Raw genomic sequence first — 56,080 nt, 5'->3', positions numbered from 1 at the left:
CTCGCCGCCGAAGATCGCGCCGGTGCGGGCCATCTCCTGCTTGATGAAGGAGTGGCCCACGCGGGTGCGGACGGCCTTGCCGCCGTGCTCGGCGACGACCTCCGGCACGGACCACGAGGTGATCAGGTTGTGGATGATCGTGCCGCCGGGGTGCTTGGCCAGCTCGCGGGCGGCGACCAGGGCGGTGATCGCGGAGGGGGAGACGGGCTCGCCGCGCTCGTCGACGACGAAGCAGCGGTCGGCGTCGCCGTCGAAGGCCAGGCCGATGTCGGCGCCCGTCTCGCGGACCTTCTCCTGGAGGTCGACGAGGTTCTTGGGGTCGAGCGGGTTGGCCTCGTGGTTGGGGAAGGTGCCGTCCAGCTCGAAGTACATCGGGACGAGGTCGACGGGCAGCCCGGCGAGGACGGTCGGGACGGTGTGGCCGCCCATGCCGTTGCCCGCGTCGACGGCGACCTTCAGGGGGCGGACGCCCTTGAGGTCCACCAGCGAGCGCAGGTGCGCCGCGTAGTCGTCGAGGACGTCGCGCGAGGTGATGGTGCCGGTGGTGGCGGCGGGCTCGGGGGCGCCGGTCTCCGTCCAGCCCTCGACGAGGGTGCGGATCTCGGTGAGGCCGGTGTCCTGCCCGACGGGGGCGGCGCCCGCGCGGCACAGCTTGATGCCGTTGTACTGCGCGGGGTTGTGGCTGGCGGTGAACATCGCGCCGGGCAGGTCGAGTTGTCCGCTGGCGAAGTAGAGCTGATCGGTCGAGCAGAGGCCGATCTCGGTGACGTCCACGCCGCGCGCGGCGGCGCCGCGGGCGAAGGCACGGGACAGGCCCGGGGAGGAGGGGCGCATGTCGTGGCCGACGACGATCGCGCTCGCGCCGGTCACCTGGGCGAAGGCTGCGCCGAAGAGCTCGGCCATGGACTCGTCCCACTGGTCGGGGACCACGCCGCGCACGTCGTACGCCTTCACGATCTGCGACAGATCAGCCACAGCCAACCCCTCCTGGAGTCCGGTACGGGACACCAAACCTACCTGTCGTCACCGTCGGCCCGGACCACGCGCGAAGGGCGGGGGCCCGTACGAGCCGTCAGGAGTCGGGGGACCGCAGGACCCTGAGGTGGCCTCGGCGGGCGACCTCCATCGGGTCGGCACCCCGGCCCGTCGGCGCGACCGCGCCCGGGAGGGCGCCCGGACCGGCCGGGCGCTCCTGGGGGCGCGCGGCCTCGCGCACGGCGTTGGCGAGTGCTTCGAGGTCATCACTGCTGGGGCGGGCGGGGCCGCTGGCGACGGCGAGACGGACGACGTCCCAGCCGCGCGGCGCGGTCAGCCGCTCGGAGTGCTCGGCGCACAGGTCGTAGCAGTGGGGCTCGGCGTAGGTGGCGAGCGGGCCGAGGACGGCGGTCGAATCGGCGTAGACGTACGTCAGCGTCGCGACGGCCGGGCGGCCGCACGCGGTGCGCGAACAGCGACGTACAGGGCTCACGAGGTTGGACGGTACCGCACTCTTGAGCGGGCCGCGACGACTCACCCCCGGCTCACTCCTCCGTGTCGTCCCGGCTCGCGCCGTGGACAGCGTTGTCGAACGGCCTGGTCGACCCCGTCGGGACCGGGGGAACAGGCATCCGGTGACAAAGAAAACTGTCACCAGCGGGTACACATAGTGTCATTCGGCATGGGAACGCCGATCCCGCGGGTGGCTGCAATTGATCGCAGACATGGCCGGAACGCTCATCGGGCGACATGCCGGGAGATGGGCGGCTACCCCGCGCATACGGCCGGCCGGCGGATACCCTCGGGTGTGATGGACAGCCCCGTACCTCCTCCGGCCGCCGCCGGGGACACCCCCGGTCCCGCCGGGCCCAGGCCACGTCGCCGCGACCGCCATGGACGCGGCATGCGCGGTCCGATCGCGCCCCCGCAGGTGCCGCTGTCGGCCAGCAGGGCCGACGCCTTCGTCGACCTCGTCCAAGACTCGGCGGAGCGGCTGGAGCGGCTCTGGCCGCAGCTGGCGGCCGTCGAGTTCCTGGTCGACGAGGTGCCGGCCGAGCCCGGCACCGGGCCCGGCGACGATCCGCTGGAGGCGCTCCTGGACGGCGAGACCGTGCCCCTCGGGCGGTACGTCGCCGCGCGGGGCGAGGACCCGGACCGGATCGTCGTCTACCGCCGTCCGGTGGAGATCCGTACCAAAACGCGTGACGAGCGGGCGCTGCTCGTTCACGAGGTCGTGGTGGAGCAGGTGGCGGAGCTGCTCGGGCTCGCGCCCGAGTCGGTCGACCCGCGCTACGGGCAGGACTAGCCCGCCCATCGGCCCATGCCTGCGGGCGGGGCCTGTGGGCGGGGCCTGTGGGCGGGCCGTCCCGTCAGCCGTTCAGCATCGACAGGTCCTGCTCGGCCTTGGGGACCGCCACGGTCGACCGGTCGTCCGGAATCGGCTGGATCGTGAACATCGGGACGCCGTCCTTGGGCAGCGCCAGCATGCGCGAGGCGTATACGGGGCCGCCGGAGACCTTCTCCACGGTCACCGCGAACACGCCCTTGCCGTCGGCGGGCCGGGGCGGTTCGACGGTGAGGGTGGTCCCGGCCTTGACCGTGTAGGACTTGCCGACCGGGGCGCCGCCCTCGCTGCCCGCCGAGGTGGTCACCGTCACCTGGGCGTCCCGGGAGGGGGCCACGAGGGACAGCGTGCTCGCCTTGGCGCGGTTGTCGGCGATGGTGCCTCGGGCCTCGATCGCGGCGGTGGCGGGGATGAAGGCGGTCTCCTGCTTGTCGTCCTTGCCGCGCGTCACGCGCAGCGCGGCGACGACCGTGCCGCTGCCGTGCGCGCCGGTCAGCAGCAGGGAGCCCGCCTCGCCCTTGGTGAGGTCCCCCAGGTCGACGGTCGTGGTCATGCCGCTCTTGACGTGCAGCGACTCATGTCCGGCCGGGCTGATGGAGCCGCTCGCGCCGGCGAGCCGCACGGTGACGTCGGCGTCGTCCGAGCCGGGCGCGAAAGCGATGAGACGTACGGAGGTGGCGTCGGCCGGGATGCCGGGCAGCACCGCGCCCGCCGACACGTCGGCGGCCGGGGCCAGCCAGTCGCCGCCGGCCTTGTCGTCGGACGCCTGCACCGCCGCCCCCACGCGGCCGGACCGGGCGGCCACGTGGAGGGTGAGGTTCTCGGTGGGCGCGTCCGTGAGCGACGACAGCAGCACGGGGACGGTGGAGCGGGGCGGGATGGCGACGCCCTCCCCGGAGGGGGCCTTGATCCGGCCGTCGGGGCCGTACAGCTCCAGGTCGACGACGGCCGCCGAGTTGTCGGGGTTGGACACATGGACGTAGTCCTGGCGCCCCTTGGCGGTGCTCGCGCCCGGGAACCAGAAGGAGGTGTCGGGCGGCACGCAGGAGACGCCGTGCAGCCCGCGGCCGCTGCCCGCGGCGACGGTGGTCGTCTGCTGCGCGGTCCAGCCGGGAGCCAGCGGCCCGGTGGCCGAGCCGAGGAGGGCGGGGGCGTCGGAGCGCTCCGTGGTGGCCGTGACGGGTTTGCCGGGCTCCTTCAGCGACAGGACGGCTTTACCCGGATCGGTTTCGGCCTTTTTCCCGTCCGCCTTCCCGTCCGTCTTCTTGTCGTCCTTCGCGGCGTCCTTCGAAGCGTCCTTCTTGGGATCGTCCTTCTTGGGATCGTCCTTCTTGGCGTCCGTACGCGCCGGGCCCGCCGCGGGCAGCAGATCCGCCGTGGACCCGGCCGCCGCTGCGCCCTTCCCGGGTGGCGTGAAAGCGGTGTACGTCGTGCTCGCCACGTCCGACGAGGTCGGCGCCGGGCAGAGCAGGGTCGAGCGCTGCACGGGCATCCGGCCGGCGGGCCGCGTGCCCGCGTTGTCGCCCGACGGCGGGTTGAGCGCGGCGACACCCGCGACGACGGCGAGCACGGCCGTCGTGGCGAACAGGGACAGGGTGGTGCGGTTCACTGCTGCTGGCTCCCGTCACGGTGGGGCCCCTCGCCCCCGCCGTACGTCGTGTCGTAGGGCCGGTGCCCGTAACCGTACGGGTCGTGCGCGCCGCCCGCGTAGGGGTCCGCCGGGTACTGCGCCTGCCCGGGGTGGGTGCCGTCGTGGCCGGGACCCTGACCGGCACCCTGCTCGGGCGGGTAGCCGGTTCCGTACCCGGTGTCGTAACCGGTCGCGTAGCCGCTCTCCTGGTACGGCTGCTGCTGTCCGTAGGCCCCCTGCCCCTGGGCCTGGTCCCACTCCGCGTACTGCTGCTGGTGCGGGACGGCGGCGTACGGATCGGCGTCGGCCACGGCCGGCTGCTGCTCGTACGAGTTGTAGGGATCGTATGAAACGGCCTCGGGTGCCGGAGCGGGCTCGGGGGTCGCGGGCCGGGTGGTGTCGCCGTCCGTCGCGGCCGTCGCGGCGCGCAACCTGCGGGCGCGGCGCCCCTCCCCCGGGCCGGCCTGGGCAGGTACGGGCGCTGCCGCCGCGGCGCCGTCCTCCGGCAGGTCGTCGTCGACCTCGCGGCGGCGGCCCGGCAGGGCGAGTACGACCAGGACGGCGGCGAGCAGCCCCTGGGCCCACAGCCAGGCGGTCCGCGCCCCAGGGGTCTCGTAGGTGACGGACAGCTTCCCGCCCCGGGCCGGCAGGGCGAAGCCCTGGGCCCAGCCGTCGACGGTGACGGCCTTGAGGGCCCGTCCGTCCAGCGTGGCCCGCCAGCCCGGCGCGGCCTTGTCGGCCAGGCGCAGGACCCGTTCGCCCGGCCCGGCCGGGACGGTGGCGCCGGCTGTCACCGGCCCGGCGGCGACGGGCACGGGGGCGGTGGCACGGGTGCCGTCGGGCTGTCGCGCTCCGGTGACGATGGTGACGCGGGCGACCTGGCTGTCGACGCGCCAGAGGGAGCTGTGGTCCTCCTTGCCGAGCCGGGTCAGCCCAGGGGTCGCGTCGAGGACGCGGGCCATGGCGCGGGGGGCGCTGTCGCGGACGAGGACGTAGCCGACGGCGTAGTCGCCGAGGCGGCCCGCCTGGTCGGCGCCGGAGCCCGCGACGAGCGCGGCCACCATGGCGTCCAGCTCGCGCTCCCGGCCGGCGGCCGCCAGGGGCTCGGCGTCGCCCAGCCGGGCGCCGTCGCCGCGGACCAGCGTGTACGTCACCCGGCCGGTGTCCCCGCCGAGGACCAGGGTGCGGGCCTGGTCCCGGGTGCCGGCCTCCTCGGCCACGAACGCGGGCACCTGCACCGGGTCGCGTCGTTCCAGCGGTCCGGCGGCGCCGTGCGTCGCCCAGACGACGGCGGCCGCGGCGGGGGCGGCCCCGGCGGCCAGCGCGACGAGGACGGCGACCGGCTGGCGCCAGCCGAAGCTGCGCGCCGCGACGCGCTCCCGCGCGCCCTCGGCGCCCACGGCGGCCGCGGCGATCAGGGCGAGGCCGTAGAGGAGGGTGCCCGGCCCGGCCCAGACCGAGCGTCCCCCAGCTACCGCTGGGAGGTGCCCCCACAGGGCGGCGCAGAGCATTCCGGTGAGCGCGACGGTCCAGGCGGTCAGGATCGCCGGGCGCCGGTCGGCGCGGAGCAGGGCGGCGAGCGCGGCCAGGACGACGCCGGCGAACAGCAGGGCGCCCGGGGTGCCGGGCCCGCCGGGGTCGGCGGTGAGCAGGCGCAGGGGGCCGGCGGTGCCGTGCCCGTAGGCCAGTCCGGCCTCGGCGAGGAAGCGGGCGGGGTGGGTGAGGAGCCCCGGCGACCAGGGGGCGAGCACGAGGACGGGGGTGGCGGCCACGGCGAGGAGCCGGGGGCCGTGGACGGCCGCGGCCCGGCCGGCGCCGCCCCGGACGCAGTTCAGCGCGAGCGCCGTGATGCCCAGGAGCACCGCCACCGGCCACACCACGGGGGTGAAGGCGGTGGTGACGGTGAGCAGGAGGGCGTACGCCCAGGAGGCGCGCCATGTGGGGGGCGTGCCCGGCGCACCGCGTCCTCGAAGGCCTGCGGCCTCCACCGCCGCGCGGGCCAGGAGCGGCAGCAACACGGCGAGGACGGCGGTGCCCAGCCGGCCGGTGGCGAGGGCGCCGGTGGTGGCGGGCAGGAAGGCGTAGGCGACGGCCGCCCAGGCGCGCAGCGGACGGGAGTCGATGAGGGGGCGGGCGGCGAAGTAGGCGGTGAGCCCGGCCAGCGGGACCGAGCAGACCAGCAGGAGGGTGAGGGCGATGCCGGGGGAGCCGAGCAGGAGCGTCGCCAGGGTCGCGAGGACGGCGAGGTAGGGGGGCGCGTTCTCGGTGCTGCCCACGCCGACCGGGTGCCAGCCGTCGGTGTAGGCGGACCAGAGGTCGGAGAGGTGCTCGGGGACGGGCAGGAGGGCGCCGCCGGAGAGCGCGCCGCCGCCGAACAGGTCGCGGCAGGCGAGGGCGGAGACGAGGAGCAGGAGCGTGAAGAGGACGGGCGCGGGCTTGCGGGCGAGGCGCCTGAGCCGGGCGAACTGCTCGATCTCCAGGTAGTCGGCGTCGTCCCCGCCGGGGCCGGACTCGACGATGCCGCCGTGGCGTCCGGCGGAGGGTGCCGTGTCGTCGGTGCGGGCGCCGACGTCGCTCGCGAGTTGTTCGAGGGTGGCGCGGACGGTCGCGCCGGGGGGCGGGAAGAGCGGCCGGAGTTCCGCCGGTGCGATCCGGGGCTCGCCGCGTCGTTTGCGCGCCGCGCGGACGCGCCCCGGGCGCAGGAGGACACCGGCGAATCCGGCGAATTCGTCGAGGGCCTGCCCTGGCGCCTTGCCGATGAGGTAGCCGAGGACGCGCAGCAGGGTGCCGATGACGAGCCGGAGCATGACGTACGGCAGGAGCGCGCCACGGGTGTTGGCGAGGAGGGTGTAGACGGCGCCGGCCTTGTCGACGCGGTGGGGGTTGGCGGGCTTGCGGCCGGCGCAGTCGACGGGGCGGCGCTCGCGGGAGGCGGCCTCGGCGTGGCGCAGGACGGCGTCGGGGGCGACGAGGACGCCGTGGCCGGCGGCGTGGGCCCGCCAGCACAGGTCGACGTCGTCGCGCATGAGCGGGAGGCGGGGGTCGAAGCCGCCGAGCTCCTGCCAGACGTCGCGGCGGACGAGCATGCCGGCGGTGGAGACGGACAGCACGGACCGGATCTGGTCGTGCTGCCCCTGGTCCTGTTCGCGGCGTTCGAGGCCGGTCCAGCGGCGTCCGCTGCGGGCGATGGAGACGCCGGTCTCAAGGAGCTGGCGGCGGTCGTACCAGCTGCGGAGCTTGGGGCCGATGACGGCCGCGTCCGGTTCGGCCTCGGCGACGCGCAGCAGTTCGTGGAGGGCGGCGGGCTCGGGCGCGCAGTCGTCGTGGAGCAGCCAGAGCCACTGCACGGGTTCGAGGTCGGCGCGGTCGACGCCGGGGGCGTCCTCGGTCCAGGTGCGGCCGGCGGGGTCCCAGCCGCTGGAGCGCCGGAGGTAGGGCAGCTCGTCGGCGGTCAGGACGGGGGCCGTACGGACGGCCTCGTCGACGGCGGTGCCGAAGCCCGCGCGCCGGGCCAGGTGGAGGACGTGGTCGGCGCCGAGGGCGTCGGCGAGGAGCCGGCGGGAGTCGTCGGCGCTGCCGGTGTCGGCGGCGACGACGTGCTGGACGGGGCGTTCCTGGCCGAGCAGCCCGGCGAGGGCGTCGGGCAGCCAGCGGGCGCCGTCGTGGGCGACGAGTACGGCGGTGACGACGTGGTGCGGGAACGCGGGCGGGAGGGCCGGGTCGAGCAGCGCGGGGATGGTGGGGTCGAACATGGCAGGTGCGGGCCCCGGTTCAGTGGAGACTGCGATGGACGTGTGAGCGCCCGCTCTCATGGGCGCGCGGACCCGGGGAGGGCGTCGGTACGTCTAGGACGGGCCCCCACCCTAGTGGCTGTGAACACAGCGGTCCGCCTCTCGCTTGCGGGGCGCGAGAGGCGGACCGTGCGGTATGGAGCGTGGTGCGGGAGTGGGTGGAGCGGACGGCTCCGCGGCCCTCTTGCCCGGCCGTGGACCGGCCGGCCTCGAACAGGACATCCCGTCAGGTCATGACGCCGGTCTCTTGGACCGCGGTCTTCAGACCGCGGCCTTCTTGAGGCGGCGGCGCTCGCGCTCGGACAAACCGCCCCAGATGCCAAAGCGTTCGTCGTTGGCCAGCGCGTATTCAAGGCACTCGGAACGGACTTCACAGGCGAGACAGACCTTCTTCGCCTCGCGCGTGGATCCGCCCTTTTCGGGAAAGAAGGACTCGGGGTCGGTCTGAGCGCACAATGCGCGCTCCTGCCAGCCGAGCTCCTCGTCCGCCTCCTCGACCAGCAGTTGCTGGAACAGCTCGGTCATGTGCGCCCCTCGTCTGTCAATGCGTCCCCGTGTGCTGCCGCGTGTCAGGTGGTCAGGTGCGGCAGAACGACACGAGTGAAATTACAAGTGCGCCGATCCGGGGCAGTCAAGCCGGGATCTGCTATCGAGCCCCTTATTCACTCTGCGGAACCAAGGGCGCGCGGAAAGTTGCCAAACCACCTCAAGAGTGGACACATCTACCAGTCGCCACAAAAGCCACTTCCGACCCGGTCCGGGATGGGGGCCCTCCCGCCTCGGAGGGCCTCGGGGAGAAGGACGCCACCTGCGGCGAACCCGTTGCACCCGATCCTGACGACCCCGGTCGCCCGTCCGGTGTCCATACACACCGGCAAGCAAACCCTTCACTCCAATCAGTAACCACACGGGTGAAAGATCCCCCCAAAACGGACACCCGGTTGACAGAGGCGCGGAAGAGCCGGTCTCCTTGGTGACATGCCAGCGACCTCCCTCCCCCTGGCCTCCGCCCCGGGGAACCTCAGCCTGACCCGTGCCTACGGGTCCCGCTGTGCTGCGCAGGCGCGCTGTCGCTGTTCCAGCTGTTGACGCGACCGAAGCCGGTTCCCGGCTCCTCCAGCTCCAGCTGATCTCCCTCACCCGGGATCACCCTCGCTGCCGTGTCGCAGCCCCCGCTTCTCCCTGTCTCTGATCGCTCCTGCCGTGCGTACGCGCGCTCCAGCGCCGTACCCGGCACCCGCGCCGAGGATCCACACCCCATGAACAGCGACGTCCAGATCGCCGGCGACCCGCTCGCCCTCCCCCACCTGATGCCGCCGCCCGCCGCCCACCCCGCCACCGTCGCCGAATTCGCCGGCCTGGCCCGCGCCATCGCCGCCGACACCGCCTCCTGGGACCCGCTGGTGCGCTACGACGCCGTCACCCGCTGGTACCACCGGCTGCGCACCGGCCCCGGCTACGAGGTCTGGCTGCTGAGCTGGGTGCCCGGCCAGGGCAGCGGGCCGCACGACCACGGCCCGTCGTCCGGAGTGTTCACCGTCCTCCGCGGCGAACTGGCGGAGCTCTCCGCGCACGGCACCCGCCGCGCGCTGGGAGCGGGCGCCCAGCGCGTCTTCGCGCCCGGGTACGCCCACGAGGTCGTCAACGACTCCCTCGAACCGGCCGTGAGCCTCCACGTCTACTACCCCGGGCTCACCGAGATGCCGATGCACCGGCCGCCGCTGTGCGCCTCCGCCGTACGGCCGTCCGCCGTCGTGACGAGCTAGAACGGGACGCCCGGGCCCGCCCTTCAATACGGGGGCGCGCTCCTGAAAGACTGCGCCCATGCAGCGCATTGTGGTTCTGGCCGGCGGGATCGGGGGCGCCCGCTTCCTTCGTGGCCTCATGTCAGCAGTCCCCGACGCGGACATCACCGTCATCGGCAACACCGGCGACGACATCCACTTGTTCGGGCTCAAGGTCTGCCCGGACCTCGACACCGTGATGTACACGCTCGGCGGCGGCATCCACGAGGAGCAGGGCTGGGGCCGGGCCGGCGAGACCTTCGCCGTGAAGGAGGAGCTCGCCGCCTACGGGGTGGGACCGGAGTGGTTCGGCCTCGGCGACCGCGACTTCGCCACGCACATCGTGCGGACCCAGATGCTCGCCGCCGGGTACCCGCTGAGCGCCGTCACCGAGGCGCTGTGCGCGCGATGGCAGCCGGGCGTACGCCTGCTGCCGATGAGCGACGACCGCGTCGAGACCCACGTCCTGATCGACGACCCCGAGGGCGGGCCGGGCGCCCGCAAAGCCGTGCACTTCCAGGAGTACTGGGTACGGATGCGGGCCTCGGTGGACGCCCACGCGATCGTCCCGGTCGGGGCGGAGCAGGCCAAGCCGGCGCCCGGCGTGCTGGAGGCGATCGCGGCGGCGGACGTCGTCCTCTTCCCGCCCTCCAACCCCGTGGTGAGCGTCGGCACGATCCTGGGCGTCCCCGGCGTCCGGGAAGCCGTCGCGGACGCCGCGGCCCCCGTGATCGGCCTCTCCCCCATCGTCGGCGGCGCGCCCGTGCGCGGCATGGCCGACAAGGTGCTCGCCGCCGTCGGCGTCGAGTCCACCGCCGCCGCCGTGGCCCGCCACTACGGCTCCGGGCTGCTCGACGGCTGGCTGGTCGACTCCGTCGACGCGGACGCCGTCGCCGAGGTCGAGGAGGCCGGGATCCGCTGCCGGGCCGTGCCGCTGATGATGACCGACGTCGACGCCACCGCCGCCATGGCCCGCGAGGCGCTGGCCCTGGCCGAGGAGGTACGGGCGTGAGCGCGGCCCCCGAGTACCGGGTCTGGGCCCTGCCCGGCATCCCCGAGGTGCGCCCCGGGGACGACCTGGCGAAGCTCATCTCCGGCGCCGCCCTGGGCGAGGGGATGCCCGGGCTCGCCGACGGCGACGTCCTCGTCGTCACCTCGAAGATCCTCAGCAAGGCCGAGGGCCGGATCCTCGCCGCCGAGGACCGCGAGGCCGCGATCGACGCCGAGACCGTACGGCTCGTGGCCCGGCGCGGCACGCTGCGCGTCGTGGAGAACCGGCTGGGGCTCGTGATGGCCGCCGCCGGCGTGGACGCCTCCAACACCCGCGCCGGGACGATTCTGCTGCTCCCCGAGGACCCGGACGCCTCGGCCCGGCGGATCCGCGAGGGCCTGCGCGAGGCGCTCGGCGTGGACGTCGGCGTCGTCGTCACCGACACGGCCGGACGGCCCTGGCGCAAGGGCGTCACGGACTTCGCGATCGGCGCGGCGGGAGTACGGGTCGCCGACGACCTGCGCGGCGGCGTCGACGCGTACGGCAATCCGCTGGTCGCGACGGTGGTGGCGACGGTCGACGAGCTCGCCGCCGCCGGTGACCTGGTCAAGGGCAAGGCCGGGGGCCTGCCGGTGGCCGTGGTGCGCGGGCTGCCGCATGTGGTCACCGAAGCCGACGAGGACGACGCGTACGAGGGTGCGAGCTGGCTGGTGCGGCCCGCCGTCGACGACATGTTCCGGCTGGGGACCTCGGAGGCCGTGAAGGAGGCGGTGTCGCTGCGGCGGACCGTCCGGGAGTTCACCGACGACCCCGTGGACCCGGGCGCGGTACGCCGGGCGGTCGCCGCCGCCGTCACCGCACCGGCCCCGCACCACACGACGCCGTGGCGGTTCGTGCTGCTGGAGTCCGAGGAGTCGCGGACGCGGCTGCTGGACGCCATGCGGGACGCGTGGATCGCGGACCTCCGCGCCGACGGCCTCTCCGAGGACCGGATCGCCCGGCGCGTGCGCCGGGGCGACGTGCTGCGCAAGGCGCCGTACCTGGCGGTGCCGTGCCTGGTGACCGACGGCGCCCACACCTACCGGGACGCGCGGCGGGCCGCCGCCGAACGCGAGATGTTCGTGGTCGCCGCCGGGGCGGCCGTGCAGAACTTCCTGGTCACGCTGGCGAGTGAGCGGCTGGGGTCGGCGTGGGTGTCGTCGACGATGTTCTGTCCTGACGTGGTGCGGGACGTTCTCGCCCTCCCCGAGGGCTGGGATCCGATGGGGGCGGTCGCCATCGGCCGACCGGCGGTTCCGGCGGCGGCGAGGGCCGCGCGGGATGCGGAGGCGTTTGTGACGGTCCGCTAGGTTTGCGAGCAATCGTCCCGGTGGGCTGGGGGCACCTCCCAGCGGGACGATTGCCCGCAACCGGGTTACATGCGGCTGAAGTCCCGCACCGCGAAGCGGGGTGCCCGGCGGGGTGGGGTCACCCCCGTCAGCAGGATGAAGCGGCACGCCCGGTGCCGTTGACCCGCGTACGGGGCCAACAGGTCGAGCATCGCCGCATCGTCCGCCCCGCGAGACCCCGCCAGCGCGTAGCCCACGATCCGCGGCAGATGAAGGTCCCCCGTCGTGACCGCGTCCGGCGACCCGTTGCTGCGCTGGAGCGTTTCCGCCGCCGTCCAGGGGCCGATGCCGGGGACGGCCTGGAGGCGGGCCGCCGCGCGGGCGTCGTCCATGGCCGCCGCCTCCTCCAGGCGGGCCGCCGCCCGCGCCGCGCGGACGATCGTCGCCGAGCGTTTGGCGTCCACGCCCGCCCGGTGCCACTCCCAGGAGGGGATGAGGGCCCAGGCCGCCGGAGAGGGCATCACGCTCATGCCGGCGGGCGCAGGGCCCGGTGCCGGTTCGCCGTGCCGGGTCAGCAGCAGCCGCCAGGCCCGGTACGCCTCGTCGCTGGTGACCTTCTGCTCCAGGACCGAGGGGATCAGCGACTCCAGGACCAGCCCCGTGCGGGCGAGCCGGAGGCCGGGGTGGCGGCGGTGGGACTCGTGGAGCAGCCGGTGGCGGGGGACGAACGCGGCCGGGTCGTCCTCGGCGCCCAGGAGGGCGGGGAGGCCGTCCAGGAGCCGGCCGGCTCCCGGGCCCCACGCCTCGGCCCGGACCTCGCCCGCGCGGGCGGTCAGCCGCAGCGTGCCGGGCCCCTCGGGGGTGCGGCTCGCCCGCCAGACCGCTCCGTCCGCGTCCACGCGGTAGGCCGGGTCGCCCGGGCCGCGCGCGAGGACGCCCAGGGTGCGTCCGAGGTCGTAGGGGCCGCCGGTGGGCGGGGCCCACGTGCGGGTGGCCATCCGGCCAGGGTACGTCGCCGGGCCGGCCTGTTGATCCGGCTACTGGGTCCCTACTGGTCCGACGAGAAGCGGATCGCCCCCTGGGGGATCCGCGCCTCGCACCAGATCCGGGCCCCGGCGCGCAGCTCGTTGTCCGGGCCGACCTCGGCGCGGTCGCCGATGACGGCGCCGTCCAGGACCGTACGCGCCCCGATGCGCGCCCCGGCGCCGACGAGGGAGTCGCGGACGACGGCGCCCGCCTCGATCACCGCGCCGTCCAGGACGGTGCTGCCGTCGATCATCGCGCCCGGCTCGACGCGCGCGCCCGCGCCGACGACCGTGCCGCCCGTGAGCTTGGCGTCCTGGGCCACCTCGGCGCCGTCGAGGACGAGGCGGTCGCCGCAGCGACCGGGGACCGCCGGGGACGGGGCGCGGCCCATGACCAGGTCGGCCGAGCCGCGGACGAAGGCCTGTGGGGTGCCCAGGTCGAGCCAGTACGTGGAGTCGACCATGCCCTGGAGGTGGGCGCCGGCGGCCAGCAGCCCGGGGAAGGTCTCGCGCTCCACGGAGACCGGGCGGCCCGTGGGGATCTCGTCGATGACCGAGCGGTTGAAGACGTACGCGCCCGCGTTGATCTGGTCGGTGACGATCTCCTCGGGCGTCTGGGGCTTCTCCAGGAAGGCCTGGACGCGGCCCGTTTCGTCCGTGGGGACCAGGCCGAAGGCCCGGGGGTCCGCGACCCGGGTGAGGTGGAGGGAGACGTCCGCGCCGGTCGTGCGGTGGGTGTCCACCAGGGCCTCGATGTCCAGGCCGGTGAGGATGTCGCCGTTGAAGATCAGGACCGGCTCGTCGGGGGCCGAGCGCAGCCGGTGGGCGACGTTGCGGATGGCGCCGCCCGTGCCCAGGGGCTCGACCTCGGTGACGTACTCCAGGTGCAGGCCCAGCGCGGAGCCGTCGCCGAAGTACGGCTCGAAGACCTCGGCCAGGTAGGAGGTGGCGAGCACGATGTGGTCGACGCCCGCCGCCCGGGCCCGGGCCAGCTGGTGGGTGAGGAACGGGACGCCCGCCGCCGGAACCATGGGCTTGGGCGTGTGCATCGTCAGCGGGCGCAGCCGGGTGCCCTTGCCACCGACCAGGAGGATCGCTTCAGTCACCTTGTCGTCTCTGCTTTCCTGCCGGGGCCGGGCCGTGATCGGCGGCCAGTGTACGCAGAACGTGCGGTTCCGGCCGCGCCCGGTCAGCGTCCCTGGAGGCGGGAGGCCGTGGAGCGGGCCGTGCCGAGCCGGTTGTAGAGCTGGTCGCCGGGGCATTCGGTGGCGTATCCGTCGCGGTGTCCGGAGATGGCCCTGAGCCTTACGGAGCTGCCCTTCTTGAAGAGATTGCCGCCGCCCGAGACCAGCGTCGCGGTGCCGGCGGGGTTGACGCCGTAGAGGCCGAGCTTCCACGCGGTGAGGGTCGCCACGGCGGTGAGCGCGGCGCTGGACGGATCGCTCCTTCCGAAGGTCCCGAGCACGGCGATGCCCATGCTGTTGGTATTGAAACCGAGAGTATGGGCACCTCTGACGGGTTTCGCCACACCGCCTCCCCGGCCCTCGTAGACCGTGCCGCACTTGTCGACGAGGAAGTTGTAGCCGATGTCCCGCCAGCCGCTGCTCACCACGTGGTAGCGGTAGATACCGCGGATGACGGAGGGGGACTGTCCGCAGCCGTAGCCGTTGCCGGAGGCGGTGTGGTGGACGAAGGCGGCGTGGACGGTCTTGTTGTAGACGAAGCCCTTCTCGCGGATCGACTCGTCGGCGCCCCAGCCGGCCCGGGTGACGATGCGCGGGCGCGGTCCGACGTAGCGGCCGGCGTCGATGTCGGGGTCGGCCTCGGGGTCCGTGACGTCGGCGCTCCCCTCGCCGTCGCCGTTGTCGGCGCCGTTGTCGGGGGCGCCCTGCTGGGGTCTTTCCGTGGGCTCGGCCTCGGGGTCTGCGGCGCCGTGGCCGTCGGAGATCGGGTGCCCCTCGGCCACGTTCGTGCCGTCGACGTGGGTGGCCTCGACGTCCTTCGCCGACTCGGGCCTGCCGACGGCGGGGATCTCGGTGGCGCCCAGCGGGGCCAGCGGGAAGTTGGCGGCCGAGCTGGCGGCCTCCTCGTCGGAGGGGCCGGGCGCGGGGGGCGGCGCGGAGCGGCCCCGGCCGCCCCGGGGGCGGGTGGACCCGGGGTCGTGGCCGGGGTCGACGAGCTCGACCCGCATCCCGGAGGGCAGGGCGGCGCCCTCGGCGATCCGGCCCCCGGCCGCGGGTTCGGGGTTGACCCGGACCTGGACGGCGTCGGAGGCGCCCACCCACAGCGGGGCGGTGGAGCCGCGCAGGGTGCCGGCGCGGGACTCGGGAGAGTCGAGGTCGGGGCGGTCGTCGTCGTGGGTCTGGACGTCCTGCCACTCGGACCAGCGCTGAGTCCCGAGGGGACGGGTGCGCACCTGGGCCCGGCCGCGCAGCTCCGTGGTGGCGTCGTCCCAGACGATGCCGACCAGGGAGAACGGCGGGACCTCCCGGGCGGGCAGCCCCTGGGGCCCGCGCACCCGGCCGTGCCCCGCGACCGCCCGGTGGCGGGGGCCGAGCGGGACGAGCCGCAGCGAGTGCGTGGCGCCCGGCACCCTGGGCGGGGCGGCGGCCCGGGGGAGGGCGGGGTGCGGCGGGATCGCCACGGAGGGCGTGGCGGAGGCGGGGGCGGCGAGGAAGGACAGGGTCAGGGCGGCGGCGCAGAGGGTGGCGGCCGGGGGGACGAGATTTCCACGCATGCCAGAAATCCTGGACATATACGTACTAATCTGTCCATTGATCCGCTGACGGCGAGTCGGCTCCACGGGCGCCCCGACGCCCCCTTGGGACACCTCCGTCCGACTGACCCTCACCCGGTGCGCCGCGTACCCTGGCGCCGATGAACGCCACCGATCGCACCCCCGCCGACCTGCTGCGTTCCGCGCTCGCCGCGGACCCGGCCCGCCCGCTCGTGACCTTCTACGACGACGCCACCGGCGAGCGCGTGGAACTGTCCGTGGCCACCTTCGCCAATTGGGTGGCGAAGACCGCCAATCTGCTCCAGGGCGAGCTCGCCGCCGAGCCCGGCGACCGTCTCGCGCTCCTGCTGCCCGCCCACTGGCAGACGGCCGTCTGGCTGCTCGCCTGCTCCTCGGTCGGCGTGGTCGCCGACGTGGGCGGCGACCCGGCCGCCGCGGACCTGGTCGTCAGCGGCCCGGACACGCTGGAGACGGCGCGCGCCTGCTCCGGCGAGCGGATCGCGCTCGCCCTGCGCCCCCTCGGCGGCCGTTTCCCCCAGGCCCCCGCGGGCTTCGCCGACTACGCCGTCGAGGTGCCGAGCCAGGGCGACCGCTTCGCCCCGTACGCCCCCGTGGACGCGGCCGCCCCGGCGCTCGCCGTGGACGGGCTGGAGCTGACCGGCGCGGAGCTCGTCGAGCGGGCGGCCGCCGACGCCACCCGGCTCGGCCTCGGCGCCGGCTCACGGCTGCTGTCCGGGCTGGCGTACGACACCTGGGAGGGCCTCTCGGCGGGCCTGTTCGCGCCGCTCGCGGCGGGCGGCTCCGTCGTGCTGTGCCGCAACGCCGACCGGCTGTCCGCCGACGCCCTGGACCAGCGGCGCGCGAGCGAGCGCGTCACCGTGACGGCCCTGTAGACGCTGCCGGAGCGCGGCGTCCGGGCGATGATCGGGGTACGTGCCCTCGGGCACCGGCACCCGGCCGGCACCCGGACGCCGGGCCCCACGGGGCGCGTACGCCACCGACTCCTCGGAGGAGGGACGCAGCGCAGCCGTGAACCGTCCAGGCATGTCCGGCCCGTCGGGCGGCCCCTTCGCCGGGGAGCCGTACGACCGGCCGCCGACGCCCCGGGGGCCGGGCCGCCGACGGCGCTGGCTGCGCCGGCTGGCGGCGGTGGCGGCGGTGCTGGTGCTCGTCGTCGCGGGGCTGGGCTGGGTGCTCTACGAGCAGCTCAACAACAACATCACCACCGACGACGAGACCGCCGAGGAGCTGCGTCGCTGGGAGAAGCAGCGGCCCAGCGCTTTGGTGAGGGGCGCCCAGAACATCCTCATCATCGGCTCCGACACCCGCAGCGGCTCCGGCAACGGCAAGTACGGCGAGGACAGCGGCAGCCAGCGCTCGGACACCACGATCCTGCTGCACCTGGCCGCCGACAGGAAGAGCGCGACCGCCGTCAGCCTCCCCCGCGACCTGATGGCGACGATCCCCAGCTGCCGCAAGCGCGACGGCACGTACACCAACGAGCGCTTCGCGCAGTTCAACTGGGCGTACGAGCTCGCGGGCACCGCCTGCACCATCCGCACGGTCGAGAACATCACCCAGGTCCGGATCGACCATCACATCGTCCTGGACTTCAACGGTTTCAAGAACCTCGTGGACGCCATGGACGGCGTGGAGCTCTGCCTGGACAAGCCCATGGACGACCGCGAGGCCAAGCTCCATCTGCCCGCCGGGCGCCAGACACTCGACGGGGAGCAGGCCCTCGGCTACGTACGGGCCCGCTACAGCCTGGGCGACGGCAGCGACACCGAACGGATGGGGCGGCAGCAGAAGTTCCTCGGCGCCCTGGTGCGGGACATGCGGGACGAGGGCCTGCTGCTCAACCCGGCCCGCCTCTACCCGGTGCTCGACGCCGCCACGAAGTCGGTGACCACGGACTCGGGGCTGGACTCGCTCAGGAAGCTCTACGACCTGGTACGCACCGTACGGGACATCCCCACCGAGCGGGTGCAGTTCCTGACGGTCCCTCGGCGGCCGTACGCGTTCAACAGCGCGCGCGACGAGCTCGTCCAGCCCGACGCGGACCAGTTGTTCCGTCAGTTGCGGCTGGACCGGCCGGTGTCGGTGAACGCGCGGGTGCGCCCGGCCGACGACAAGCCGGGTGACGACCGCCACGGCCGGGGCAGAAGCGGGCGGGATCCGGGGCCGGACGGGGGCGAAGGCACCGGGACGGGCGAGGGCGGCGAGGCGCCGCCCGCACCCCCCGCGTCGGCCGCGCCGCCCGCCGGACCGGTGGCACCGCCCCCGCAGGCGCCGGCCACGCCCGCCCCGCGGACCGTGCCCGTCCCCTCGTCGGCGGCCCCCATGGCGTCCCAAATGCCTCAGGCGCCCCCCGCGACCACGGCACCCTCGCCGGTTTCCACCGCCCCGCCGACCTATCAGGGCACCACGGCGGCGCGCGGGTTGTGCGGCTGATCGCCACTCAACGCCACAAACGCGATAAAACCGTCAAACGACCCGACCGGTTTTTCGTCTCCGTGTTCGTCTCGGCATCCCTCTCCGCGAAGGGATTGGGCAGATTGCCCAGTTGTAGGGGAGTGCAATTTGTCACGGGCGTCGCTGGACGCTGAACTGGGCGGATAGTGTGAGCGACCCGGTGCGCACCGCCGGGTTGACCGCGCATTGCACAGACGACGCTCCGAGCGCCTCGAGGGGGGTAGGCGCCGCGTGGCACCGACGGAGGATTCAGGCGACCGTGGACGCGCAAGGCCGTGGGCGGGCGGGCGGTATCGACCCCGCCGACCAGTGGGTGTTCGACCCCGAGACGGGCAGCTACGAGCTGCGTCTCGATCAAGCCGGGGGGCCCGCGCCGGCGCCCCGTGAAGCTTCCGCCGCGAAGGCGGGTCCCGCGGCACCCCGCACCTCGCCCAGACCGCCCGCCTCCGGCAGGCCGAAGCCCGGTGGCGGCCGCACCGTACCGGGCCAGCGCGGCACGGGAGGCGGTGGCCGCCGGGGCACCGCGGCCAAGGCGACGACCACCGGGCGCCGCCGCCCCAAGCCGAAGAAGAAGGCCGCCAGGAAGAAGAAGATCCTGATGTGGACCGGCGGCACGGTCGGCGTGGTGCTGGTGGTCTGCTCGGTCGGCGGGTATCTGCTCTACCAGCACCTCAACGACAACATCGACAAGATCGACGTCGGTATCAACAACGGGGTGATCACCAAGGGCCCGCTCAACATCCTGGTCATCGGCACGGACAAACGCTCCGGCAAGGGCAACACCGGCTACGGCGACGACGGCAGCGTCGGCCACGCCGACACCACCTTGCTCTTCCACGTCTCCGAGGACCGGACGAACGCCACCGCGCTGTCCATCCCGCGCGACATGATCACGGACATCCCGGACTGCCCCACCAAGCAGAAGAACGGCTCCACGAAGACCATCCCCGGCTCCAAGGGCGTGCGCTTCAACGAGAGCCTGGGCCAGGAGGACCGCGACCCGGGCTGCACCTGGCGGACGGTCGAGCAGCTGACGGGCCTGAAGGTCAGCCACTTCATGATGGCCGACTTCAACGCCGTCAAGGAGCTCTCCTCGGCGGTCGGCGGCGTCGACGTGTGCGTGGCCAAGGACATCAACGACAAGGACTCGCATCTGAAGATGGCCAAGGGGCGGCACACCGTCGAGGGCGAGCAGGCCCTGGCCTTCGTCCGGACCCGGCACTCCGTGGGCTTCGGCGGCGACCTCAGCCGGATCGAGCTCCAGCAGCAGTTCCTGAGCTCGATGCTCCGGAAGATGAAGTCCGGCGACACCCTGACCAACCCCAAGAAGCTCTACGAACTCAGCGACGCCGCGACCAACTCGCTCACCGTCGACACGGGCATAGGCTCCATCAGCAAGCTGACGAGCCTGGCCAAGGAGCTCAGGAAGGTCAATCTGAAGAACGTCACCTTCGCGACCGTCCCCGTCGACGACAACCCCGCGGACGGCAAGATCAAGAAGACGGTGATCCTGAACAAGGCCAAGGCGGAGCCGCTGTTCGCCATGGTCCGCCAGGACGTCTCCCTCACCGAGGCGAAGGAGAAGGAGAAGAAGGCACAGGAGCAGGCCGACGCCAAGCAGGCGGCGCTGCTCCAGGGCCCGAAGGCCGAGCCCGCGAAGGTCCGGGTCAAGGTGTTCAACGGCAGTGGCCGGATGGGCGCCGCCCAGGAGACCGTCGCCTGGATGCAGAACGGCAAGGGCATGTCGCACACCACCAACGGCGGCAATGCCGCCGGGGGCAAAAAGGATAAAACCCTGCTGCAGTTCGCCCCCAACCAGGCCGACCAGGCGCGCCGCCTCGCGGAGGACATGGGCCTCCCCGTCGACGCCCTGAAGCAGACGACGGCCGACGCGTCCCCCACCGCCGAGATGACGCTCACCCTCGGCGCGGACTTCAAGGGCGTGGGCATCCCGGTGTCCGCCCCGAAGACAGCACCCGAGGGGATTCAGAAAGTCGAAGCCGACGATGAGAACATCTGCGCCAAGTGAACCCTGACAATGGGCTTTCGCATCTCATAACGCAGTAATACTCATTAGGTACGACACGCCTGCCCATCGGGCCGGACACCAGCCAGGGGAGGCCCGATGCGGCAGAGCAGCGGCGTGCGGGGAGAGAAGTCCCGCGACGCCCGGGAGACCACGCCCGAGCAGGACTCCCCCGAGGGGTCCGAGGAGAAGAGCTCTCCGAAGAAGGGCGTCCCGGAGCAGAGCACGCCGAAAGCCGCGAAGGCCAAGGGCTCCGGGGGCTCCGCGAAGGACTCCGGCGCGGACACGGGCGACACGGCCGGCGGCGCCCCCCGGCGCCGCATCGGCCGAATAGCCCGCTGGACCGCGCTCGGTGTCGCGGTCACCGTCCTCGGGGTGTCCGGGGCCGGGTACTTCTACTACCAGCACCTCAACAACAACATCCGCAAGAACAAGCTCAATCTCGGCGACAAGCAGCTCGACCGCAGCGCCGCCAACGCGGCCGGCCAGCGCCCGCTGAACATCCTCCTCCTGGGCTCCGACAGCCGGGGCAGCAAGGAGAACCAGGAGCTCGGCGGCGCCCGCGACGACGCCGACCGTCCGGCGCTCGCCGACGTCCAGATGCTGGTCCACGTCTCGGCGGACCGCAGCAACATGTCGGTGATCAGCGTCCCCCGCGACACCCGGGTGACGATCCCCAAGTGCACCGACCCCGACAGCGGCAAGGTCTACAGATCGACCGACCGTCAGATCATCAACACCAGCCTGGCCAACGGCGGCCCGGGCTGCACGGTCGCCGCCTGGGAGGAGCTCACGGGCATCCCCGTCGACCACTTCATGATGATCGACTTCGCCGGTGTGGTGAACATGGCCGACGCGGTCGGCGGCGTCCCGGTGTGCGTGGACGCCAATGTGCGCGACGACAAGTCCGGCCTCCAGCTGACCAAGGGCAGCCACACCATCAAGGGCAAGCAGGCCCTCCAGTGGCTGCGCACCCGGCACGGCTTCGAGGACGGCAGCGACATCGGCCGCACCCACGCGCAGCACATGTACATGAACGCGATGGTCCGGCAGCTGAAGTCCGGCACCAAGCTCAGCGACCCGGGCCAGCTCACGGATCTGGCCGAGGCCGCCACCAAGGCCCTCACCGTCGACAAGGACCTCGGCTCGGTGAAGGAGCTCTACGACCTCGCCGACGACATCAAGCGGGTGCCGTCCGGCCGGATCACCATGACCACGATGCCCTGGGTCTCCGACCCCCAGGACCCGGACGCGCATGTGATACCCAAGCCGGGCGACGCCGACAAGCTCTTCTCGCTCGTGCGCAACGACATCGCCCTGGACGGCAAGGACAAGAAGAAGGACGACAAGGCCTCGGCGCCCACCGCCCCGCCCGCCCGCAAGAACGACATCGCGCTCACCGTCTTCAACGGCACCGGCACCGCGGTGGAGCCGCCGGCCACCGGACGGGGCTCGGACATCGCCGCGTTCCTGGTCAAGCAGGGCTTCGCCAAGGCGACCGCCGACTCCACGCCGCGGGCGCAGGCGGACACCACGATCACCTATCCGAGGGCCGGGCAGCGCGCCGACGCCCTCGCCGTGGCCAAGGCGCTCGGGCTGCCGGACTCGGCGGTGCGGCACTCCCCCGAGGTCCGGCAGATCACGCTGGTCGTGGGCGGGGACTGGCGTACGGGGACGGCGTATCCGGCGGACGCGGCCGCCAGGGCGGACGCGGCGGCGGCCGACCCGGCCACGACGCCCGACGCGTCGGGGACGCCGTCGACCGCACCCTCCGGCAAGCCGACGGGCGAGAACAAGGCGCCCGAGAGCTCGGACCCGCTCAACGGGGACGACCGGTCGGCCTGCATGAAGGTGAACACGGCCAACCGGTTCTAGGCGGGTGTTCGAGGGGGCTTCGCCCCCTCGAAGCCTCTCGGCCCCCCGCCCCCGTCAGACGCGACGGCTGGCGATGACCTTCTTGGCCAGGGAGCGCGGGCTGGTGAGGAAGCCGTAGCCCCACGACATGTGCATCGTCGCCAGCGCGAGAGGGATCCGCAGCCGCGCGCCGGCCGGGAGGCCCTTGCCCGCCGGGACGGAGCCCGCCGTGATCGCCGCGAGGTAGCCGGCCGGCACGACCAGGCCCCAGGGACTGACGGTCGCGCCCACCACGACGCCCGCCGCGATGGCGCACACGGCGGCCGGGGCCGCCAGGTAGCGCAGGTTGATCGAGCCCTGGTGGTAGCGGGCCACGACATGGCGCCAGCGGCCGTAGTTCTTGTACTGCTTGGCCAGCGCCCGGACGTTCGGGCGGGGCCGGTAGGAGACCTTGAGCTCCGGGGAGAACCAGATCAGCCCGCCCGCCTCACGGATCCGGAAGTTCAGCTCCCAGTCCTGGGCGCGGATGAACTCCTCGTTGTAGCCGCCCTGCCGCTCCAGCTCCTCGCGCCGGAAGACGCCCAGGTAGACGGTCTCGGCGGGGGCGGCCCGGCCACCGGTGTGGAAGGCCGCGTTGCCCACCCCGATCTTCGAGGTCATGGCGGCGGCGACAGCCATCTCCCAGTCGTTCTCGCCCTCGGCGTGCATGATGCCGCCGACGTTCTGCGCGCCGGTCTCGTCCAGGAGCCGCACGGCGGTGGCGATGTAGTCCGGCGAGAGCATGCCGTGCCCGTCGACGCGTACCACGATCGGGTGACGTGATGCCTTGATCGCGGCATTGAGCGCGGCGGGGGTGCGGCCCGTGGGATTCGGCACCGTATGGACCCGGGAGTCCTCCGCGACGAGCTCCGCGGCGATCTCGTCCGTACGGTCCGTGGACGGACCGAGGGCGATGACCACCTCCAGCTCACCGGCATACTCCTGCTCCAGGATGTGCCGCACGGAGGTGCGCAGATGCCGCTCTTCATTGAGCACCGGCATGATCACGGAAACGGCTGGCAGCTGCTGATCGCGCATGGTTCCTCGGGGGTACGGGGGTCGGGATCACCACCCGGCGGACGACGGAAACGTCGGCCACGTTACCGCCAATGGGGGACGTGGTTCCGCCCCGCCCGGGTGGCGGAGCGGGCGCGGACGGCGTGGGGCCGCAGGCAGATCATCGTATGGGCCTACGTTGTGTCCGCATGGCGAGGGAAGCGTCACACCCGTCCCCACCCGTCCCCGGCTCGCCGCCCGATCCCCGCGGAGGTCCCCCAGTGACCGCACCGGCCCGCTCCTCCGCCCCCCGCCCGGCCAACGCCCGCCACCGCACCCCGCGCCCCCCGCGCTGGGGGATGCGGCTGGCCACGATCGCCGCGGTGGCCGTGCTGGGCACGAGCGGCATCGGGCACGCGGTGGTCTCCGGGCTCTCCGGCGGGATCGGCCGGGTCGACGCCTTCAAGGGCCTGTCCAACCGGCCGGACGGCGGCCGGGGCATGAACGTCCTGCTCGTCGGCACCGACGGCCGCGACCGGATCACCGAGGACGAGCGCAGGCGCTACCGCCTGGGCGGCACCGCCTGTCACTGCACCGACACGATCCTGCTGGTGCACCTCTCCGCCGACCGCGAACGGGCCACCGTCGTCGGCCTGCCGCGCGACACCTACACCGAGATCCCCGAGCGCACGGACGAGTTCGGCCGGGTGCGCCCGGCCCATCCGCAGAAGCTCAACGCCGCCTACGCCGAGGGCGGCCCCGGGCTGACCGTGCGCTCCGTGGAACGGCTGACCGGGCTGCACGTCGATCACTACATGGAGGTCGACTTCACCAGCTTCATGCGGACCGTCGACGCGGTGGGCGGGGTACGGGTGTGCACCGTACGGCCGCTCAGGGACGCCTACTCCGGGCTCGACCTGCCCGCCGGCACCAGCAACCTCGACGGCGGCCAGGCCCTCCAGTACGTGCGCTCCCGCCATCTCGACGGGGCCGCCGACCTGGGCCGGATGCAGCGGCAGCAGCGGTTCCTCGCCTCGCTGATGCACAAGGCCGCCGACGGCGGGGTGCTGCTGAACCCGGTGAAGTTCCAGGAGGTCGCCTCCTCCGTGGTCGGCTCGGTCCGCGCCGACCGGGGCTTCGGCACCGACGAGCTCGTGGACCTCGGCAGGGCGATGCGGAATCTGAGCCCCGCCTCCACCGAGTTCATGTCCGTGCCGATCGCCGTGGCGGACTACCCCGTGCCGAACGTCGGCTCGACCGTGCGCTGGGACGACGCGGCGGCCGGCAAGCTCTTCCAGGCCCTGCGCGAGGACCGGCCCGTGGGCGCCGGCGCGGGCTCCCCGCACCGCACCCAGGACGCCAAGCCGCCCGCCGAGGGCAATCAGCCCCACGCCGCGGCCGTCGACGTCGCCCCCGAGCGGATCCGGGTCCAGGTCCTCAACGCCAGCGGCCGCCCGGGGCTGGCCCGGGGCGCCGACCAGGCGCTGCGGGCCACCGGATTCCTCACCACCGGTCTGCCCCTCGACGCCCCGCCGCCCGCGGTCGGGCACACGACGATCACCTACGACCCGCGCTGGGACCGCTCGGCCCGCTCGCTCGCCACCGCCCTGCCGGGCGCCGAGCTACGGCCGGTGGCCGGCCAGGGGCCGCTGATGAAGGTGCTCCTCGGCACGGACTTCACCGACGTCCGGCCGGTCCGGGCCAAGGAGCCCGACCGGCCGGACCGGATCCCGGTGGTCACCGGCGACCAGGCGGTCTGCCCGGAGCAGACCTGAACCCGGCCCTCGACCGGCCCTGATCGGTCCTCGGCCGGTCCTCGATCAGCCCTTGCTCAGTCCTCGATGCCTTCGGCGGCCCGGTTCTGCCGGAGCTCCATGATCGCGCGGCGCCGGGCGAGCCGGTGCGTCCGCCGGATCTGCGCCTCCTGGTAGCGCCGCCGGTCCCGCTCGGTCTCGGGGATCACCTGCGGCACGGGCCGGGGCTTGCCGTCGGCGTCGACGGCCGCGAAGACGAGATAGGCGCTGCCGACCTGGACGGCCGGCTTGGACTCGTTCCACCGCTCGGCCAGCACCCGCACGCCGACCTCCATGGAGGACCGGCCGGTCCAGTTCACCTGCGCCTTCACATGAACCAGGTCGCCGACGCGGACCGGCTCCAGGAAGGCCATCTCGTCCATGGAGGCGGTGACCGCGGGCCCGCCGGAGTGCCGCCCGGCGACCGCGCCGGCCACGTCGTCCACCAGCTTCATGATCACGCCGCCGTGGACGGTGCCCAGCAGATTGGTGTCATTGCCGGTCATGATGTGGGAGAGCGTCGTACGGGAAGCCGAATTCGGCTTGCCGGATATCTCCGGATCCGGGCCCCGGTCCTGATTGGTCATGTCCACCAGTATGCGGGGACCGCCGGACACCCCGCCGGAGACCCGGATTGGCATCAGCTCTGCAACAGGACCGCTCCGGTTTCCCACACGCCCTGTGGCCGGGCCCGCGCGGCAGGCACACTCGGTTGCATGAATGACTGGCCCGATCGGCGGAACGACGCGCCCGAGGAGCGGTACGGGCGCGGCAGCACCGGTACCGAGCCCGAGGGCGCCCGCGCGATGCCGCACGTACGGCGTCCCGCGCCGCCCCGGCAGGTCCCGCCCCAGCAGTACCGCCCGCCACAGGGCTATGACGCCCCCGCCCCCTCCGACGGCTACAGCGCCGGACAGGTCTACGGGCACGGGAGCGGCGGCGGCCGCGGCGGCACCGGCCGGGGGAACCCCGGCGGCGGCGCGGGCGGCCCGGGCGCACGGGCCGACGCCCCCGACTGGCGCAAGCGGATCAAGATCGGGGCGATCGCGCTGGTCGCCACGGCCCTGGTCGTCTCCGTGAGCACGTACTTCTGGGCCGACGGCAAGCTGCGCCGCGAGGTGGACCTCGACAAGGTCGCCGACCGCCCGGCGGCGGGCTCGGGCACGAACTACCTGATCGTCGGCTCCGACAGCCGCGAGGGCCTGTCCGACCAGGACAAGAAGGACCTCCACACCGGGTCGGCGGACGGCAAGCGCACCGACTCGATGATGATCCTCCACACGGGCGACAACGGCACCACGATGCTGAGCCTGCCGCGCGACTCCTACGTCACGATCCCCGCCTTCACCGGCGCGACGTCCGGCAAGCAGTACGCCCAGTCCGCCCACAAGCTCAACCGCGCCTACTCCGACGGCGGCGCCGAGCTGCTCGTCCGGACCGTCGAGTACAACACCGGGCTGCGCATCGACCACTACGCGGAGATCGGCTTCGGCGGCTTCCGCAATCTCGTGGACGCGCTGGGCGGCGTGGACATGTGCCTCGACAAGCCGGTCAAGGACCCGGACTCGGGCGCGGACTTCAAGGCGGGCTGCCAGACGCTGAACGGCGCGCAGTCGCTGGCCTTCGTCCGCCAGCGGCACCAGGAGGCCGACCAGGACCTGGGCCGGATGCGCAACCAGCAGAAGTTCCTGAACACCCTCGCCAAGCAGGCCGCCTCGCCCTCGACGGTCCTCAACCCCTTCCGGCTCTACCCCGTGATCGGTTCCGGGCTGGACACCCTCGTCGTCGACAAGGACATGGGGCTGTGGGACCTGTCGTCGATGTTCTGGGCGATGAAGGGCGTCACGGGCGGCGACGGACAGCAGCTGACCGTGCCCATCGGCAACCCCAACCTGCCCACGCGCAGTGACGGCGAGGCCGTGGCGTGGGACAAGGTCAAGGCCAAGCAGCTCTTCGACCAGCTGAAGAACGACGACAAGGTCACCGCCGTCGCCCCGAAGTGACGACGACGGCAAGTGCGGGCGGCGGCGGCCGTCAGGCCTCGTCGGGCGACGGCCCCGTCGCGTCGATCACGGCGAAGACGGCGCCCTGCGGGTCCTGGAGGACGGCCATCCGGCCGGCCACCATGTCGAACGGCGGCACGAGCACATTGCCGCCGGCCCTGACCAGCGCGTCGACCGTGCTGTCGGTGGAGTCGACGGAGAAGTACGTCAGCCAGTGGGAGGGCGATCCGGGCGGGGAGTTCTCCAGGCCCTGCATCCCGCCGACCACCCGGCCCTTCGCCTTGAGGGAGAGATAGGCGGGCATCTCCTCGAAGGGCTCGGCCGAAAGGCCCAGGGCGGCCGAGTAGAAGGCGCCGGCCGCGTCCTTGTCCGCGGTGTTGAGCTCGTTCCACACCACCGCGCCCGGCTCGTTGACGATCTGCGAGCCGGAGAACTCCTTGGCCTGCCAGATCCCGAAGACCGCGCCCGTGGTGTCGGCCACGACGGCCATCCGCCCGAGCGTCAGCACATCCATCGGGTCCATCAGCGGGATGCCACCGGAGTCCTTGATCTTCTGCATGGCGGCGTCGGCGTCGGCGACGGCCAGATACGTCGTCCACGCGGGCGGCGGCTTGGAGCCGCCCTCCTGCGCCATCGACGTCATGATCCCCACCACGGGCTTGCCGCGCAGCGTGCAGACCGCGTACCCACCGGTCTCGGGCGGCCCGGGCTCCCCCTGCCAGCCGAAGAGATCGCGGTAGAAGTCGAGTGCCTCCCGCTGGTCGGGGACCACGAGATCGGCCCAGCAGGGCGTCCCGGGCACATAGGGCTTCGTTACCTCGGGCATGACGCGCGCCTCCCTGGCAGTACGGGCACCCCCGCGACCACCTTCACCCGCGGGGCTGCGGCCCGCCACCGGAGCAACGGCGAACGGCCCCCCGGCGGACCGTCGCCGGGGGGCCGTTCGCGCGCTGCCGACGCGCGGCGCGTTACGGGAGGTTGCGGGCCATGACGATCCGCTGCACCTGGTTCGTGCCTTCATAAATCTGCGTGATCTTGGCGTCGCGCATCATGCGCTCGACCGGGTAGTCACGGGTGTAGCCGTAGCCGCCGAGGAGCTGGACGGCGTCCGTGGTGATCTCCATGGCGGCGTCGGAGGCGTAGCACTTGGCGGCGGCGCCGAAGAAGGTGAGGTCGGCGTCGAGGCGCTCGGACTTGGCGGCGGCCGCGTAGGTCAGCTGACGGGCGGCCTCCAGCTTCATCGCCATGTCGGCCAGCATGAACTGGACGCCCTGGAAGTCGGCGATCGGCTTGCCGAACTGCTTGCGCTCGCGGACGTAGCCCTTGGCGTAGTCGAGGGCGCCCTGGGCGATGCCCAGCGCCTGGGCGGCGATGGTGACGCGGGTGTGGTCGAGGGTCTTCATCGCCGTGGCGAAGCCGGTGCCCTCGGCGCCGATCATGCGGTCCGCGGGGATGCGGACGTTGTCCAGGTAGACCTCGCGGGTCGGGGAGCCCTTGATGCCGAGCTTCTTCTCCGGGGCGCCGAAGGAGACGCCCTCGTCGCCCTTCTCCACGACGAAGGCGCTGATGCCCTTCGAGCGCTTCTCGGGGTCGGTGACGGCCATGACCGTGTAGTACTCGGAGACGCCCGCGTTGGTGATCCAGCGCTTGACGCCGTTGAGCACCCAGTAGTCGCCGTCGCGCACGGCGCGGGTCTTCATGCCGGCCGCGTCCGAGCCCGCGTCGGGCTCGCTCAGGCAGTAGGAGAACATCGCGTCGCCCTTGGCGAGCGGGCTCAGGTACTGCTTCTTGAGCTCCTGCGAGCCGGAGAGGGCCACCGGGAGCGAACCGAGCTTGTTGACCGCGGGGATGAGCGAGGACGAGGCGCAGACGCGGGCGACCTCCTCGATCACGATGACGGTCGCGAGGGCGTCCGCGCCCGTGCCGCCGAACTCCTCCGGCACGTGGACGGCGTGCAGATCGGCGGCGACCAGGGCGTCGAGCGCCTCCTGCGGGAAGCGGCCCTCCTCATCCACCTCGGCGGCGAACGGCGCGATCTTCGCCTCGGCGAGCGAGCGCACGACCTTGCGGAGCTCCTCGTGCTCCTCAGCCGGCCGGTACAGGTCGAAGTCCTTGTTTCCCGCCAAGGCGTACTCCCCAGAGAGTTAGCTACTGATTAGTAACCCCGATTCTAGGGGCGCACTTCGGAGGAGGACCACGTGAGCTTGCCGACAACCCGTGATCTCCCCGAGATCCTTCCCGGGCGGGCCCCGACTATGCTCGGGCAACGCAATCAGGCCGTCGGCCCGCACGCGGGCCGGCCGTCAGCACCGCACAGCAATGGAGCACCGCATGGCCCTCAGGATCACCGTGATCGGCACCGGCTACCTCGGCGCCACCCACGCCGCGGCCATGGCCGAGCTGGGCTTCGAGGTGCTGGGTCTCGACGTGGTCCCCGAGAAGATCGAGACGCTCGCGCGCGGCGAGGTCCCGATGTACGAGCCGGGGCTGGAGGAGCTGCTGCGCAAGCACGTCGCCGGCATCGAGGGCTCGACCGGACGGCTGCGCTTCACGACCTCCTGGGAGGAGGTCGGCGAGTTCGGCGACGTCCACTTCGTCTGTGTGAACACCCCGCAGAAGCACGGTGAGTACGCCTGCGACATGTCCTACGTCGACAGCGCCTTCACCTCGCTCGCCGCGCACCTGCGCCGTCCCGTGCTGGTCGTCGGCAAGTCGACCGTGCCGGTCGGCAGCGCGGGCCGGCTCGCGGAGCTGCTCACGGAGCTGGCCCCGGCCGGCAAGGACGTGGAGCTCGCCTGGAACCCGGAGTTCCTGCGCGAGGGCTTCGCCGTCCAGGACACCCTCCACCCCGACCGCATCGTCGTCGGCGTCGCGGGCGAGCGCGGCGAGAAGCTGCTCCGCGAGGTCTACGCGACGCCGGTCGGCGAGGGCACGCCCTTCGTGGTCGCCGACTACCCGACCGCCGAGCTGGTGAAGACCGCCGCCAACTCCTTCCTCGCCACGAAGATCTCCTTCATCAACGCCATGGCCGAGGTCTGCGAGGCCGCCGACGGCGACGTCGTGAAGCTGGCGGAGGCCATCGGGCACGACGACCGCATCGGCAAGAAGTTCCTGCGCGCGGGCGTCGGTTTCGGTGGCGGCTGCCTGCCGAAGGACATCCGCGCCTTCATGGCCCGCGCGGGCGAGCTGGGCGCCGACCAGGCCCTGACCTTCCTCCGCGAGGTCGACTCCATCAACATGCGCCGCCGCTCCCACATGGTCGAGCTGGCGCGGGAGGCCGTGGGCGGCGGCTTCCTGGGCCGCCGCGTCGCGGTGCTGGGAGCCACGTTCAAGCCGGACTCGGACGACGTCCGGGACTCCCCCGCGCTCAACGTCGCCGGCCAGATCCACCTCCAGGGCGGCCAGGTGACGGTCCACGACCCCAAGGGCATGGACAACGCCCGCCGCCTCTTCCCGACGCTCGCCTACGCCGACAGCGCCCTGGAGGCCTGCCGGGGTGCGCACGTGGTGCTCCACCTCACGGAGTGGGGCGAGTACCGGCAGCTCGACCCGGCGGTGGTCGGCGCCGTGGTGGCGGAGCGCCACGTGATCGACGGCCGCAACGCGCTGGACGCCGCGCGCTGGCGTTCGGAGGGCTGGACGTTCCGGGCGCTGGGCCGCCCGAAGGCGTAGTTCTTTTCCGGGGGGGCGGAGCCCCCCCGGGCCCCCGTCCTCAGCCGTCCAGCTGGTCGATCGTCGCGATCGACGGCCCCCGCTTCGCGGAGACCTCCCGCGCGACCGCTTCCGCGTCGCGCAGGACGCGCGTCGCGTTCTGCCACGTCAGCTTGGCCAGGTCCGCCTCGGACCAGCCCCGGCGCAGGAGTTCCGCGATCAGGTTCGGGTAGCCGGAGACGTCGGCGAGGTCGGCCGGGGTGAAGGCCGTGCCGTCGAAGTCGCCGCCGATGCCGATGTGGTCGACGCCGGCGACCTCGCGCATGTGGTCGAGGTGGTCGGCGACCGTCGCGGCCGTGGCCACCGGGCGCGGGTGCTCCGCCTCGAAGGCGTGGTGGACGGCCATGCCCTCGGCGGTGGTGTCGAGGTGGTGGAAGCCGTGGGCGCGCATGTTCTCGTCGGCGGACCGGGTCCAGGCGACGGCCTCCGGCAGGACGAACTTCGGGACGAACGTGGCCATGGCCACGCCGCCGTTCGCGGCGAGCGCGCCGAGGACGTCGTCCGGGATGTTGCGGGGGTGGTCGCAGACCGCGCGGGCCGAGGAGTGCGAGAAGATCACCGGCGCCTCGCTGACCCGCAGGGCGTCCCTCATCGTGCCGGCCGAGACGTGCGAGAGGTCGACGAGCATGCCGAGGCGGTTCATCTCGCGGACGACCTCCTCGCCGAAGCGCGTCAGTCCGCCCGCCGCCGGCTCGTCGGTCGCCGAGTCCGCCCACGGGATGTTGTCGTTGTGAGTGAGCGTCATGTAGCGGACGCCGAGGCGGTGGAGGGCGCGCAGGGTGGCCAGCGAGCAGTTGATGCTGTGTCCGCCCTCGGCGCCCATCAGCGAGGCGATGCGCCCCTCGGCGCGGGCGGCCTCCATGTCGTCGGCCGTCAGGGCGAGCCGCAGCTCGCCGGGGTGGCGGTCGACGAGCTGCCGTACGACGTCGATCTGTTCCAGCGTGGCGCTGACCGCCTCGTCGCCGGCCATGTCCGTGCGCACGTACACCGACCAGAACTGCGCGCCGACGCCGCCCGCGCGCATCCGGGGCAGGTCGGTGTGGAGCCCGGCGGCGCTCTGGTCGGTGGCGATGTCGCGCTGGTCGAGGTCGTAGCGGACCTGCTGGCGCAGGGCCCAGGGGAGGTCGTTGTGGCCGTCGACGACGGGGTGCGCGGCGAGCAGCTCGCGGGCGCGGATCAGTTCGTCCACGGTGCTCACTTCCCGAATCCGAAGCCGGTGGCGCCCCCGACCTTGGCGCGCAGGCGCTTGCCCTTCTCGGTGGCCTGGTCGTTGAGCTCGTCCTGGAAGCGGCGCATCCGCTCCAGCAGCTTCTCGTCGTGGGCGGCGAGCATCCGGACGGCCAGCAGGCCGGCGTTGCGGGCGCCCGCGACGGAGACGGTGGCGACGGGGACGCCGGCGGGCATCTGGACGATGGAGAGGAGCGAGTCCATGCCGTCGAGGTACTTCAGCGGCACGGGCACGCCGATCACCGGCAGCGGGGTGACCGAGGCGAGCATGCCGGGCAGGTGGGCCGCGCCGCCCGCGCCCGCGATGATCGCCTTGAGGCCGCGGCCGGCGGCCAGCTCCCCGTACTCGATCATCTCGCGCGGCATCCGGTGCGCGGAGACGACGTCGACCTCGTAGGGGATCTCGAACTCGTCCAGGGCCTTGGCGGCGGCTTCCATGACGGGCCAGTCGGAGTCCGAGCCCATGACGATGCCGATGAGGGGGGAGCCGGGAGAACTCATTCCGTGATCGTTCCTCGCAGGTATCCGGCGGCGTGCGCGGCGCGCTCGCGCACGTCCGCCAGGTCGTCGCCGTAGGTGTTGACGTGTCCGACCTTGCGGCCGGGCTTCACGTCCTTGCCATACATATGGATCTTCAGGCCGGGGTCGCGCGCCATGCAATGCAGGTACGCGTAATACATGTCCGGATAGTCGCCGCCGAGAACATTGGCCATCACGGTCCACTTGGCGCGGGGGCGCGGGTCGCCGAGCGGCAGGTCCAGTACGGCCCGGACGTGGTTGGCGAACTGCGAGGTGATCGCGCCGTCCTGGGTCCAGTGGCCGGAGTTGTGGGGGCGCATCGCGAGCTCGTTGACGAGCACCCGGCCGTCGCCGGTCTCGAAGAGCTCCACGGCGAGGTGGCCGACCACGCCCAGTTCCTTGGCGATGCGCAGGGCGAGCTCCTGGGCGTGCGCGGAGAGCTCGTCGGACAGGCCGGGCGCGGGGGCGATGACCGTGTCGCAGACGCCGTCGACCTGTACGGACTCCACGACGGGGTAGGAGACGGCCTGGCCGTGCGGGGAGCGGACCACGTTGGCCGCGAGCTCGCGGACGAAGTCGACCTTCTCCTCGGCGAGCACGGGCACGCCCGCCCGGAAGGGCTCCGCCGCTTCCTTGGCGTCGCGGACGACCCAGACGCCCTTGCCGTCGTAGCCGCCGCGCACGGTCTTGAGGACGACGGGGAAGCCCTCGCCTTCGGCGGCGAAGCGCTCGACGTCGGCGGGGTCCGCCACGAGGCGGTGCCGGGGGCACGGCACCCCGATCGCGTCGAGCTTGGCGCGCATCACACCCTTGTCCTGGGCGTGCACCAAAGCGTCGGGCCCCGGGCGGACGGGGATGCCGTCCGCTTCCAGGGCCCGGAGGTGCTCGGTCGGAACATGCTCGTGATCGAAGGTGATCACATCGCAGCCTTGTGCGAACGCACGAAGGGTGTCCAGGTCGCGGTAGTCGCCGATGACGACTTCGCTCACCACCTGGGCCGCCGAGTCCTGAGGGGTATCGCTGAGCAGCTTGAACCTGATGCCGAGGGGGATGCCCGCCTCGTGGGTCATACGGGCGAGCTGACCGCCACCGACCATGCCGACTACCGGGAACGTCACTCCCCCAGAGTATCCGTACGTACGAACCACTCCGACCCCTCCTGGAGGATCCTCCAAGCTCGGAGGCTGTCGTTCCGGTGTCATGGGGACGGCATGGGGACGGCATGGGGACGGCACGGAGGCGGAATCAAAGCGGCAAAACCGGGCGTTCGCCGTTCGTTCACCGACTCTCCGGACGGGCTCCTCCGCGGGCTCGTTAGCATGAAGACCATGACTCAACGGCGCACAGTGCGTTCCCGGCTGGAGCGGCTGGCCCGCGAAATCGCGAAATTCGGCGCCGTGGGCGCCGTCGGATTCGTGGTCAACTTCATCGTCTTCAACATCTGCGTCCACGGCTTCGGGCTGGCCGTCGTGCGCTCGGGCGTCATCGCCACGGCCGTGGCGATCGCCGCGAACTACGTCGGCAACCGCTACTGGACCTACCGCGACACGGACAAGAACCGGCGCAGCCGTGAGCTCACCCTGTTCCTGCTCTTCAGCGGCGTCGGCCTGGTGATCGAGAACGGCATACTCGCCTTCTCCCACTACGGCATGGACCTGACCAGCCCGCTCGCCGACAACATCGCCAAGAACGTCGTCGGCCTCGGCATCGGCACGGTCTTCCGCTTCTGGTCGTACCGCTCCTGGGTGTTCCGCGCGATGCCCGCCCGCGACGCCGTCCAGGCCGCCGAATCGTTCCTGGCGGAGGCGCCCGAGCAGGAGCGGGTCAGAGCCGCGAACTAGTTCAGTCGTCTTGGTCCTCCCCCGGACTCCGTCCGGGAGGTGCCCCCACGCGGCTCAGGCCCCTCTAGTCCATTTGATCCGCTTCGCGGCTCAGGAAGAGCGCGAAAACCGGCGGCTGCTGCTGGAGGAGCTCCAGCCGGCCGCCGTCCGCCTCCGCGAGATCGCGGGCGACGGCCAGGCCCAGGCCCGTGGAGTTACGGCCGCTGACCGTCCGCTCGAAGACCCGCGAGCCCAGATCGGCCGGCACGCCCGGCCCCTCGTCGGAGACCTCCACGACCGCCTGGTTGCCGGTGACCCGGGTGCGCAGGGCGACGGTGCCGTCCCCGTGCATCAGGGAGTTCTCGATCAGCGTCGCCAGCACCTGGGAGACCGCGCCCGGCGTGCCCACCGCGCGCAGCCCCTGCTTGCCGGAGCGGACCACGGCCCGGCCCGTGGCGCGGGCGGCGGGCCGCCACTCCTCGATCTGCTGCTTGATGACCTCGTCGAGGTCGAAGGTGACCGCGGACCCGGTCTGCGGGTCGCGGGAGTTCGTCAGCAGCCGCTGGACGACGTCGGTGAGCCGCTCCACCTGGGTGAGGGCGATCATCGCCTCCTCCTTGACCGTCTCCGGGTCGTCGGTGAGCGTGATCTCCTCCAGCCGCATCGACAGCGCGGTCAGCGGCGTCCGCAGCTGGTGCGAGGCGTCGGCGGCCAGCCGCCGCTCCGCCGTGAGCATGCGCGCGATCCGTTCGGCGCTCGCGTCCAGGACATCGGCGACCCGGTCGAGCTCGGGGACGCTGTAGCGGCGGTGCCGGGGGCGGGGGTCGCCGGAGCCCAGCCGTTCGGCGGTCTCGGCGAGGTCGATGAGCGGGGCGGTGAGCCGGTTGGCCTGGCGTACGGCCAGGAACACGGCGGCGATCACCGCCAGCAGGGCCACCGCGAGGATCACCAGCAGGGTGCGGCCGATCTCCCGGCTGACCGTGCTGCGGGACTCCTCGACCCGCACCGTCTCACCCTGCTCGCCCTTCAGCGTCGTGGTGATGACGCCGCCCTCGGGCCGGCTGCCGATCTCGATCGGCTGCCGGCCGGGGATGTCGACCCGGGCGTACCGGTTGGGGGTGATCTGATCGCTCAGCACCTCCGACTCCACGCGCTCGTGCCCGGCGAGCCGGCTGTCGACGATCGCCACCAGCCGGACGGCCTCGGACTGCACGCTCTCCTGCGCGCTGTTCTCGATCGTCCGGGTCTCGACGATGACCAGCGAGATCCCGAAGACCGCGATCACGACGAGCACGACGGCGAGCGTGGAGTTGATCAGTCGGCGGCGCACGGTGTCCTCCGGGCGGGGGTGGATCAGATCAGGCCCGGCAGGTGGCGGTCCCGGGGCGGCTTGAGACTCTCGGTCAGCTCTTCTCGAAGCGGAAACCGACACCGCGCACGGTGGCGATGTAGCGCGGGTTGGCGGCGTCGTCGCCGAGCTTCTTGCGCAGCCAGGAGATGTGCATGTCCAGGGTCTTGGTGGAGGACCACCAAGTGGTGTCCCAGACCTCGCGCATCAGCTGGTCACGGGTGACGACCCGGCCGGCGTCCCGTACCAGGACCCGCAGCAGGTCGAACTCCTTCGCGGTGAGCTGGAGTTCCTCGTCGCCCATCCAGGCGCGGTGCGACTCGACGTCGATCCGCACGCCGTGCGTGGCGGGCGGCTGCTGGTGGGCCTCGACGGTGCCGCGGCGCAGCAGCGCCCGGACCCGCGCCAGCAGTTCGGCCAGGCGGAAGGGCTTGGTGACGTAGTCGTCGGCGCCGGCGTCCAGCCCGACCACGGTGTCCACCTCGTCGGCGCGGGCGGTGAGCACGAGCACGGGGAAGCCGTGCCCCTCGTTGCGCAGTCTGCGGCAGACCTCGAGGCCGTCCATGCCGGGCAGCCCGAGGTCGAGGACGAGCAGGTCCACCCCTCCTTGCAGGCCGGCGTCCAGGGCCGTGGGACCGTCTTCGCGCACCTCCACCTCGTACCCTTCGCGGCGCAGGGCGCGCGCGAGCGGCTCCGAGATGGAGGCGTCATCCTCGGCGAGCAGTACTCGGGTCATGGGCTGATGGTAGTCCGCGCGGGCGCACGTCAGCGGCGGGCCGAGTGCTACCTACGGCAACACTTCACCGAAAGTGCTACCACCATCGAAAGGAAGGATTCGGTTCCGGAATCGACTGTGATCCATGTCTCAACACCTTCCATGGCCGGGCGGGGTGTGACGTATGGTGACCCGACATCTGTAGCACTACCGAGGGACCTTCGGGACATCCGACGAGCCGAAGGTCTCTGTTGTGCGCAGGGCTGGTGCTCCAGCCTTGTTCCACAGTGTTTGACCTGTCGGCCGGGTCCGCCGCGCGAAGATGCGCGGGGGGCGTGGATCCCGGCATACGGCCGTCCCGCGACTCCTCCCAGCGAGGAGCCGCACCCCAGGGGAGTGGGGGGACGGCGTCAGTAGCCGGTGCCGGCCAACCCCTCACCCGGGCGCGCGTCCTCCGGACCACCGCGCGTCCCGAGCACCCTAGGAATGACCATGGCGTCCAGCCTGACGAAGGACGCGGCGGAGCAGGAGAAGACCTCTCCGACCTCGCGCGGCATGACCTTCTTCGGCCACCCCTTCGGCCTGGCCCCGCTCTTCTTGACCGAAATGTGGGAGCGCTTCTCCTACTACGGCATGCGGGCCCTGCTCGTCGTCTACCTGATCGCCGGCGGCCCCGACGCCAAGCCCGGCAGCCAGGGCGGCGGTCTCCATATGCCCGAGGCCAGCGCGGTGGCGATCTACTCCATCTACGTGGCCATGGTGTACCTGCTCGCCATGCCCGGTGGCTGGTTCGGCGACCGCGTATGGGGTCCCCGCAAGACGGTCACCATCGCGGCCGGCACCATCATGGCGGGCCACCTGCTCCTGGCCGTTCCCGGCAAGCCGACCTTCTTCGCCGGTCTCGCGCTGGTGGCGATCGGCTCCGGTCTGCTGAAGTCCAACATCTCCACGATGGTGGGCCACCTCTACGACGGCCCCACGGACCCGCGCCGGGACGGCGGCTTCACGCTGTTCTACATCGGCATCAACCTGGGCGCCTTCTTCGCGCCGCTGGTCATCGGCACCATCGGCCAGGAAGTCAACTGGCACCTGGGCTTCGGCATCGCCGCCGCCGGTATGGCGATCGGCCTGCTGATCTTCCTCTGGGGCACCCGCCACCTGGACCCGAAGAGCAGCGTCGTCCCGACGCCGCTGTCGGCCGAGGAGCGCAAGAAGACCCTCACCAAGGCCGCCATCTGGCTGGGTGTCGCGGTGGTCTTCTACGGCATCGTGGGCGGCGCCGGCGTCTTCACCCTCAACTGGGCCCTGGTCCCGATCACCCTGCTGGGCCTGATCATCCCGATCACCGTCCTGGCGCGCATCAAGCGCGACAAGGACCTGACGGACTCCGAGCAGACCAAGGTCAGCGGCTACATCTGGTTCTTCGTCGCCGCCGCGGCCTTCTGGATGATCTTCGACCAGGCCGGTTCGACGATGTCGACCTTCGCCGAGAAGAAGACCGCCGACAGCGTTTTCGGCTTCAGCTTCCCGTCGACCTGGTTCCAGTCGGTCAACCCGCTGTGGGTCATGGCGCTCGCCCCGGTCTTCGCCTGGCTGTGGGTGTTCCTGGCCCGCCGTAACAGCGAGCCCAGCACCACGGTGAAGTTCTCCATGGCGATGGTGCTCATCGGCGCCTCGTTCTTCGTCTTCGCCGTCCCGATGGGCATGGCGAGCGACGGCACCAAGGTCAGCCCGGCCTGGCTGCTGATGATCTACATGATCCAGACCATGGGTGAGCTGTGCCTCTCCCCGGTGGGTCTGTCGCTCACCACGAAGATGGCGCCGAAGAAGTACGCGAGCCAGATGCTGGGCGTGTGGTTCCTCGCCGTCACCGCCGGTGACTGCACGACGGGCCTGCTCTCCATCGCCGGTGTGGACATGAACGGCACCGGCACGATCGTGTTCCAGGCCGCGCTCTGCACCCTCGCGGGTGGCGCGGTGTGGATGTACCGCAAGCGGATCATCGCCCTGATGGGTGACGTCCACTGACGCCGGTCCATTGACGGACATGCGAAAGCCCCCGGCACGGGAACGTGCCGGGGGCTTTCGCGTCCCCCGTTCCGCCGTCCGTCAGCCGGGGGGAGCGCCGGGGCCCGGCCCCCTGGGGTCGGCCTCCGGGGTGAACCACGGGAGCGGGCCCTCGCGGGCCGCCGCACCGGCCATGACGGCCGTGGTGGCGGGCGGACGGGGACGGACGTGGTCCACGACCGCCATGCCCGCGCGGAAGACCGCCAGCGGGACGACCACGCCCAGCAGGGTCCAGAAGAGCGTCACCCCCCAGGGCCGGCTCACGTCCCACGGCTGCTCGACGAGCACCTTGCCGCCGTACTCGAGCGAGACGAGGTAGTCGCCGTACGCGCCCGCCGCCAGCTCCACGTCCAGCGTCACCCGCTCCTTGTGCCCGGGGGCCACCGTGCCGCGCCAGGGGTGGTCCTCCCAGACGGGGGCGAGCACCCCGCGCGAGGTGCCGAGCCGGAAGGCGGGGTTCTTGGCGGGGGTGGAGCCGAGGTTGGCGACGGTGACGACGAGCCTGCGGACGGGCGGGGCGCCGAACCACGTCAGCAGCCCGCCGGCCCCCTCCAGCCGGGCGTCTAGCACGCTGAGCCGCTCCCCGCCGCTCTGCTCCGGCAGGGGTGCGACCGGGTGCCCGGTGATGACCAGCGGGACGTCCGTCGCGGAGGAGTCGCCGGTGACGGCCGCCACATGGACGACACAGGGGCAGGGCTTGGGCGGCGCGGGGACGGGCACGTCCTTGCGGAAGGAGCCGTCGGCGCCGGTGGTGACTGCGCGACCGTCGGCGTTGGCACAGGCGTTGGTGCCGCCGATCATGTTCTGCCCGCAGACGAGCAGGGTGAGCAGCGCGCCGGCCGGCCAGCCCCTGCCGGTCACGGTGACCCGGCCGTCCCGGGGGACCTCGGAGCGGTCCACGGCGGCCTGGGGGGCGCCGTCGGCGAGGACCGGGGGCGCGGGGAAGGCGAGGAGCGGGAGCAGCGTGAGGAGCGCGGACAGTGCCAGGAGCGCTGCTCTTCGCCTCCAGGCGCCCTCCAGGGCGCTGCGGCGCCCTCCCGGCGGGCGGCTCACGAGCGGGCCGCCCGTCGGCGCCGTACGAGGCGTACGGCCGCCCCGGCCGCCACGAGCACGGCCGCCCCGGCGAGGACCGGGGCGAGCCAGGGCAGGGGCGTGTACGCGCCGGACGCGGCGGCCCGGGTGCCGTCCGGGGTGGTGGCGCTGACGCGCACCGCCACCCGGTCCAGACGCGGGGCCTCCGGCCACCGCTCCGCCAGCCGTACGCTCTCGCCGGGCGCCAGGGCGGCGGGGACTCCGGCCGCCTCGCGGCGCAGGACCTGCCCGAAGAGGCCCTCCGCCCGGATGGTCAGCCGGGGAGCGAGGGTGGTGTTGCCCCGGTTGACCAGGGCGTAGTGGATCACCGTGTCCCGGCCCGTGCCGCTGACCCGCACGTGCTCCACCGAGAGCGCGGCGAAGGCGGTCCCCGCGACCCGTACGGCCATGGGCACCCGGACCCGCCGGCCGTCCCCGGAGGCGGTCACGGCGGCGGAGCGGTCGCCGGGTGCCGTACCGGCCGGGACGGTCACGGTGAGGGGGACGTCCGCGCGGGTGCGGGGCGGCACGCTCACGCGCCCGGCGGCGAGGGAGATCCACGGGTCGCTGCCGCTCAGCTCGACCGTCAGACGCCGGTCGCCGGGGTTGACGACCGTCAGCTTGTCCTCCAGGACCGAGCCGGAGGCGCCTTCGAGGTAGAAGGACGACCGGTCCTCCGCCGTCGGCGCCTTCCTGCCGCCGGGGGCGGGCGCCGCCGTCCAGGACGGCCGGCTGTCGGTCGGGGCCGGGGCAGTCGGAGCCGGGGCGGTGGGCGTGGGCACGGCGAGCACCGAGGCGGCGCAGAGCAGCGCGGCGGCCCGGGCCCGGGAGTTCTTGGGGGTCGGTGGCGACGGCATCGGCGACGTCCGCGGCATCGGCGGCATCGGCGGCTCCCTGGGCGTGGGGGTGAGGGGGTTCAGCCGGCGCTGCGGCGCCTCCGGGTGAGCCAGAGGGTGCCGGCGAGGCCGGTGAGGAGCACGGTGCCGCCGAGGGTGGCGAGGGCGACGGCGGAATCGGAGGGCCCGGTCTGCGGGAGCTGACCGCCGCCGGTGGTGCCCGTGCCGCCGGTCGAACCGCCGGTCGTACCGCTGGTGGTCGAGCCGGTGGACCCGCCGGTCGTACCGGCCGTGGAGCCGCTGCTCGACCCGCCGGTCGACCCGGCCGACGATCCGCTCGTGGACCCAGCCGTGGACCCACTCGTCGAACCGCCCGTGGACCCGCTCGTCGATCCACTCGTCGAACCGCCAGTCGAACCGCTCGTGGAGCCGCCGGCCGTGGCCCCGCCCGTCGTCCCGCCCGGGTCCTTGACCTCAAGGGTGAGCGAGGGCTTGGGGTTGTTGGTGGGGGTGCAGGTGGTCGTGGTGCCCAGGGCGGAGATGGTGAGGACGGAGGCCGTGAAGGTGACCTGACCGCCCTTCTTGGGGGTGTACGTCCCCGACAAGTCGCTGATCTTGATGGGGGTGTTGGGCGGTATCGGCTGGTCGTTGGCGGGGCCGGAGACGTCGACCGTGCCGCTGTCCGCGCCGCCCACCTTGATCACGGCACTCGGCTTCATCGCGCCCTTGCCGAGCTCGATGGGGCTGGAGGAGACGCCCTTCTGGAAGGTCATGGTGAGCTTGTAGGCGTCACCGCTCGCCGTGGCCTTGATGTCGATGGGCGAGACCGCGCTGCGGTCCCCGATCGGTGTCTTGCACTGGTAGTTGACGTCGACGACCTCGGCCCGCGCGTCCGGCGCGACCAGCAGGAACGCGCCGCCGGTCAGAGCCGCCGAGACCGCGAGCGCGCCGGCGCGGCGCATGGGGTTGCGTAAGGTGCGGTACACCTGGGGTTCCCCTCTCGTCCGGTGCCGCCGCCGAGAATTGCTGACGGCACATCAGATCGGACGCCGAAGGTACGCCCGGGACGGTGGAGAGGGAAGACAAGGAACAGCCCGTTTGGGCCTTTGCCGCGGTCCTCACGAGGGTCCGGCCTTACGGCGGTCCGGCCTCAGGACGGTCCGGCCAGCTCCGCCCAGACAGTCTTGCCGACGCCGTCGGAGCGCCGGACGACCCCCCAGTCGAGGCAGAGCCGCTGGACGATGAACATGCCGTGGCCGCCGGGGCGGCCCGCGCGGTGCGGGGTCCGGGGGGCCGGGGTGCCGGTGCCGAGGTCGCTGACCTCCAGCCGGAGCACTTTGCCCGTACGGCTGACGCACAGTTGCTCGGGGCCGTCGGCGTGCAGGCAGGCGTTGGTGACCAGCTCGGAGACGACCAGCAGGACGTCCTCGGCGGCGGCCCGGTGGTCGGCGGAGGCCGCGGGGAGCCAGCCCCAGTCGTAGAGCGCCTGACGGGTGAAGTCACGGGAGAGCGGTACGGCGCCACCGACCCCGACGAGGCGCAGCCTGCGGGCCGCTTCCGCCGGGGCCGGTGAGCCGGCCGAGGCGGCGTCCCCCGCCTCCGGGCCGGGGCCGTCCGGCGGCGGGCACGCCCGGGTGGTGCTCATCAGCGCTTCACCTCACCGATTCACCGATACGAACACAAACATCTTCAATGGATTCAGCTGTCTCCTGCCCGGCCGGACCGTGAGAACACCCACGGATTCGACGCGGCGCCTGTGACACAGGCAACGGGGATTCCCGGCTCGGCTCAGTCGGCGAGCGCCGAGTCGAGCGTGTCGTGCAGGGTGAAGACGGCCCCGGCTCCCGTGATCTCGAACACCCGGGCGACGACGGGGGTCATCGCGGCCAGGTGGACGGCGCCTCCGGCGGCCTCGGCCTTGAGCCGGGCGCCGAGGAGGACGTTCAGGCCGGTCGAGTCGCAGAAGTCGAGCCGCGAGCAGTCGACGACGACGCGGGCGTCGCCGTCGCGTACACAGCCCTCCAGGGACTCGCGCAGCAATCCGGCCGTGTGGTGATCGAGCTCACCCGCGGGCGAGACGACCGAGCTCGCGCCCTCGCGCCGGACCTCCACTTGCAGTCGGCCCCTGCTCGGATTGCCGACCATCCCGCGATCCATGCGCTCCCGCTCCCCTTCATGCGCTCGTGGTGTGCTCGCGCTCCGCTGCCGAAACACTACGCCTTCCTTACGCAGCTCCGGAAGCCGAAGTTCCGCCAAACACTGACAGAATGGGACAAACCATACTTGCCAGGGAGTGGTGAAGACCGGTAGGGCTAGTAGGGACACATTCGCCACGGACGGCTTTGGAGGCGCCGCAAACCGCAGCAAAAGGGTCACGGCTTCGGCAGCCATATGCCGAGAATGATGGAGGAGACCATGTCACCCCGGCTCGACGAACAACGTCCCGGCACCTCGTGCGCCTCGTACGAGGGCCTCGCGACGGCCTCGTCGGCAACCCTGCCCGAGCGCGACGCCCCCGACACCCCCGATACCCCCGGACTCGCCGGGCTCCCGGAGATCCCCCCGTACGACGAGGTGGACGCGGTCGACGCGCGGGCCCTGTCCAAGACGCTCTTCGCCCGTCTCGCGTCGCTCGAAGAGGGCACCCACGACTACGCGTACGTCCGCAACACACTGGTCGAGCTGAATCTGGCCCTGGTGAAGTTCGCGGCCTCCCGGTTCCGCACCCGCAGCGAACCGATGGAGGACATCATCCAGGTCGGCACCATCGGTCTGATCAAGGCGATCGACCGGTTCGAGCTGACCCGCGGCGTGGAGTTCCCCACCTTCGCGATGCCGACGATCATCGGCGAGATCAAGCGCTTCTTCCGCGACACCAGCTGGTCCGTCCGGGTTCCCCGGCGACTCCAGGAGCTCCGCCTCGACCTGGCCAAGGCCGGCGACGAGCTCGCCCAGCAGCTGGACCGCGCCCCGACCGTCGCCGAGCTCGCCGAGCGGCTGGGCCTGACGGAGGACGAGGTCGTCGAGGGCATGGCCGCGAGCAACGCGTACACCGCGAGCTCGCTGGACGCCCAGGCCGACGAGGACGAGCCGGAGGGCTCCCTGTCGGACCGCATCGGCTACGAGGACCACGGCCTGGAGGGCATCGAGTTCATCGCGTCGCTCAAGCCCCTCATCGCCGAACTGCCGTACCGCGACCGCCACATCCTCTCCCTGCGGTTCGTGTCGAACCTGACGCAGTCGGAGATCGGCGAGGAACTGGGCATCTCCCAGATGCACGTCTCCCGGCTGCTGTCACGCACGCTGGTGCGGCTGCGGCGGGGGCTGCTGACCGAGGAATGACGCGTGGCCGCGCGCCGCGACCGCCACGACCGCCACGACCGTCATGTGTCCGTGCCGCATGGGACGACTCGTCCCATGCGGCACAGCGGCGCTTCACGGTGGTTTTTCGTGGCCGAAAACGTTCTCCTCAAAGGCTTCACATAAGCCATTGAATGTCCGTCATCGACGCCGATCACTCATCGGCGAATTTTCGACGGTCGGGAGACCCTCATGAGACGACTCCGCACCGCGGGTCTGGCCCTTCTCGGCGCGACGCTCTTCGCCTCCGTCGCGGCGAGCCCGGCCCAGGCGGCGCCGGGCGAGACCCGCACGGTGTGCGCCGACACGATGACCCCGGACGGCTGGGTCGACGTCAACTGGGGCACCAGCGCCTCGTGCCGCGCGACCGCCGGCCCCAACATCAAGATGATGAAGCAGCTCGACGGCCTCCCCGTCGGCACCCAGGTCAACGCCTGCGCCACGGCGTTCCCGCCGAAGGGCTGGACCAGGGTCCAGACCTACTACAGCGGCGGCTGCGTGGCCTTCATCAACTCGTCCTTCACGCCGAACGCGTGGCTGCTCCAGCGGGTGTCCTGACGGGAGCGCGGCTGGGTCAGCCGAGGTAGGGCCGCTCGCGCCCTTCCAGGAAGTGCCCCAGGCGGAGCCGCTGGGTGTGGTGCATCGGCAGCGCACCCAGCTCATCCGGAGGAACGAACCGGACCTCCGTGGACTCGTCCGAGACGGCGAGCGCGCCGCCGACGACGCGTGCCCTGAAGCAGACGTTGAACTGACGACGCACTTCCCCGTCGCTGTAGGCGATGACATGACGGGGGTCGGTGTACGTACCGACCAGACCCGTGATCTCGACGTCGAGCCCCGTCTCCTCCTTGACCTCCCGCACCGCCGCACCGGGCAACGAGTCGGTCATGTCCATCCCGCCTCCGGGCAGCGCCCACAGCCCGTTGTCGCTGCGCCGCTGCAAGAGGATGCGCCCGGCGTCGTCCGTGACGACGGCTGAGGCAGCCACCACCAGGCTGTTCGGCTCGGGCGCGCTTGGGTCGTCGTAGTACTCGGTCCGGGCCATTCTTCAGCCTTCCTCTACGGGCGTCGCCGTCGCCCAGACGGCACCGAAGCTCTCGGCGTAGGTATCGAACATCCCGCCGTCGCCCGTGCGCCGCAGGTGCCACACAGGAGCGGCGTACGCGTTGGCACCCCAGACGTGGGCGTTCACCAAGACCTGGTCGTCAGCACGGTACAGGCTGTTGTAAAGCGTGGTCCTGTGAGTGCGCACCTCAATCCCGGCCGTGCCGATCAGAGGCCGGTAGTGCATGAGCGCGAGGCGACAGCGCGACTCGATGCCATGCCCGAACTTCTCCTCCCTGCCACGCTGTTGGACGCTGCGATCGTCCGGATCGCCGACGGCGATCCGGATGGCGCACCCGTCGGCGGCTCTCCGGCGAAGGAGATCGTTGAGAGGTGGATACGCCTCGTGCAGGAAGACAGCCGCGTACACGAGCACGTCGATTCGTGCTCGCGCTTGGGCGAAGAGATCCACGACCGACGACACGGGCAGATCCGCTCGACGGCCGTACAACGCCACCAGCTCGGGACTCAGAGTCCGTGCCGCTCGCACCTGGCGCAACGCCGGCCAGAGCGCATAGACGTCTTCCCTCAGCAGCTCAGCCGCAGCGAAAGCCGTCGCCCGACGTGGTGTACGCCCCAAGTTGACCCACCGCTCGACGGACTTCGGGTCCACCTCCGCTTTCTCGGCGAGGCTCGCGTATGTCCATCCTCCAGCGTTCATGGCCACGCACAACCGCTCGTTCCGCACGTCCGCACCCCCTGCCCGAACTTCCCCAGGGACGTTGTACCGCCTCCGGGACGTCCTAAAGTGGGTTTCGCTGGAGGTTCCAACGTCCTGATCACCGGCAGGACCATCGCGTCATGGACACCATGGCAGTGGGCTCTCTGGCAATGGACACGCAACGGGACCGCGTGGGTGAGGTGATGGCGGCGACACGGGAACGCGTCTTCCTGCGCCCCCTGGGTGGCGGCCGTGAATGGGAGGCGACGCCGTCGGCACTACGGCCGATGACGCCCGGCGGCAAGCAGGGACGCTGTACCGGATGCGACACGATCAAGCGCGCCCGGCGAGAGGCGACCGCTCGGGGCGACGCCGAGGAGACGGCCCGTGCCGCCACGCTCATGGGACTGCACCAGCGCGAGGCGCACGCGTGAACGAGACACCCGGGACGCGGAGAGCCGCGAACCGGTCCGGCTGGACATCCTTTTAAAGGACTTGAGGTAAGAACCAACCCCTACCAACCCGACACGTCACCCCATCAGGTGACACGGTGGAAGTTGTGGGCGGCGGCGCGGTACGTTCACCGCGCAAGCTCCAGCAAGCTCCAGCAAGCTCCAGACAGACGACGGCCCCCGGCCGGGACTGGCATCCCGATCGAGGGCCTGATCATCCAGGAAGACGAACCCTTCCCAATGACTGAAGCGCAGTCTAGCGCGCACCCCTCCGCGCGCACCGACGCTCCGCGAGCTGGAGTGGTCCACATCCGGCACCACCACGACACGAACTTCACCGTCGTCGGCAACCACCTCGCCCAGCACCCGGATCTGTCCGCTGTCGCGATCGGCCTCGGCGTCTACATCCAGTCGCTGCCGGACGGCGCGGCCGTCGGCATCAAGGACCTCACCCGCCGCTTCAGGGAAGGCGAAATCACCATCGCCCGGGCCTTGAGAGAGCTGGAAACCGCCGGCTATCTGGAGCGGAAGCCCGAACGGACGGCGACGGGCCGGATGGTGACCCATACGAGCTGGTACGAGCGGCCCGGCACCGAGCCGCCTCCGGCCCCGCCCCCGCCCAAGGTCGACCTGGTGAAGCGGCGGCCTGCTGCCCCGAAGCCCGCCCGGCGCGAGGAGCCGACGGAGCCGACCCCCTTACCGCCCGTCGACCGGCCCGCCGCAGACCTGCTCGCCGGGCTGCGCCGCCGCGACCCACGGCTGTGGCTCTCGGAGACGGACGTCCGACGGCTCTCCCCCGCCGTGCGCACATGGCTCGACCGGGGGATCGGCCCCGTCCGGATCGCTCTCACCCTGACGGGCGGCCTCCCCATGGGCACCATCTCCTGGCCCGCCCGGCTGCTGGGCTACCGCCTGAGGAACTGGCTGCCACCCGCCCTGCCCGTACGGACCCCGGAGGCACCACCACCGGGCCGGGCGCGGCCCACGGCGCCCCTGCCGTTCCAGACCTGCGGCGGCTGCGAACGCGTCTTCCGCGCCGCCGAGCCCGGCCGTTGCCGGGACTGCCGCCAGGTGGCAGAGCGGGCCGCCTGAAGTGTGGGCCATCCATTTGCCGACGGTTCTCATACCGCCGGGCGGGATATTCCGCTCGTGACGCTGGAGAGGACGGGCCGAGCGGCGGCGGCGTTCTTGCCCAGCGGGGCGAGGGCCAGGAGGAAAAGCAGGCCACTCAGGGGCATCAGGTCCAGGCCGCCGACCGCCGTGACCGCCACCCCGGCGACGATGGCGAGCGGCCGCCAGGCGGCTATCGCGCGCAGGGCCGCCAACTGGGCCACGAGCAGCAGCAGTCCGACGTAGAAGAGCAGCGGGCCGACGGTGTAGACGGCGGGTGTCACGCCCGGCCAGCTGTGGATCCGCTCGAAGAGGACGTCCATCGTCGCGCGGTCCACCGACGCGTATCCGACCAGCAGGTCGATGACCGTCTGTGCCGTCACGGCCGCCACGCCCAGCAGGCCCAGGGTCGCGCCGGCGCCGGCGAACGCCCGGCTCGCCCGGCCCCGGCCCGTCGCCGCCGTGCGACGCAGGCCCAGCATCACCTGGCCGAACAGCAGGACGCCCGCCAGCAGGGCCAGATGACCGAGCGACCAGGCCGGGCCCGGGCCGTGGCCGGGGTCCGTCAGCCGGATGAGGCCGTAGGCCGTCATGCACAGCGGGCCCGTCGTGAAGGCCGCCTGTCGCCATGTCGTGTTCTTCATGACGTCGATACTTCCGGCCGGGACCCGTCAACGGCTTCCGGGAAGACCCTGGCCCCGCCCTGACCCCGCCCTGAGACCTCCCTGACCTGACCCGGACCTCAGAGCTCGCGCACCCCGCGCCGCCAGACGGCCGAGACGAGCGGCACGCCGGGCCGGTAGGCGAGGTGGACGTGCGAGGGGGCGTCCAGGAGCGCCAGGTCGGCGCGGGCGCCCGGGGTGAGGCGGCCGATGTCCGTGCGGCGGAGGGCCGCCGCCCCGCCCGCCGTGGCGGACCAGACGGCCTCGTCGGGCGTCATTCCCATGTCGCGCACGGCCAGGGCCACGCAGAACGGCATGGAACTGGTGAAGGACGAGCCGGGGTTGCAGTCCGTGGACAGGGCGACCGTGACGCCCGCGTCGAGGAGGCGGCGCGCGTCGGGCCACTGGGCGCGGGTGGAGAACTCGGCGCCGGGCAGCAGGGTGGCCACCGTGGAGCCCTGGGCCAGCGCGTCGACGTCCGTGTCGGTGAGGTGGGTGCAGTGGTCGGCGGAGGCGGCGCCGACCTCGACCGCCAGCTGGACGCCGGGGCCGTGGCCGAGCTGGTTGGCGTGGACGCGCGGGACGAGTCCGTGGCGCTTGCCTGCCTCCAGGATCGCGCGGGCCTGGTCGCCGTCGAAGGCGCCCTTCTCGCAGAACACGTCGACCCAGCGGGCGTGCGGGGCGCACGCGTCGAGCATCTCGCCGGTGACGAGGGCGACGTAGCCGTCGGGGTCGTCGGCGAACTCCGGCGCCACGATGTGCGCGCCGAGGTAGGTGACCTCGTCGGTGTGGGCGGCGGCGATCCGCAGGGCGCGGGCCTCGTCGTGGGTGGTCAGGCCGTAGCCGGACTTGGTCTCGAAGGTGGTCGTGCCCTGGCGGAGGGCCTCGCCGAGGTAGCGCAGGAGATTGGCCTCCAGCGCCTCGTCACTCGCCGCGCGCGTCGCCGCCACCGTCGTGCGGATGCCGCCCGCGCTGTAGCTCCGCCCGGACATCCGCGCGTTGAACTCGGCGGTCCGGTCGCCCGCGAAGACCAGGTGGGAGTGGGAGTCCACGAAGCCCGGGACGACGGCCCGGCCCCCGGCGTCGACGGCGTTGTCAGTGGCGGGTGCTTTGCTGGACTCACCGATCCACGCGACGCGGTCGCCGTCGATGACGACCGCCGCGTCCTGGACCAGACCGAGGGGGCCTTCGCCGAGAGAGGGGTCGTTGGTGACCAGACTGCTGATGTTGATGATTGCCGTGCTCATGCTTGCTCCGGTCCTCGGCGTCAGCCGCTCAGGGCGGCGATGGAGTCGGCCAGTGCCCGCGGCACGTCCGGTACGAGCTGGTGGACCCCGTCGCGTACGACGTGCCGGCCGCCCACGACCGTATGGCGGATGTCCGCGCCCGTCGCGGCGAATACGGCCGTCTCGGCACCGTGGCGCGGAGCCGGCCCCGCGGTACGGACGGAGTCCAGCGCGACCGTCGTGAGGTCGGCGAGGGCGCCCGGCTCGATGCGGCCCGCGTCCGCCCAGCCCAGGGAGGCGTGCCCGTCCTCGGTGGCGGCGCGCAGCAGCGCGGCGGCGGTCCAGTGGCCCCGGGTGCGGGTGCGCAGCCGTTCGTCGAGCTCCATGGCGCGGGCCTCTTCGAGGAGGTCGATGACGGCGTGGCTGTCGCTGCCCAGGGACAACGGGCTGCCCGCCCGCTGGAGCCGGACGGCGGGGCCGATGCCGTCGGCGAGGTCCCGTTCGGTGGTCGGGCACATGCAGATCGTCGACGTCGCGCCGCCGAGGAGGGCGATGTCCTCGTCGGTGAGGTGCGTGGCGTGCACGGCGGAGGTGCGCGGGCCGAGCACGCCGTGGTCGGCGAGCAGCCGCGTGGGGGTGCGGCCGTGCGCCGCGAGGCAGGCCTCGTTCTCGGCGGTCTGCTCGGACAGGTGGACGTGGAGGGGGGCCTCGCGTTCGTCGGCCCAGCGGGCCACGGTCGTCAGCTGGTCGGCGGGCACGGCACGTACCGAGTGCACGGCCGCGCCGATCCGGGCGTGGCCGGCGGGCTTGAGGGCGGCGGCGCGCTCGGCCCAGGCGTCGGCCGTGCCGTCGGAGAAGCGCGTCTGGTGGTGGTTCGGGGCCTCACCGAAGCCCGAGGAGAGGTAGGCGGTGTCGAGGAGGGTGATGCGGATGCCGGCTTCGGCGGCGGCCGCGATCAGGGCCTCGCCCATGGCGTTGGGGTCGGCGTAGGGCGCGCCGCCGGGGCTGTGGTGGAGGTAGTGGAACTCCCCGACGCAGGTGATGCCGGCGAGGGCCATCTCGGCGTACGTGGCGCGGGCGAGGGCGAAGTACGAGTCCGGGGTGAGCCGGTCGGCCACGCCGTACATCACGTCGCGCCACGTCCAGAAGGTGCCGCTGCCCACCTGGGTACGGCCGCGCAGGGCGCGGTGGAAGGCGTGGGAGTGGGCGTTGGCCAGGCCCGGGAGGGTCAGGCCGCGCAGGGTCGTCGCGCCCGGGGGCGGGGAGGGGACCTCGGTGCGGACGGCCGTGATCCGGCCGTCCGTCACCTCGATGGCCACACCGGGCTCGACACGGTCGCCGAGCCACGCGTGCTCGGCCCAGTAGGTCACCTGCACGCCAGGCCCTCCAGTACGTCGGCGAGTGCGGTCACTCCGGCCACGCAGTCGTCCTCGGTCGCCGTCTCGGCGGGCGAGTGGGAGACGCCGGTGGGGTTCCGCACGAACAGCATGGCCGTGGGGATGACGCCGGACAAAATACCGGCGTCGTGCCCGGCGCCCGTGGGCAGCACGGGCGCGTCGCCCAGGAGCTTGGCGAGCTCGTCGCGCAGGTCGTGGGCGAACTCCACGACGGGGGTGAAGGACTCCCGGGTCACCCGGACCTCCACGCCGTCGCGGACGCCGCGCTCGACCGCCGCCTGCTCGATCTCCGCGACGACGGCGGCCAGCGTCTCCTCGTCGGCGGCGCGGGAGTCCAGCCAGCCGCGGACGAGGGAGGCGATGGCGTTCACGCCGTTCGGCTCGACGCCGACCTTCCCGAAGGTCGCCAGGGCACCGGCGAGCCGGGCCTTCTTGCGGGCCGCGAGCACGGTGTTGGCGTACGTCAGCATCGGGTCGCGGCGGTCGTCGAGGCGGGTGGTGCCGGCGTGGTTGGCCTCGCCGTGGAAGTCGAACCGCCAGCGGCCGTGCGGCCAGATCGCGGAGGCGACGCCCACGGGGTGGTCCGTTTCGACCAGGGCGCGGCCCTGCTCGACGTGGAGCTCGACGAAGGCGCCGATGCGGGCGAGGCGGTCGGGGTCGGGGCCGATGGCCTCGGGGTCGTATCCGGCGCGCTCCATGGCCCGGGCCAGGGAGACGCCTTCGCCGTCCAGGAGGGCGTGGGCCTTGTCGCGGGTGAGCTGACCTGCGGTCAGGCGCGAGCCGACGCAGGCCAGGCCGAAGCGGGCGCCCTCCTCGTCGCCGAAGTTGACGACGGCGAGGGGGCGGGTGGGCTCGGCGCCGCGGGTGCGGAGCTCGTCGATCGCGGCGAAGGACGACACGACGCCGAGGGGGCCGTCGAAGGCGCCGCCGTCGGGGACGGAGTCCAGGTGGGAGCCGGTGACGACGGCGTCACCGGCGGTGGGGTCGCCGAGCCAGGCCCACTGGTTGCCGTTGCGGTCGACCTCGTAGGTCAGCCCGCGGGTTTCGGCTTGCGCCTGGAACCACGAGCGGCAGTCGGCGTCGGCGCCCGTCCAGGCGTAGCGGCGGTAGCCGCCGCTTTCGGGGTTCCGGCCGATGGGGCGCAGGTCGCGCCACATCTCGTGGAACGACGAGGTCGTGGGCAGTCGTTCCGCCGGGGCGGAACGGGTGGGCACGACCCCCGCACCCGGCGACGGCACGTTCCCCGCACCGGGGGTACCCGCTTCGGGTGCGGCCCGGTGGTCGGGCTGCGCCCACCCGTCCCGCCCTGCGGGACGATTGCCCGCAGCGGCGGTCACTCGCCCTCCCGCATCGGGATGCGCACCCCACGCGCCTCGGCGACGGCGTCAGCCTCGTCGTAACCCGCGTCGACGTGGCGGATGACGCCCATGCCCGGGTCGTTCGTCAGAACGCGGCGGATCTTCTCGCCCGCGAGCGCCGTGCCGTCGGCGACCGTGACCTGGCCCGCGTGGATGGAGCGGCCCATGCCGACGCCGCCGCCGTGGTGGAGGGAGACCCAGGAGGCGCCCGAGGCGACGTTGACCATGGCGTTGAGGAGGGGCCAGTCCGCGATCGCGTCGGAGCCGTCGAGCATGGCCTCCGTCTCGCGGTAGGGCGAGGCGACGGAGCCGCAGTCGAGGTGGTCGCGGCCGATGACGATGGGCGCGGAGAGCTCGCCGCTCGCGACCATGTCGTTGAAGCGCTCGCCCGCGCGGTCGCGCTCGCCGTAGCCGAGCCAGCAGATGCGGGCCGGGAGGCCCTGGAAGTGGACGCGCTCGCCGGCCATCTTGATCCAGCGGGCCAGGGACTCGTTCTCGGGGAAGAGGTCGAGGATCGCGCGGTCGGTGGCCGCGATGTCCTTGGGGTCGCCCGACAGCGCCGCCCAGCGGAAGGGGCCCTTGCCCTCGCAGAAGAGCGGGCGGATGTACGCCGGGACGAAGCCGGGGAAGTCGAAGGCGCGGGTGTAGCCCGCGAGCTGGGCCTCGCCCCGGATGGAGTTGCCGTAGTCGAAGACCTCGGCGCCCGCGTCCTGGAAGCCGACCATGGCCTCGACGTGGCGTGCCATCGATTCGCGCGCCCGGGTGGTGAAGTCGGCGGGCTTCTCGGCGGCGTAGGTGGCCATCTCGTCGAAGGAGACGCCGACGGGCAGGTACGCGAGCGGGTCGTGGGCGCTCGTCTGGTCCGTCACGATGTCGATGGGCGCGTTCATCGCGAGGAGCTGCGGTACGAGCTCGGCGGCGTTGCCCAGGACGCCGATGGACAGCGGGCGGCGGGCGTCGCGCGCCTCGACGGCCAGCTGGAGGGCGTGGTCGAGGGAGTCGGCCTTGACGTCCAGGTAGCGGTGCTCGATGCGGCGCTCGATGGCGCGCGGGTCGCAGTCGATACAGATCGCGACGCCGTCGTTCATGGTGACGGCGAGCGGCTGGGCGCCGCCCATGCCGCCGAGGCCGGCGGTCAGGGTGATCGTCCCGGCGAGCGTGCCGTTGAACTTCTTCGCGGCGACGGCGGAGAAGGTCTCGTACGTGCCCTGGAGGATGCCCTGCGTGCCGATGTAGATCCACGAACCGGCCGTCATCTGCCCGTACATGGTCAGGCCGAGGGCCTCCAGGCGGCGGAACTCCTCCCAGTTCGCCCAGTCGCCGACGAGGTTGGAGTTGGCGATGAGGACGCGCGGCGCCCACTCGTGCGTCTGCATCACGCCGACGGGGCGGCCGGACTGGACGAGCATGGTCTCGTCCTGCTTGAGCGTCTGGAGGGTGCGGACCATCGCGTCGAAGGAGCGCCAGTCGCGGGCCGCCTTGCCCGTGCCGCCGTAGACGACGAGCTTGTCGGGGTGCTCGGCGACCTCGGGGTCGAGGTTGTTCTGGAGCATCCGCAGCGCGGCTTCCTGCTGCCAGCCCCGGGTGCTCAGCTCGGTGCCTCGCGGTGCTCGCACGGGTCGCGGTCCTGACATGGGCGCTGCCTCCCTGGCTCTCTCCATCGCGTTCTGAATAGAACACTGCACAGTCTGAGCATCTGAATACCTCTAGTCAACAGGTTCGCCGGTCGACCTCATCGGCGGTCGCACCGTGGCCGTCGGCCTCCCTCGGTGGTGGAGTAGGCGTATGGGTCACGTGGAGAGCGCCGCGCGGCGGCGGGACGCGGCCGTGCTGGCGGCCGTCCGGCAGGGGGTCGTCTCGGCGGACCGGCCCGTCGTGGGCCTGCTGGACGCCCCGGGGATCAGAGCGGCCGCCGCCGCGCTCCACAAAGCGTTCGCGCAGGTCAGCGCCCCCGGGGCGGACGTTCTGCACACCTTCGCCGTCAAGGCCGCGCCCCTGGTGCCCGTACTGCGGCTGCTCGCCGACGAGGGGCTGGGCGCCGAGGCGGCGAGCCCCGGGGAGCTCGCGCTGGCCCGCGCGGCGGGCGTGCCGCCCGGGCGGACCGTGCTGGACTCCCCCGCCAAGACCCCCGCCGAGCTGCGCGAGGCGCTGGCGCTCGGCGTCGCCGTCAACGCCGACAGCCGGGAGGAGCTGGCCCGGCTGGACGGCCTCCTGACCGACACCGCGTCTCCCCCACCGCCCCTTGGCCTGCGCGTGAACCCCCAGGTCGGCGGCGGCAGCATCGATGCGCTCAGCACCGCCACGCCGACGTCGAAGTTCGGGATCCCGCTGCGCGACGAGGGGGCGCGCGAGTGGCTGGTACGCGCCTGCGCCGAGCGGCCGTGGCTCACCCGCATCCACGCCCACGTCGGCTCGCAGGGCTGCCCCCTGGAGCTGATGGCTTCCGGCATCCGGGCGGTGTACGAACTGGCCGAGGAGGTCAACGAGCGCGTCGGCGCCCGGCGGATCCGGTCCGTGGACATCGGTGGCGGTCTGCCCGTCAACTTCGCCTCCGACGACGTCACACCCACCCACGCCGCGTACGCGCGACTGCTCGCCGAGGCCGTCCCCGGGCTGTTCGACGGGCGCTACGGCCTGGTGACCGAGTTCGGGCGGTCGCTGCTGGCCAAGAGCGGGATGGTGCTGGCCCGGGTGGAGTACGCCAAGTCGGCGGGCGGCCGCCGGATCGCGGTGACGCACGCGGGCGCGCAGGTGGCCGTCCGCACGGTGTTCGCGCCGGAGGCGTGGCCGCTGCGCGTGGCGGTGTACGACGCGTGGGGACGGCCGAAGGACGGGGCGCCCGAGACGCAGGACGTGGCCGGGCCGTGCTGTTTCGCCGGGGACCTGGTCGCGACCGGGCGTTCGCTGCCCCGGCTGGAGGCCGGGGACCATGTCGCGCTGCTCGACACCGGCGCGTACTACTTCTCGAACCACTTCGCGTACAACACGCTCCCCCGCCCGGGGGTTTACGGCTACGCGGAGCACCAACAGCCGACCGGGGCCGAGGAGGCCCCTGGTGTGCGCTTCGTGCCCGTACGGCCGCCGCAGTCCCTCGACGAGCTCGTCGCCGAGAGCGGCGGCGCCCACGCGGTGGGGCTCACCGCGCTGCGCTGACCACCGCCCCGCCCGTGGCCGGACGCCCGCGCCGCCGGGCCCCGCCGGGCAGGGCGTCACCGGCGACGAGACCGGTGGTGAACCAGCCGCTCACGGGCGCCGCGACGGGGCTGCCCTGCGCCCGCTCCGTACGCACCCACAGCAGCGACTCGCTCCGGCGCTCCAGGCCGCCCAGCCACAGGGCCTTCGCCCACAGCCCGGCGCCCGCGCCCGCCATCGCCAGGCCGGCCGCCGACGGCGCGGCGAGCGAGGAGGCCGTGGCGGCGGCGAACGCGCCCGCCAGCCACCAGCGCCGGGCCCGCCGCCAGTTCCGCGCCGTCACGGCCCGGTCCTGGAGGAACACGGCCCGGCCCGCGCGCGTCGCGCCGCCCGCCAGCTCCGTGTACCGGCCGCGCCGCGCCAGGAAGGCCACGGCACCGGCCACGACGAACAGGACACCACCCACCGCCAGCCCGAGCACGCGTCCGGTGAGCCCCGGCACCAGCCCCGGTACCAGCCACGGCATCGCGGCACCGGCGCCCGCGCTCAGCAGCCCGAGCCACCACAGCGGGCGCGCCGGCGCCCTCACGATCACGGCCACACGAGCCAGCGCATACGCTCCGCGCCCCACGTCGGACCTCCTCGTCGCTCTTCTCGTCACCCCTGACGGCCATCACCGCGGGCCGCACGCTAGCCGACGATTCTGAGTGCGAGCTGAGAACCGCGCGAGCCCGTAGCCCACTGGGGTCATACCCGGGTAGTACAGGCGAGTTGGCCCCGTCGTATGTCGTGTCGACGCATCATCGGTCCTTATGGTCGTCCTACCGACGGAGCAGTGGGAGGAGCCGAAACATGCCGGTGAACGAGCGGGCCCTGCGGCGACGGGCGCTGGTGGCAGCGGGTGCGCTGGCCCTGACCGGTCTGCTCGGGGCCTTCGCCCCGCACGCCCGCGCGGCGGCCGGTGACGCGAACGGCCCGGTCACCACGACCGTGTCCCGCGCCCACGTCCGGCTGCCCGAGCCCACCGGCCCGTTCCCCGTCGGCACCACCACCCGCCACCTGGTCGACACCTCCCGCGAGGACCCCTGGCACCCGGGGCGCGGCCACCGCGAGGTCATGATCGGCCTCTGGTACCCGGCGGCCCACGCGGGCTGGCGGACCGCTCCGCGCACCGCGCCCCACATGGAACGGCGCGCCGCCGCCCACTTCGGCTCGCCGGGCGGCTCCGGCCACCTCGGCTACCGCGTACCGGCCGGGGCCGTGGACTGGGCGGCCACCGCCACCCACGCGCGCGTGGACGCTCCCGCCGCGCGCGGGACGGGCGTACGGCCGGTCGTGCTGTACTCGGCGGGCCTGGGCGACCCCCGGACCTGGAACACGTCGCTCGTGGAGGACCTGGCCTCGCGCGGCTACGTGGTCGTCACGGTCGACCACACCTACGACTCCTCCGAGGTCGCCCTCCCCGGCGGCCGCCTCGCGCCCTCCGTGCTCCCCGGCCTCGCCGCGAAGCGC

49 protein-coding genes (2 of these 49 running past the window's edge) are annotated in these 56,080 nt (G+C 72.8%); 19 read left to right on the top strand and 30 right to left on the bottom strand.

Annotated elements, in window-relative coordinates; all coding sequences use genetic code 11:
* Positions 1-975: the 5' portion of a phosphomannomutase/phosphoglucomutase gene (locus AB0E98_RS25925; RefSeq protein ID WP_361706830.1), read on the bottom strand. The gene continues 384 nt to the left of window position 1, outside the view; only the first 975 of its 1,359 coding nucleotides appear in the window; it begins with the start codon at positions 973-975; its stop codon lies off the left edge, out of view.
* A gap of 97 nt (positions 976-1,072) precedes the next feature.
* A complete protein-coding gene (locus AB0E98_RS25920; RefSeq protein WP_361706828.1) occupies positions 1,073-1,513 on the bottom strand; it encodes a DUF3499 domain-containing protein in 441 nt (146 codons plus the stop codon).
* A 273-nt stretch (positions 1,514-1,786) separates the two neighbouring features.
* Between AB0E98_RS25920 and AB0E98_RS25915 the strand changes: the two genes are divergently transcribed.
* A complete protein-coding gene (locus AB0E98_RS25915; protein ID WP_361706826.1) occupies positions 1,787-2,281 on the top strand; it encodes a metallopeptidase family protein in 495 nt (164 codons plus the stop codon).
* Positions 2,282-2,345: 64 nt separating this feature from the next.
* Here AB0E98_RS25915 and AB0E98_RS25910 read toward each other — a convergent pair whose 3' ends face one another.
* The 3 genes from AB0E98_RS25910 to AB0E98_RS25900 all read right to left on the bottom strand — a co-directional run bounded on the left by AB0E98_RS25910 (position 2,346) and on the right by AB0E98_RS25900 (position 8,266).
* Entirely contained in the window at positions 2,346-3,929 is a 1,584-nt protein-coding gene (locus AB0E98_RS25910; protein ID WP_361706824.1) for a DUF5719 family protein, read from the bottom strand.
* Complete coding sequence (locus AB0E98_RS25905) at positions 3,926-7,702, bottom strand: glycosyltransferase family 2 protein (RefSeq protein WP_361706821.1); 3,777 nt, start codon at positions 7,700-7,702, stop codon at positions 3,926-3,928. The genes AB0E98_RS25910 and AB0E98_RS25905 overlap by 4 nt, the downstream gene beginning before the upstream one ends.
* Positions 7,703-8,002: 300 nt before the next feature.
* Positions 8,003-8,266: a WhiB family transcriptional regulator gene (locus AB0E98_RS25900; RefSeq protein WP_004952403.1), complete on the bottom strand. Its 264-nt coding sequence runs from the start codon at positions 8,264-8,266 to the stop codon at positions 8,003-8,005.
* A gap of 734 nt (positions 8,267-9,000) precedes the next feature.
* On the opposite strand from AB0E98_RS25900, the gene AB0E98_RS25895 reads away from it, so the two are divergent.
* The 3 genes from AB0E98_RS25895 to AB0E98_RS25885 are packed head-to-tail and all read left to right on the top strand — an operon-like array spanning position 9,001 to position 11,865.
* Entirely contained in the window at positions 9,001-9,507 is a 507-nt protein-coding gene (locus AB0E98_RS25895) for a cysteine dioxygenase family protein (RefSeq protein ID WP_361706818.1), read from the top strand.
* Between the two features lie 58 nt (positions 9,508-9,565).
* Positions 9,566-10,537 carry a 2-phospho-L-lactate transferase gene (cofD, locus tag AB0E98_RS25890; RefSeq protein ID WP_361706815.1) on the top strand — a complete coding sequence of 324 codons (972 nt, stop codon included), beginning with the start codon at positions 9,566-9,568 and terminating at the stop codon, positions 10,535-10,537.
* Positions 10,534-11,865: a coenzyme F420-0:L-glutamate ligase gene (locus tag AB0E98_RS25885; protein ID WP_361706812.1), complete on the top strand. Its 1,332-nt coding sequence runs from the start codon at positions 10,534-10,536 to the stop codon at positions 11,863-11,865. The genes cofD and AB0E98_RS25885 overlap by 4 nt, the downstream gene beginning before the upstream one ends.
* 65 nt (positions 11,866-11,930) lie before the next feature.
* Here the strand turns inward: AB0E98_RS25885 and AB0E98_RS25880 are convergent, their stop codons facing one another.
* From AB0E98_RS25880 to AB0E98_RS25870, 3 genes are all read right to left on the bottom strand, one after another.
* Complete coding sequence (locus AB0E98_RS25880) at positions 11,931-12,842, bottom strand: DNA-3-methyladenine glycosylase 2 family protein (protein ID WP_361706809.1); 912 nt, start codon at positions 12,840-12,842, stop codon at positions 11,931-11,933.
* Between the two features lie 50 nt (positions 12,843-12,892).
* On the bottom strand, positions 12,893-13,975 hold the full coding sequence (locus AB0E98_RS25875; protein WP_361706806.1) for an NDP-sugar synthase: 1,083 nt from the start codon (positions 13,973-13,975) through the stop codon (positions 12,893-12,895).
* A gap of 83 nt (positions 13,976-14,058) precedes the next feature.
* Positions 14,059-15,606: a peptidoglycan recognition protein gene (locus AB0E98_RS25870; RefSeq protein ID WP_361706803.1), complete on the bottom strand. Its 1,548-nt coding sequence runs from the start codon at positions 15,604-15,606 to the stop codon at positions 14,059-14,061.
* 140 nt (positions 15,607-15,746) lie between these two features.
* Between AB0E98_RS25870 and AB0E98_RS25865 the strand changes: the two genes are divergently transcribed.
* From AB0E98_RS25865 to AB0E98_RS25850, 4 genes are all read left to right on the top strand, one after another.
* Positions 15,747-16,499, top strand: coding sequence for a TIGR03089 family protein (locus AB0E98_RS25865; RefSeq protein WP_361706800.1), 753 nt, complete (start codon positions 15,747-15,749; stop codon positions 16,497-16,499).
* Positions 16,500-16,650: 151 nt separating this feature from the next.
* Positions 16,651-18,060 (top strand): LCP family protein, encoded by a 1,410-nt coding sequence (locus AB0E98_RS25860; RefSeq protein ID WP_361706797.1) that lies wholly within the window; start codon positions 16,651-16,653, stop codon positions 18,058-18,060.
* A 280-nt stretch (positions 18,061-18,340) separates the two neighbouring features.
* Positions 18,341-20,110, top strand: a complete 1,770-nt coding sequence (locus AB0E98_RS25855) for an LCP family protein (RefSeq protein WP_361706795.1) — start codon at positions 18,341-18,343, stop codon at positions 20,108-20,110.
* Between the two features lie 96 nt (positions 20,111-20,206).
* Positions 20,207-21,982, top strand: a complete 1,776-nt coding sequence (locus AB0E98_RS25850) for an LCP family protein (protein WP_361706793.1) — start codon at positions 20,207-20,209, stop codon at positions 21,980-21,982.
* Between the two features lie 54 nt (positions 21,983-22,036).
* Here AB0E98_RS25850 and AB0E98_RS25845 read toward each other — a convergent pair whose 3' ends face one another.
* Entirely contained in the window at positions 22,037-23,038 is a 1,002-nt protein-coding gene (locus AB0E98_RS25845; protein ID WP_361706790.1) for a glycosyltransferase family 2 protein, read from the bottom strand.
* A gap of 167 nt (positions 23,039-23,205) precedes the next feature.
* On the opposite strand from AB0E98_RS25845, the gene AB0E98_RS25840 reads away from it, so the two are divergent.
* Positions 23,206-24,771, top strand: coding sequence for an LCP family protein (locus tag AB0E98_RS25840; protein WP_361706788.1), 1,566 nt, complete (start codon positions 23,206-23,208; stop codon positions 24,769-24,771).
* Between the two features lie 56 nt (positions 24,772-24,827).
* Here the strand turns inward: AB0E98_RS25840 and AB0E98_RS25835 are convergent, their stop codons facing one another.
* A complete protein-coding gene (locus AB0E98_RS25835) occupies positions 24,828-25,376 on the bottom strand; it encodes an acyl-CoA thioesterase (RefSeq protein ID WP_361706786.1) in 549 nt (182 codons plus the stop codon).
* 129 nt (positions 25,377-25,505) lie between these two features.
* Here AB0E98_RS25835 and AB0E98_RS25830 point away from each other — a divergent pair, with 129 nt between their 5' ends.
* Entirely contained in the window at positions 25,506-26,792 is a 1,287-nt protein-coding gene (locus tag AB0E98_RS25830; protein ID WP_361706784.1) for an LCP family protein, read from the top strand.
* Between the two features lie 31 nt (positions 26,793-26,823).
* Here AB0E98_RS25830 and AB0E98_RS25825 read toward each other — a convergent pair whose 3' ends face one another.
* A complete protein-coding gene (locus AB0E98_RS25825) occupies positions 26,824-27,618 on the bottom strand; it encodes a VOC family protein (RefSeq protein ID WP_361706782.1) in 795 nt (264 codons plus the stop codon).
* 142 nt (positions 27,619-27,760) lie between these two features.
* Positions 27,761-28,918 carry an acyl-CoA dehydrogenase family protein gene (locus AB0E98_RS25820; protein ID WP_361706779.1) on the bottom strand — a complete coding sequence of 386 codons (1,158 nt, stop codon included), beginning with the start codon at positions 28,916-28,918 and terminating at the stop codon, positions 27,761-27,763.
* Positions 28,919-29,123: 205 nt separating this feature from the next.
* On the opposite strand from AB0E98_RS25820, the gene AB0E98_RS25815 reads away from it, so the two are divergent.
* Positions 29,124-30,464: a UDP-glucose/GDP-mannose dehydrogenase family protein gene (locus tag AB0E98_RS25815; protein WP_361706777.1), complete on the top strand. Its 1,341-nt coding sequence runs from the start codon at positions 29,124-29,126 to the stop codon at positions 30,462-30,464.
* A 40-nt stretch (positions 30,465-30,504) separates the two neighbouring features.
* Here AB0E98_RS25815 and AB0E98_RS25810 read toward each other — a convergent pair whose 3' ends face one another.
* From AB0E98_RS25810 to AB0E98_RS25800, 3 genes are read right to left on the bottom strand one after another with little or no spacing between them, the layout of a single operon-like run.
* On the bottom strand, positions 30,505-31,701 hold the full coding sequence (locus AB0E98_RS25810) for a dipeptidase (RefSeq protein ID WP_361706774.1): 1,197 nt from the start codon (positions 31,699-31,701) through the stop codon (positions 30,505-30,507).
* Positions 31,698-32,231, bottom strand: a complete 534-nt coding sequence (purE, locus tag AB0E98_RS25805) for a 5-(carboxyamino)imidazole ribonucleotide mutase (protein ID WP_361706771.1) — start codon at positions 32,229-32,231, stop codon at positions 31,698-31,700. The genes AB0E98_RS25810 and purE overlap by 4 nt, the downstream gene beginning before the upstream one ends.
* Positions 32,228-33,424, bottom strand: a complete 1,197-nt coding sequence (locus AB0E98_RS25800) for a 5-(carboxyamino)imidazole ribonucleotide synthase (protein ID WP_361706768.1) — start codon at positions 33,422-33,424, stop codon at positions 32,228-32,230. Before AB0E98_RS25800 ends, purE begins: the two co-directional genes overlap by 4 nt.
* 153 nt (positions 33,425-33,577) lie before the next feature.
* On the opposite strand from AB0E98_RS25800, the gene AB0E98_RS25795 reads away from it, so the two are divergent.
* Positions 33,578-34,090, top strand: coding sequence for a GtrA family protein (locus AB0E98_RS25795; protein ID WP_361706765.1), 513 nt, complete (start codon positions 33,578-33,580; stop codon positions 34,088-34,090).
* Between the two features lie 64 nt (positions 34,091-34,154).
* Here AB0E98_RS25795 and AB0E98_RS25790 read toward each other — a convergent pair whose 3' ends face one another.
* Entirely contained in the window at positions 34,155-35,399 is a 1,245-nt protein-coding gene (locus tag AB0E98_RS25790) for an ATP-binding protein (protein WP_361706763.1), read from the bottom strand.
* Between the two features lie 73 nt (positions 35,400-35,472).
* Positions 35,473-36,153 (bottom strand): response regulator transcription factor, encoded by a 681-nt coding sequence (locus AB0E98_RS25785; RefSeq protein WP_126914456.1) that lies wholly within the window; start codon positions 36,151-36,153, stop codon positions 35,473-35,475.
* 471 nt (positions 36,154-36,624) lie between these two features.
* Here AB0E98_RS25785 and AB0E98_RS25780 point away from each other — a divergent pair, with 471 nt between their 5' ends.
* Complete coding sequence (locus AB0E98_RS25780; protein WP_361706759.1) at positions 36,625-38,160, top strand: oligopeptide:H+ symporter; 1,536 nt, start codon at positions 36,625-36,627, stop codon at positions 38,158-38,160.
* A gap of 81 nt (positions 38,161-38,241) precedes the next feature.
* Here the strand turns inward: AB0E98_RS25780 and AB0E98_RS25775 are convergent, their stop codons facing one another.
* From AB0E98_RS25775 to AB0E98_RS25755, 5 genes are all read right to left on the bottom strand, one after another.
* Entirely contained in the window at positions 38,242-39,219 is a 978-nt protein-coding gene (locus AB0E98_RS25775; RefSeq protein WP_361706876.1) for a hypothetical protein, read from the bottom strand.
* Positions 39,220-39,248: 29 nt separating this feature from the next.
* On the bottom strand, positions 39,249-40,127 hold the full coding sequence (locus AB0E98_RS25770; protein ID WP_361706756.1) for a hypothetical protein: 879 nt from the start codon (positions 40,125-40,127) through the stop codon (positions 39,249-39,251).
* A 59-nt stretch (positions 40,128-40,186) separates the two neighbouring features.
* Positions 40,187-41,068, bottom strand: coding sequence for an LPXTG cell wall anchor domain-containing protein (locus AB0E98_RS25765; protein WP_361706874.1), 882 nt, complete (start codon positions 41,066-41,068; stop codon positions 40,187-40,189).
* A gap of 188 nt (positions 41,069-41,256) precedes the next feature.
* Complete coding sequence (locus AB0E98_RS25760; RefSeq protein ID WP_361706753.1) at positions 41,257-41,751, bottom strand: ATP-binding protein; 495 nt, start codon at positions 41,749-41,751, stop codon at positions 41,257-41,259.
* A gap of 143 nt (positions 41,752-41,894) precedes the next feature.
* Positions 41,895-42,263, bottom strand: coding sequence for an STAS domain-containing protein (locus AB0E98_RS25755; RefSeq protein WP_361706750.1), 369 nt, complete (start codon positions 42,261-42,263; stop codon positions 41,895-41,897).
* Positions 42,264-42,509: 246 nt separating this feature from the next.
* Here AB0E98_RS25755 and AB0E98_RS25750 point away from each other — a divergent pair, with 246 nt between their 5' ends.
* Both AB0E98_RS25750 and AB0E98_RS25745 read left to right on the top strand, forming a co-directional pair.
* Positions 42,510-43,448 (top strand): RNA polymerase sigma factor SigF, encoded by a 939-nt coding sequence (locus tag AB0E98_RS25750; protein WP_361706748.1) that lies wholly within the window; start codon positions 42,510-42,512, stop codon positions 43,446-43,448.
* Between the two features lie 210 nt (positions 43,449-43,658).
* Positions 43,659-44,024 (top strand): hypothetical protein, encoded by a 366-nt coding sequence (locus AB0E98_RS25745; protein WP_361706746.1) that lies wholly within the window; start codon positions 43,659-43,661, stop codon positions 44,022-44,024.
* Between the two features lie 16 nt (positions 44,025-44,040).
* Here the strand turns inward: AB0E98_RS25745 and AB0E98_RS25740 are convergent, their stop codons facing one another.
* Positions 44,041-44,511 carry an NUDIX domain-containing protein gene (locus AB0E98_RS25740; protein WP_361706744.1) on the bottom strand — a complete coding sequence of 157 codons (471 nt, stop codon included), beginning with the start codon at positions 44,509-44,511 and terminating at the stop codon, positions 44,041-44,043.
* A 3-nt stretch (positions 44,512-44,514) separates the two neighbouring features.
* Positions 44,515-45,231 carry an XRE family transcriptional regulator gene (locus tag AB0E98_RS25735; protein ID WP_361706871.1) on the bottom strand — a complete coding sequence of 239 codons (717 nt, stop codon included), beginning with the start codon at positions 45,229-45,231 and terminating at the stop codon, positions 44,515-44,517.
* Positions 45,232-45,371: 140 nt separating this feature from the next.
* On the opposite strand from AB0E98_RS25735, the gene AB0E98_RS25730 reads away from it, so the two are divergent.
* Both AB0E98_RS25730 and AB0E98_RS25725 read left to right on the top strand, forming a co-directional pair.
* Positions 45,372-45,665 carry a hypothetical protein gene (locus AB0E98_RS25730; protein ID WP_361706743.1) on the top strand — a complete coding sequence of 98 codons (294 nt, stop codon included), beginning with the start codon at positions 45,372-45,374 and terminating at the stop codon, positions 45,663-45,665.
* Positions 45,666-45,923: 258 nt separating this feature from the next.
* Positions 45,924-46,775 (top strand): helix-turn-helix domain-containing protein, encoded by an 852-nt coding sequence (locus AB0E98_RS25725; RefSeq protein WP_361706741.1) that lies wholly within the window; start codon positions 45,924-45,926, stop codon positions 46,773-46,775.
* A gap of 29 nt (positions 46,776-46,804) precedes the next feature.
* On the opposite strand, the gene AB0E98_RS25720 is transcribed toward AB0E98_RS25725, so the two are convergent.
* From AB0E98_RS25720 to hutU, 5 genes are all read right to left on the bottom strand, one after another.
* Positions 46,805-47,437 (bottom strand): hypothetical protein, encoded by a 633-nt coding sequence (locus tag AB0E98_RS25720; protein WP_361706738.1) that lies wholly within the window; start codon positions 47,435-47,437, stop codon positions 46,805-46,807.
* A gap of 98 nt (positions 47,438-47,535) precedes the next feature.
* The gene (hutI, locus tag AB0E98_RS25715; RefSeq protein WP_361706736.1) at positions 47,536-48,702 is read right to left on the bottom strand and encodes an imidazolonepropionase; all 1,167 of its coding nucleotides are present in this window, start codon (positions 48,700-48,702) and stop codon (positions 47,536-47,538) included.
* A gap of 20 nt (positions 48,703-48,722) precedes the next feature.
* The gene (locus tag AB0E98_RS25710) at positions 48,723-50,057 is read right to left on the bottom strand and encodes a formimidoylglutamate deiminase (protein ID WP_361706733.1); all 1,335 of its coding nucleotides are present in this window, start codon (positions 50,055-50,057) and stop codon (positions 48,723-48,725) included.
* Positions 50,048-51,235 carry an allantoate amidohydrolase gene (locus AB0E98_RS25705; protein WP_361706869.1) on the bottom strand — a complete coding sequence of 396 codons (1,188 nt, stop codon included), beginning with the start codon at positions 51,233-51,235 and terminating at the stop codon, positions 50,048-50,050. The genes AB0E98_RS25710 and AB0E98_RS25705 overlap by 10 nt, the downstream gene beginning before the upstream one ends.
* Positions 51,236-51,411: 176 nt before the next feature.
* Positions 51,412-53,070, bottom strand: a complete 1,659-nt coding sequence (hutU, locus tag AB0E98_RS25700; protein WP_311608563.1) for a urocanate hydratase — start codon at positions 53,068-53,070, stop codon at positions 51,412-51,414.
* A 151-nt stretch (positions 53,071-53,221) separates the two neighbouring features.
* Between hutU and AB0E98_RS25695 the strand changes: the two genes are divergently transcribed.
* Positions 53,222-54,589, top strand: coding sequence for a diaminopimelate decarboxylase (locus AB0E98_RS25695; RefSeq protein ID WP_361706730.1), 1,368 nt, complete (start codon positions 53,222-53,224; stop codon positions 54,587-54,589).
* Here the strand turns inward: AB0E98_RS25695 and AB0E98_RS25690 are convergent.
* Positions 54,573-55,169, bottom strand: a complete 597-nt coding sequence (locus AB0E98_RS25690) for a hypothetical protein (RefSeq protein ID WP_361706728.1) — start codon at positions 55,167-55,169, stop codon at positions 54,573-54,575. The two genes, AB0E98_RS25695 and AB0E98_RS25690, sit on opposite strands and share 17 nt — an antisense overlap.
* A gap of 251 nt (positions 55,170-55,420) precedes the next feature.
* Between AB0E98_RS25690 and AB0E98_RS25685 the strand changes: the two genes are divergently transcribed.
* Positions 55,421-56,080, top strand: the beginning of a protein-coding gene (locus AB0E98_RS25685; protein ID WP_361706726.1) for an esterase. The gene runs 660 nt beyond the window's last position; the window shows 660 of its 1,320 coding nt (coding positions 1-660); its start codon is at positions 55,421-55,423; its stop codon lies off the right edge, out of view.

It is taken from the genome of Streptomyces sp. NPDC037389 (assembly GCF_040636475.1).
GTDB classification, from domain to species: domain Bacteria; phylum Actinomycetota; class Actinomycetes; order Streptomycetales; family Streptomycetaceae; genus Streptomyces; species Streptomyces hesseae.
Note: the sequence above shows the minus strand (reverse complement) of the source record. Positions and strands in the feature narration are given on the sequence as shown.

What these genes read in the sequence shown, in the direction of transcription:
- AB0E98_RS25915 (WP_361706826.1), top strand. Translation starts at nt 1,787, where the DNA reads ATGGACAGCCCCGTACCTCCTCCGGCCGCCGCCGGGGACACCCCCGGT.
- AB0E98_RS25905 (WP_361706821.1), bottom strand. Translation starts at nt 7,702, where the DNA reads ATGTTCGACCCCACCATCCCCGCGCTGCTCGACCCGGCCCTCCCGCCC.
- AB0E98_RS25900 (WP_004952403.1), bottom strand. Translation starts at nt 8,266, where the DNA reads ATGACCGAGCTGTTCCAGCAACTGCTGGTCGAGGAGGCGGACGAGGAG.
- AB0E98_RS25895 (WP_361706818.1), top strand. Translation starts at nt 9,001, where the DNA reads ATGAACAGCGACGTCCAGATCGCCGGCGACCCGCTCGCCCTCCCCCAC.
- cofD (WP_361706815.1), top strand. Translation starts at nt 9,566, where the DNA reads ATGCAGCGCATTGTGGTTCTGGCCGGCGGGATCGGGGGCGCCCGCTTC.
- AB0E98_RS25880 (WP_361706809.1), bottom strand. Translation starts at nt 12,842, where the DNA reads ATGGCCACCCGCACGTGGGCCCCGCCCACCGGCGGCCCCTACGACCTC.
- AB0E98_RS25870 (WP_361706803.1), bottom strand. Translation starts at nt 15,606, where the DNA reads ATGCGTGGAAATCTCGTCCCCCCGGCCGCCACCCTCTGCGCCGCCGCC.
- AB0E98_RS25865 (WP_361706800.1), top strand. Translation starts at nt 15,747, where the DNA reads ATGAACGCCACCGATCGCACCCCCGCCGACCTGCTGCGTTCCGCGCTC.
- AB0E98_RS25860 (WP_361706797.1), top strand. Translation starts at nt 16,651, where the DNA reads ATGTCCGGCCCGTCGGGCGGCCCCTTCGCCGGGGAGCCGTACGACCGG.
- AB0E98_RS25850 (WP_361706793.1), top strand. Translation starts at nt 20,207, where the DNA reads ATGCGGCAGAGCAGCGGCGTGCGGGGAGAGAAGTCCCGCGACGCCCGG.
- AB0E98_RS25845 (WP_361706790.1), bottom strand. Translation starts at nt 23,038, where the DNA reads ATGCGCGATCAGCAGCTGCCAGCCGTTTCCGTGATCATGCCGGTGCTC.
- AB0E98_RS25840 (WP_361706788.1), top strand. Translation starts at nt 23,206, where the DNA reads ATGGCGAGGGAAGCGTCACACCCGTCCCCACCCGTCCCCGGCTCGCCG.
- AB0E98_RS25835 (WP_361706786.1), bottom strand. Translation starts at nt 25,376, where the DNA reads ATGACCAATCAGGACCGGGGCCCGGATCCGGAGATATCCGGCAAGCCG.
- AB0E98_RS25830 (WP_361706784.1), top strand. Translation starts at nt 25,506, where the DNA reads ATGAATGACTGGCCCGATCGGCGGAACGACGCGCCCGAGGAGCGGTAC.
- AB0E98_RS25825 (WP_361706782.1), bottom strand. Translation starts at nt 27,618, where the DNA reads ATGCCCGAGGTAACGAAGCCCTATGTGCCCGGGACGCCCTGCTGGGCC.
- AB0E98_RS25815 (WP_361706777.1), top strand. Translation starts at nt 29,124, where the DNA reads ATGGCCCTCAGGATCACCGTGATCGGCACCGGCTACCTCGGCGCCACC.
- purE (WP_361706771.1), bottom strand. Translation starts at nt 32,231, where the DNA reads ATGAGTTCTCCCGGCTCCCCCCTCATCGGCATCGTCATGGGCTCGGAC.
- AB0E98_RS25795 (WP_361706765.1), top strand. Translation starts at nt 33,578, where the DNA reads ATGACTCAACGGCGCACAGTGCGTTCCCGGCTGGAGCGGCTGGCCCGC.
- AB0E98_RS25785 (WP_126914456.1), bottom strand. Translation starts at nt 36,153, where the DNA reads ATGACCCGAGTACTGCTCGCCGAGGATGACGCCTCCATCTCGGAGCCG.
- AB0E98_RS25780 (WP_361706759.1), top strand. Translation starts at nt 36,625, where the DNA reads ATGGCGTCCAGCCTGACGAAGGACGCGGCGGAGCAGGAGAAGACCTCT.
- AB0E98_RS25770 (WP_361706756.1), bottom strand. Translation starts at nt 40,127, where the DNA reads ATGCCGTCGCCACCGACCCCCAAGAACTCCCGGGCCCGGGCCGCCGCG.
- AB0E98_RS25765 (WP_361706874.1), bottom strand. Translation starts at nt 41,068, where the DNA reads ATGCGCCGCGCCGGCGCGCTCGCGGTCTCGGCGGCTCTGACCGGCGGC.
- AB0E98_RS25760 (WP_361706753.1), bottom strand. Translation starts at nt 41,751, where the DNA reads ATGAGCACCACCCGGGCGTGCCCGCCGCCGGACGGCCCCGGCCCGGAG.
- AB0E98_RS25755 (WP_361706750.1), bottom strand. Translation starts at nt 42,263, where the DNA reads ATGGATCGCGGGATGGTCGGCAATCCGAGCAGGGGCCGACTGCAAGTG.
- AB0E98_RS25750 (WP_361706748.1), top strand. Translation starts at nt 42,510, where the DNA reads ATGGAGGAGACCATGTCACCCCGGCTCGACGAACAACGTCCCGGCACC.
- AB0E98_RS25745 (WP_361706746.1), top strand. Translation starts at nt 43,659, where the DNA reads ATGAGACGACTCCGCACCGCGGGTCTGGCCCTTCTCGGCGCGACGCTC.
- AB0E98_RS25740 (WP_361706744.1), bottom strand. Translation starts at nt 44,511, where the DNA reads ATGGCCCGGACCGAGTACTACGACGACCCAAGCGCGCCCGAGCCGAAC.
- AB0E98_RS25735 (WP_361706871.1), bottom strand. Translation starts at nt 45,231, where the DNA reads ATGAACGCTGGAGGATGGACATACGCGAGCCTCGCCGAGAAAGCGGAG.
- AB0E98_RS25730 (WP_361706743.1), top strand. Translation starts at nt 45,372, where the DNA reads ATGGACACCATGGCAGTGGGCTCTCTGGCAATGGACACGCAACGGGAC.
- AB0E98_RS25725 (WP_361706741.1), top strand. Translation starts at nt 45,924, where the DNA reads ATGACTGAAGCGCAGTCTAGCGCGCACCCCTCCGCGCGCACCGACGCT.
- AB0E98_RS25720 (WP_361706738.1), bottom strand. Translation starts at nt 47,437, where the DNA reads ATGAAGAACACGACATGGCGACAGGCGGCCTTCACGACGGGCCCGCTG.
- hutI (WP_361706736.1), bottom strand. Translation starts at nt 48,702, where the DNA reads ATGAGCACGGCAATCATCAACATCAGCAGTCTGGTCACCAACGACCCC.
- AB0E98_RS25705 (WP_361706869.1), bottom strand. Translation starts at nt 51,235, where the DNA reads ATGTGGCGCGACCTGCGCCCCATCGGCCGGAACCCCGAAAGCGGCGGC.
- hutU (WP_311608563.1), bottom strand. Translation starts at nt 53,070, where the DNA reads ATGTCAGGACCGCGACCCGTGCGAGCACCGCGAGGCACCGAGCTGAGC.
- AB0E98_RS25695 (WP_361706730.1), top strand. Translation starts at nt 53,222, where the DNA reads ATGGGTCACGTGGAGAGCGCCGCGCGGCGGCGGGACGCGGCCGTGCTG.